The 43502-nt window shown below is 44.6% G+C and carries 49 protein-coding genes, 1 other RNA gene and 1 pseudogene; 35 read left to right on the top strand and 16 right to left on the bottom strand.

What is annotated here, in order from left to right; genetic code table 11:
- The first annotated feature begins 135 nt into the window (after positions 1-135).
- Positions 136-315: non-coding RNA, 6S RNA (gene ssrS / locus Q1B11_RS17255), on the top strand.
- A gap of 318 nt (positions 316-633) precedes the next feature.
- Here the strand turns inward: ssrS and Q1B11_RS17260 are convergent.
- The 5 genes from Q1B11_RS17260 to Q1B11_RS17280 all read right to left on the bottom strand — a co-directional run bounded on the left by Q1B11_RS17260 (position 634) and on the right by Q1B11_RS17280 (position 4571).
- The gene (locus Q1B11_RS17260) at positions 634-1188 is read right to left on the bottom strand and encodes a FlgO family outer membrane protein (RefSeq protein ID WP_299734708.1); all 555 of its coding nucleotides are present in this window, start codon (positions 1186-1188) and stop codon (positions 634-636) included.
- On the bottom strand, positions 1188-1859 hold the full coding sequence (locus tag Q1B11_RS17265; RefSeq protein WP_299734710.1) for a hypothetical protein: 672 nt from the start codon (positions 1857-1859) through the stop codon (positions 1188-1190). The genes Q1B11_RS17260 and Q1B11_RS17265 overlap by 1 nt, the downstream gene beginning before the upstream one ends.
- 245 nt (positions 1860-2104) lie before the next feature.
- Entirely contained in the window at positions 2105-3292 is a 1188-nt protein-coding gene (gene dpaL, locus Q1B11_RS17270; protein ID WP_299734712.1) for a diaminopropionate ammonia-lyase, read from the bottom strand.
- Between the two features lie 166 nt (positions 3293-3458).
- Complete coding sequence (locus tag Q1B11_RS17275; RefSeq protein ID WP_299734714.1) at positions 3459-3845, bottom strand: RidA family protein; 387 nt, start codon at positions 3843-3845, stop codon at positions 3459-3461.
- Between the two features lie 57 nt (positions 3846-3902).
- Positions 3903-4571, bottom strand: coding sequence for a PAS domain-containing protein (locus tag Q1B11_RS17280; protein WP_299734716.1), 669 nt, complete (start codon positions 4569-4571; stop codon positions 3903-3905).
- Between the two features lie 326 nt (positions 4572-4897).
- Between Q1B11_RS17280 and Q1B11_RS17285 the strand changes: the two genes are divergently transcribed.
- From Q1B11_RS17285 to Q1B11_RS17320, 8 genes are all read left to right on the top strand, one after another.
- Entirely contained in the window at positions 4898-6073 is a 1176-nt protein-coding gene (locus Q1B11_RS17285) for a Xaa-Pro peptidase family protein (RefSeq protein WP_299734718.1), read from the top strand.
- Between the two features lie 101 nt (positions 6074-6174).
- On the top strand, positions 6175-6969 hold the full coding sequence (locus Q1B11_RS17290) for an aspartate/glutamate racemase family protein (protein WP_299734720.1): 795 nt from the start codon (positions 6175-6177) through the stop codon (positions 6967-6969).
- Complete coding sequence (locus tag Q1B11_RS17295; RefSeq protein WP_299734722.1) at positions 6966-7940, top strand: DMT family transporter; 975 nt, start codon at positions 6966-6968, stop codon at positions 7938-7940. Before Q1B11_RS17290 ends, Q1B11_RS17295 begins: the two co-directional genes overlap by 4 nt.
- A gap of 61 nt (positions 7941-8001) precedes the next feature.
- Positions 8002-9150, top strand: coding sequence for a M20 aminoacylase family protein (locus Q1B11_RS17300; protein ID WP_299734724.1), 1149 nt, complete (start codon positions 8002-8004; stop codon positions 9148-9150).
- 83 nt (positions 9151-9233) lie between these two features.
- The gene (locus tag Q1B11_RS17305) at positions 9234-10181 is read left to right on the top strand and encodes a LysR substrate-binding domain-containing protein (protein ID WP_299734726.1); all 948 of its coding nucleotides are present in this window, start codon (positions 9234-9236) and stop codon (positions 10179-10181) included.
- A 65-nt stretch (positions 10182-10246) separates the two neighbouring features.
- Positions 10247-10423, top strand: a complete 177-nt coding sequence (locus tag Q1B11_RS17310; protein ID WP_299734728.1) for a hypothetical protein — start codon at positions 10247-10249, stop codon at positions 10421-10423.
- 89 nt (positions 10424-10512) lie between these two features.
- Positions 10513-10944, top strand: a complete 432-nt coding sequence (locus Q1B11_RS17315) for a CS1-pili formation C-terminal domain-containing protein (protein ID WP_299734730.1) — start codon at positions 10513-10515, stop codon at positions 10942-10944.
- A 135-nt stretch (positions 10945-11079) separates the two neighbouring features.
- On the top strand, positions 11080-11664 hold the full coding sequence (locus Q1B11_RS17320) for a hypothetical protein (RefSeq protein ID WP_299734731.1): 585 nt from the start codon (positions 11080-11082) through the stop codon (positions 11662-11664).
- Positions 11665-11967: 303 nt separating this feature from the next.
- On the opposite strand, the gene Q1B11_RS17325 is transcribed toward Q1B11_RS17320, so the two are convergent.
- From Q1B11_RS17325 to Q1B11_RS17335, 3 genes are all read right to left on the bottom strand, one after another.
- Positions 11968-12264, bottom strand: a complete 297-nt coding sequence (locus Q1B11_RS17325; protein WP_299734733.1) for a hypothetical protein — start codon at positions 12262-12264, stop codon at positions 11968-11970.
- A gap of 55 nt (positions 12265-12319) precedes the next feature.
- A complete protein-coding gene (gene uppS / locus Q1B11_RS17330; protein WP_366139487.1) occupies positions 12320-13036 on the bottom strand; it encodes a polyprenyl diphosphate synthase in 717 nt (238 codons plus the stop codon).
- Positions 13037-13142: 106 nt separating this feature from the next.
- The gene (locus Q1B11_RS17335) at positions 13143-13679 is read right to left on the bottom strand and encodes a hypothetical protein (protein WP_299734735.1); all 537 of its coding nucleotides are present in this window, start codon (positions 13677-13679) and stop codon (positions 13143-13145) included.
- 312 nt (positions 13680-13991) lie between these two features.
- Here Q1B11_RS17335 and Q1B11_RS17340 point away from each other — a divergent pair, with 312 nt between their 5' ends.
- The 9 genes from Q1B11_RS17340 (at position 13992) to Q1B11_RS17380 (ending at position 21498) form a co-directional block, all read left to right on the top strand.
- Complete coding sequence (locus tag Q1B11_RS17340) at positions 13992-15221, top strand: hypothetical protein (RefSeq protein ID WP_299734737.1); 1230 nt, start codon at positions 13992-13994, stop codon at positions 15219-15221.
- Between the two features lie 160 nt (positions 15222-15381).
- Positions 15382-15951, top strand: coding sequence for a polysaccharide biosynthesis/export family protein (locus Q1B11_RS17345; RefSeq protein WP_299734739.1), 570 nt, complete (start codon positions 15382-15384; stop codon positions 15949-15951).
- A gap of 29 nt (positions 15952-15980) precedes the next feature.
- On the top strand, positions 15981-18188 hold the full coding sequence (locus Q1B11_RS17350; protein WP_299734741.1) for a polysaccharide biosynthesis tyrosine autokinase: 2208 nt from the start codon (positions 15981-15983) through the stop codon (positions 18186-18188).
- 858 nt (positions 18189-19046) lie between these two features.
- A complete protein-coding gene (locus tag Q1B11_RS17355; RefSeq protein WP_299734743.1) occupies positions 19047-19553 on the top strand; it encodes a hypothetical protein in 507 nt (168 codons plus the stop codon).
- 1 nt (position 19554) lies between these two features.
- Positions 19555-19836, top strand: a complete 282-nt coding sequence (locus Q1B11_RS17360) for a nucleotidyltransferase domain-containing protein (RefSeq protein WP_299734745.1) — start codon at positions 19555-19557, stop codon at positions 19834-19836.
- Positions 19837-20103 carry a hypothetical protein gene (locus Q1B11_RS17365; protein WP_299734747.1) on the top strand — a complete coding sequence of 89 codons (267 nt, stop codon included), beginning with the start codon at positions 19837-19839 and terminating at the stop codon, positions 20101-20103. It abuts the gene before it with no gap.
- Positions 20090-20488 carry a type II toxin-antitoxin system VapC family toxin gene (locus Q1B11_RS17370; protein WP_299734749.1) on the top strand — a complete coding sequence of 133 codons (399 nt, stop codon included), beginning with the start codon at positions 20090-20092 and terminating at the stop codon, positions 20486-20488. Before Q1B11_RS17365 ends, Q1B11_RS17370 begins: the two co-directional genes overlap by 14 nt.
- Positions 20489-20746: 258 nt before the next feature.
- The gene (locus Q1B11_RS17375; protein WP_067584405.1) at positions 20747-21178 is read left to right on the top strand and encodes a nucleotidyltransferase substrate binding protein; all 432 of its coding nucleotides are present in this window, start codon (positions 20747-20749) and stop codon (positions 21176-21178) included.
- Entirely contained in the window at positions 21175-21498 is a 324-nt protein-coding gene (locus Q1B11_RS17380) for a nucleotidyltransferase domain-containing protein (protein ID WP_067584402.1), read from the top strand. The genes Q1B11_RS17375 and Q1B11_RS17380 overlap by 4 nt, the downstream gene beginning before the upstream one ends.
- Positions 21499-22334: 836 nt before the next feature.
- On the opposite strand, the gene Q1B11_RS17385 is transcribed toward Q1B11_RS17380, so the two are convergent.
- Complete coding sequence (locus Q1B11_RS17385; RefSeq protein WP_299734761.1) at positions 22335-23168, bottom strand: transposase; 834 nt, start codon at positions 23166-23168, stop codon at positions 22335-22337.
- 191 nt (positions 23169-23359) lie between these two features.
- Positions 23360-23545, bottom strand: a complete 186-nt coding sequence (locus Q1B11_RS17390; RefSeq protein WP_299734763.1) for a hypothetical protein — start codon at positions 23543-23545, stop codon at positions 23360-23362.
- Positions 23546-24471: 926 nt separating this feature from the next.
- Here Q1B11_RS17390 and Q1B11_RS17395 point away from each other — a divergent pair.
- The 12 genes and pseudogenes from Q1B11_RS17395 to Q1B11_RS17450 all read left to right on the top strand — a co-directional run bounded on the left by Q1B11_RS17395 (position 24472) and on the right by Q1B11_RS17450 (position 37559).
- Complete coding sequence (locus Q1B11_RS17395; protein WP_299734765.1) at positions 24472-25605, top strand: ISAs1 family transposase; 1134 nt, start codon at positions 24472-24474, stop codon at positions 25603-25605.
- A 548-nt stretch (positions 25606-26153) separates the two neighbouring features.
- Positions 26154-26549 (top strand): HAD hydrolase family protein, encoded by a 396-nt coding sequence (locus Q1B11_RS17400; RefSeq protein ID WP_299734767.1) that lies wholly within the window; start codon positions 26154-26156, stop codon positions 26547-26549.
- Complete coding sequence (locus tag Q1B11_RS17405) at positions 26546-28162, top strand: hypothetical protein (protein ID WP_299734769.1); 1617 nt, start codon at positions 26546-26548, stop codon at positions 28160-28162. The genes Q1B11_RS17400 and Q1B11_RS17405 overlap by 4 nt, the downstream gene beginning before the upstream one ends.
- Positions 28159-28890 (top strand): hypothetical protein, encoded by a 732-nt coding sequence (locus Q1B11_RS17410; RefSeq protein WP_299734770.1) that lies wholly within the window; start codon positions 28159-28161, stop codon positions 28888-28890. The genes Q1B11_RS17405 and Q1B11_RS17410 overlap by 4 nt, the downstream gene beginning before the upstream one ends.
- A gap of 103 nt (positions 28891-28993) precedes the next feature.
- Entirely contained in the window at positions 28994-30277 is a 1284-nt protein-coding gene (locus Q1B11_RS17415; protein WP_299734772.1) for a hypothetical protein, read from the top strand.
- Positions 30278-30449: 172 nt separating this feature from the next.
- Positions 30450-31730, top strand: coding sequence for a hypothetical protein (locus tag Q1B11_RS17420; RefSeq protein ID WP_299734774.1), 1281 nt, complete (start codon positions 30450-30452; stop codon positions 31728-31730).
- Positions 31727-32875 carry a hypothetical protein gene (locus Q1B11_RS17425; protein WP_299734776.1) on the top strand — a complete coding sequence of 383 codons (1149 nt, stop codon included), beginning with the start codon at positions 31727-31729 and terminating at the stop codon, positions 32873-32875. The genes Q1B11_RS17420 and Q1B11_RS17425 overlap by 4 nt, the downstream gene beginning before the upstream one ends.
- A 56-nt stretch (positions 32876-32931) precedes the next feature.
- Complete coding sequence (locus Q1B11_RS17430) at positions 32932-33969, top strand: hypothetical protein (protein WP_299734777.1); 1038 nt, start codon at positions 32932-32934, stop codon at positions 33967-33969.
- A 465-nt stretch (positions 33970-34434) separates the two neighbouring features.
- Positions 34435-35766, top strand: coding sequence for a glycosyltransferase WbuB (locus tag Q1B11_RS17435; RefSeq protein ID WP_299734779.1), 1332 nt, complete (start codon positions 34435-34437; stop codon positions 35764-35766).
- Positions 35767-35833: 67 nt separating this feature from the next.
- Positions 35834-36322, top strand: a pseudogene (locus Q1B11_RS17440) (GDP-mannose 4,6-dehydratase); the annotation flags it as partial.
- Between the two features lie 222 nt (positions 36323-36544).
- On the top strand, positions 36545-36847 hold the full coding sequence (locus tag Q1B11_RS17445; RefSeq protein WP_299734781.1) for a nucleotidyltransferase domain-containing protein: 303 nt from the start codon (positions 36545-36547) through the stop codon (positions 36845-36847).
- Positions 36848-37076: 229 nt separating this feature from the next.
- Complete coding sequence (locus tag Q1B11_RS17450) at positions 37077-37559, top strand: TM1812 family CRISPR-associated protein (RefSeq protein WP_299734782.1); 483 nt, start codon at positions 37077-37079, stop codon at positions 37557-37559.
- Between the two features lie 519 nt (positions 37560-38078).
- Here the strand turns inward: Q1B11_RS17450 and Q1B11_RS17455 are convergent.
- A complete protein-coding gene (locus tag Q1B11_RS17455; RefSeq protein WP_299734783.1) occupies positions 38079-38501 on the bottom strand; it encodes a PIN domain-containing protein in 423 nt (140 codons plus the stop codon).
- Positions 38498-38749: a DUF6364 family protein gene (locus Q1B11_RS17460; protein WP_299734785.1), complete on the bottom strand. Its 252-nt coding sequence runs from the start codon at positions 38747-38749 to the stop codon at positions 38498-38500. Before Q1B11_RS17460 ends, Q1B11_RS17455 begins: the two co-directional genes overlap by 4 nt.
- Positions 38750-39119: 370 nt before the next feature.
- On the opposite strand from Q1B11_RS17460, the gene Q1B11_RS17465 reads away from it, so the two are divergent.
- From Q1B11_RS17465 to Q1B11_RS17475, 4 genes are all read left to right on the top strand, one after another.
- The gene (locus Q1B11_RS17465; RefSeq protein WP_299734787.1) at positions 39120-39425 is read left to right on the top strand and encodes a type II toxin-antitoxin system RelE/ParE family toxin; all 306 of its coding nucleotides are present in this window, start codon (positions 39120-39122) and stop codon (positions 39423-39425) included.
- Positions 39418-39705, top strand: a complete 288-nt coding sequence (locus Q1B11_RS17470; RefSeq protein ID WP_299734789.1) for an addiction module antidote protein — start codon at positions 39418-39420, stop codon at positions 39703-39705. Before Q1B11_RS17465 ends, Q1B11_RS17470 begins: the two co-directional genes overlap by 8 nt.
- Positions 39706-39958: 253 nt before the next feature.
- A complete protein-coding gene (locus tag Q1B11_RS20475; protein WP_366139488.1) occupies positions 39959-40129 on the top strand; it encodes a DUF4160 domain-containing protein in 171 nt (56 codons plus the stop codon).
- Positions 40130-40218: 89 nt separating this feature from the next.
- The gene (locus Q1B11_RS17475; protein ID WP_299734791.1) at positions 40219-40482 is read left to right on the top strand and encodes a DUF2442 domain-containing protein; all 264 of its coding nucleotides are present in this window, start codon (positions 40219-40221) and stop codon (positions 40480-40482) included.
- Between the two features lie 126 nt (positions 40483-40608).
- On the opposite strand, the gene Q1B11_RS17480 is transcribed toward Q1B11_RS17475, so the two are convergent.
- From Q1B11_RS17480 to Q1B11_RS17495, 4 genes are all read right to left on the bottom strand, one after another.
- The gene (locus Q1B11_RS17480) at positions 40609-41040 is read right to left on the bottom strand and encodes a type II toxin-antitoxin system VapC family toxin (protein WP_299734792.1); all 432 of its coding nucleotides are present in this window, start codon (positions 41038-41040) and stop codon (positions 40609-40611) included.
- Positions 41037-41258 (bottom strand): AbrB/MazE/SpoVT family DNA-binding domain-containing protein, encoded by a 222-nt coding sequence (locus Q1B11_RS17485; RefSeq protein ID WP_299734793.1) that lies wholly within the window; start codon positions 41256-41258, stop codon positions 41037-41039. Before Q1B11_RS17485 ends, Q1B11_RS17480 begins: the two co-directional genes overlap by 4 nt.
- Before the next feature lie 220 nt (positions 41259-41478).
- The gene (locus Q1B11_RS17490) at positions 41479-41898 is read right to left on the bottom strand and encodes a PIN domain-containing protein (protein ID WP_299734795.1); all 420 of its coding nucleotides are present in this window, start codon (positions 41896-41898) and stop codon (positions 41479-41481) included.
- Positions 41895-42137, bottom strand: a complete 243-nt coding sequence (locus Q1B11_RS17495) for a DUF6364 family protein (RefSeq protein ID WP_299734796.1) — start codon at positions 42135-42137, stop codon at positions 41895-41897. The genes Q1B11_RS17490 and Q1B11_RS17495 overlap by 4 nt, the downstream gene beginning before the upstream one ends.
- Positions 42138-42360: 223 nt before the next feature.
- On the opposite strand from Q1B11_RS17495, the gene gmd reads away from it, so the two are divergent.
- Positions 42361-43482 (top strand): GDP-mannose 4,6-dehydratase, encoded by a 1122-nt coding sequence (gene gmd, locus Q1B11_RS17500; RefSeq protein ID WP_299734797.1) that lies wholly within the window; start codon positions 42361-42363, stop codon positions 43480-43482.
- Positions 43483-43502: the final 20 nt, after the last annotated feature.

Raw genomic sequence — 43502 nt, forward strand, 5'->3', positions numbered from 1 at the left:
CTGAGTCTTGATTCAATTCAAAGGTGTGTAGCGATCAGTTGATTACAGAGGTTATGCACTTATGATACGAATTCAGGAAAGTTTAACTGAAAAACTTGCAGACAAACCCCCGTTAGTCGATATAATGCCGTTGAAACCTCCCTGGCCTGTTCGCCAGTCACCATACGTCCCGAGCCGATAATACTACCCAGGAGGCTCCTGCTAGGTGCCGGAGTGCAAGTCCGCCTCGTAGCGGAAAGCCCAAATCGCCTCAGTAGCCTCCACCGTGACCGTTACGGCCACGGGCAAACGTGGCAGCGGCAGGGTGGGGAGGTTTCTCTTCATACAATATATACCTAATACTTCCTTTCAACCCCATCAATACTGAATGCCAATGTTTTTTCTGGTGATATAGAGCTTTACTGCTTTTCTTGTTGGTGCCGTGCACAATTCGCGGATGCGTATCGTAGTGAAAATAAAATGCGACCCATCCGGTCGTTCTGGGAGCAGTATTTTCAGGGGAGTAATGCACAGCTGGCAGGCTGGGGACAACCCGCACTGTTAGAGCAAATACGATGATCTGATATCACCGGTGATCCTTCAGCGTTATGGCTTCAGACAATACTGGAGCTGCATAACCCTGGAGGTTAAGACCTAATAACGACGATTGGACGTCAACACCCGAATATCGGAATCCAGAGGAATCTGAAAATCCGCAGTAGAAATAACGTGCTTGCTGCTGGTATCAATCATACGGGCACTGATGTATACCGTGTGACTACCAATGGCGTAGGTTCCTGTAACAATGGCATCGGCTTTGTAAGTTTTGCTCAGATTATCCAGATTTCTGGACAGGCTGAATTCACCGCCGTTGTGATTGCTGATAAATACGCTGTCCCGCATTTTGATCTCGATCAAGCTATAACCGATATCCGACAAACCTGATGACAACTGTTCTCCGAGCACTCGGCCAAGCGGTGTGGTTTTACTGAGCTGGTTGATATCTGCCAGGCTGGTGGACAGGATGGTTGCTCCAGCGGGTAAATCATTCTTGGCTTTTTCCGCCATAATGACAGCGGCTTTCTGACTGATTCCGACCAGGTCAATGGGTTTTGGTTTTTTATAACCGCCGGTTGAACAGCCTGTGATTATCAGTGTCGTAAAAAGGACGGTAAATAGCTTTCCACTGAAGATATTGTCAAGCTTCATTACTTATTCACTCCTGACGAATCCTTGTCTGTCATATTGACAATGGCTGACTCTTTGTAATGACGCATGGCCAGATCTGGTACGTAATAGGAGTGGGTTTCTGAAAATCGAATTTGAAAACCATCAACGATACGGGTAGTAACAACGACTTCCGTGTTGGTTTTTGTGGGGAGCATTTTGCCAATATCGTAGGCTGCAGTCACAGGGATGACACTCAATGCAAACCCTTCTGCAACGGAAGACACTTCATCACCAAACTCCATCAGCGCCCATAGGAAGCCTACTTTGCTGGTTGCTTCAAAGTTGCTTCCGGAGTCCCTGTCGCCAGGATGCCTGACAATTTGAACATCCAGCTCCATGGATAATGGGGTTGTACTGGATGTCATGACCATAGCTCCACGCTTGACCAAAGCGCTGGAAACCTGCTGTCCGAAGACTTTGCTGAATACAGAATTATTCTTTGTCTGTTCAATATAAACCGGCTGGGAAGAAAGCTTGGCGTTTGTCATAATCTGCCCGGCAAGGTGATCAGCGATCACTCCCCAATGTTGGGCAGATTGCAATTTGATTTGCGCAGTCTGGTCTACTGATGTGGCTCTTGGTATTGGAGAGCACCCGGCAATTGCCAGCAGACAGGCTGCGGCAATCGGATATAACGTCTTTATGTTCACAAAAATGTCCTTAACCTTACTTTATTGTTTTGACACGGATGTCGTGCAAGAAAGGTGTGAAAAATCATGAGTAATTCGACATTAACGTCGATTGTCGTATTGTAGCGAGTTACTGAAAGCAGAGAAATATGAAATGAGCACTCAGATGATTTTTTATTTTTGTAAAATGTGAAGGGATGGTGATGCTTTATAAAAGGGAGTCAACTGACTCCCTTTCTTTTATATGTCGTCTGAGTTATTTCAGCTTAACATTCGGCAGGCAGCATGCTTTCCCAAACAACCTTACGATAGCGATCCGGATTGGTATCCCCTTCGGTGCTGAACATCAGCACGACCGAATCGTTATTCAACCCTACAGATGCTGCCAGCTCCCTGGCATTATCCTGAGTAGCCATCAAATAGAGCAGACCCATATTAATAGCACCTGATTCACCGCTGGTAATTGCCGTATCACCTTTTAGCGGGTTGCCCAAAATGCGCATGCCAAGCGCAGAGACATTGTCCGTTACGGAGGCAAATGCGTTGCTGGAGGCTTTAAGGATCGGCCAGGTTACCGGGTTAGGCTCGCCACAGGCCAGCCCTGCCATAATAGAAGACAGATCGCCAGTAACAGCAGTCATCTCACCGGCTTCGCTGCTTCCGGATTGATAAATACAATCCGCTGCACGAGGCTCAGAAATAATAGTAGAGAATTTGTTGGTGCCCATGGCATCAGTAAAGTAACCCAATACACCGCCGGCCATGGCGCCAACACCGGCTTGCAGCATGATGTGGGTTGGCATACAGCCTTCCATTTGTGCAGCCTGTTCCAGGGCTTCGTCTGCCATGGTCATATAACCTTGGGAAATCCAGGTTGGTATTTTTTCATAGCCTTCCCAGGCAGTATCCTGAACCAGTGTCCACCCATTTTCGTCTGCTGTTCTACTGGCCAGACGAACAGTGTCGTCATAATTAACGTCAGTAACAATGCATTCTGCACCCAGACCTTTGATGCGTTCTACGCTGGCTTGTGCAGAGCCTTTTGGCATGTAGACAACGGCTTTCTGACCCATTTCACGGGCAGCCCAGGCAACGCCGGTGCCATGATTACCGGCAGTGGCGGTGGTGAATACCAGAGGCTCTTTTAATAGGCTGGCCACCGTGCTCAGATCAATTTCAGAAATATCGATATTCAGCTGTTCAGCCAGCATTTTTCCCAGGGCATAGGAGCCGCCCAGTACTTTAAAGGCGTTCAGGCCAAAACGATGGGATTCATCTTTGACCAGAATGGCTTTCACGCCCAGCTTCTTGGCGAGATGTTCCAGCGATACTAACGGAGTGGGTGCATAGCCTTTGATCTTGCGATGAAAAGAACGGGCTTCAAGAGCCATTTCAGCGGAAAAAACAGGGCTGGTTTCCCCGGTGTAAAAGTGATTGGATTCAAACTTCAGCATTGACATGACTTCAGATAAAAGACGGTAGGCAGACTTTCTAAAAAGCAGTTTTTTTGGTTCAGCGGAACTACCACCCGACTGCGTGTATCGGTATTAAAAAGAACCGGCGCAGACAGTCAATATCGTTGCAGGTAGTGCAGTTTCCGCTGAACCTGATTGAGGGCAATTAACGTTCAATAAACGCCATCGCTTCCACTTCAACCAGTGCATCTTTAGGCAGGCGGGCAGCCTGGATGCAGGAGCGTGCTGGTGGTGCATCAGTACCGAACACTTCGGTATACACTTCGTTAAACGCTGCAAAGTTTTCCATATCAGACAGGAAGCAGGTGGTTTTTAACACAGAAGCCATGGAGCCGCCGGCCTGTTCGATAACGGCTTTCAGGTTAGCCAGTGCCTGGTAGGACTGTTCCTTAATACCACCTTCTACAAACGCCATGGTTTGTGGGTCCAGAGGCAGCTGACCGGAAGTAATGATCAAATCTTTGAATACAGTGCCCTGAACGTAAGGGCCGATGGCTGCAGGGGCTTGATCAGTATGAATAGTGCTTTTCATTGTTGTTTACTCCAACAAGGTTTGAAAAAAGGATTGAACAAAAAAGTAATAAACGACTTATGACTTAAATTCACGAATGTACTTGTACACCGCATGGCGGGTTATCCCCAGCCGTTCGGAAACAACAATGGTTGCTTCCTTAAATTCGAAGATATCGCCATCAAACAAACGACGAGTGATCTCTTTCTTGCGATTCTTGGGGCCAATGGCTGGATCGTTATCCACTTCCTCAATCGCCTGCTCGGTAGCATGGGTGATCAGATCGTGGGCACTGGCACTGAAATTCTCACTGACCGCTGCGCCCAGCTGGGTTGAATCCGGCATCAGGGTTTTAATGATGTCCGGAAACGGGTGCGAGAGGTTGATGTTGATGCAAAACAACCCGATAGGCTTGCCACCTTCACCAGCCACAACACAGGTGGTCGACTTTAAGAGCGAACCATCTTTGCTGGTGGTGAAATAGCTTTTTGGCGTCGTTTCCCCGGTGGATTCGAAGGTGCGCAGCACTTTTAATCCGAGATCAGTAATCGGCGAGCCAGGATTACGCCCGGTATGGTGCCCATTCACAATCTTGACCACAGACTTGTCAAAAGATTCAAGGGAGTGAATGACGACTTCGCTGTGAGGGCCAATCAGCTCCGCCACAGATTCTGCCAGCCGAAAGTAGCCCGCCAGAATTTCCCGATCTGTATCCGTAAACTGAACGTCAAATGATGTGAACTTCATACCGCACTCTGGGTTAATTTAGTTAACCGTAATGGCGGCTGATTATGAGTAATAGGTGAGCAAATAGCAATCAGGAAAGTTAAATATATTTGTCTTAAATAGGGTTTATTCTTAAATATGGGCGGAGGTTTGTTAAATAAATAAAACTTATATAGGTGTTGTGGTTTTTTATAAACAATGCTGCACGCATGACGTAGGTCAATATATTTAACTAAAAGATAAGTAGTATGGCGCACATATTTCACCCATGAGTGACGCCGAAGACTCCCTGTCTGTTCAGCAAAACAGCGGGCACCTGGCTTCACCAGTATTGAGAAGACACTGGCATGACTCTCGTGACCAACCCTCTGCAACGCGGTTTTGATGTATCCGAATTTGAACAGCGCACCGAGCGTGCTCAGGCCATCATGCACGCCATGAAGCTGGACGCCATGCTGTTCACCACGGAGCCAAACGTCAGATACTTCACAGGTTTTCATACTCAGTTCTGGCACAGCCCAACACGTCCATGGTTCCTTGTTGTACCCGCTAACGGCAAACCTATTGCGATCATTCCTGAAATCGGTGCCAGCGGTATGGTGCAAACCTGGGTTGATAACATTATTACCTGGCCTTCACCGCGTCCTGAAGACGACGGCATTAGTCTGGTAGCCAGCACCCTGAACTCTCTTAAATGTGTACATGGTCGTGTGGGCGCGACTCTGGGAATCGAATCCCATCTGCGGATGCCAGTAAACAACTTTATGGAACTGACCAGACTGGTTAAGAAAGAGATTGTTGATGTCTCTCTGGCTGTTCACGAGCTGCGTCAGGTGAAGTCTCCGGCAGAAATCGCCAAAACCCGTGAAATCTGTCGCATTACCAATATTGGTTTCCAGAATATTCCGGAATACGCCAAAACCGGCATGACTGAGCGTGAAATCTGCAAACAGTTCCGCATCGACATGTTGCAGGCCGGTGCCGATGAATGCCCTTACATTATTGCCGGCTCCGGCCCCGACGGTTACGACAGCATCATTATGGGCCCGACGGATCGCACGATAGAAGACGGCGATGTACTGATTATTGATACCGGTGCGGTTCGAGATGGTTACTTCTCTGACTTTGATCGTAACTGGGCTTTTGGTCACGCCAGTGAGCAGACCAAGGCCGCCTACCGAGCCACTTATGAAGCCACTACTGCAGGTTTCGAGGCTGCACGACCAGGAAATACGACCACTGACATCTATAACGCGATGTGGAAGGTTCTGGAAGCAAACGGTGCGCTGGGAAATGATGTAGGCCGACTGGGTCATGGATTGGGTATGGAGCTGACGGAGCGTCCTTCTAATACCGCTACTGACAACACCGTTCTGAAGCCGGGGATGGTGATGACTCTGGAGCCAGGCATGGTGTACGCACCGGGTAAATCCATGGTGCATGAAGAGAATATCGTGATTACGGAAAATGGCGCTGAGTGGTTGAGTCAGCGTGCTGAGCCTGAATTGTTAATTATTCAGTAATCATCGGACTGTATTTTTTTAAAAAAACAAAGCGGCCATGCAGTTTATTCCAGGTGTGATATTCAACGTGTGGCCACACCATTCTGAGAGTGGATTATCGTATGCAAACTCTTGAAGCCTTTAAAGCGTTTGAAAAACCGCTGCTCCATAAACAGTCGGCCCGAATTGATCGGGTTCATATTGGTCTGGTTCAGTTAAGTACGGACCACTCTCTGGAAATGGACTGGGCTAAACTCCTCGGCACACAGGCGGGGGTATTCAGCAGCCGTGTTTACTACAGCAGTGAAATGACCCCGGAAGCGCTGGATCAGATTGCCACTGGCATCACTGAAGCCTCTGATTTAATTGCCACCGGCCTGCCCATGGACGTGATGGCTTTTGGTTGCACCTCTGCCACGATCATCATCGGTGAAGAAAAAGTAGCCAACCTGCTGACCGAAAAGCGCGGAGATATCCCGGCCACCAACCCATGGACTGCAGCCAAAGCCGCGTTTAATCATCTGGGCGCCAAAAAAATTGCCGTTTTCTCACCTTACCCGACATCTGTCAATTATCCACTGTACCAGCAGCTGACCAACGCCGGTTTTGAAGTACCGGTACTGGGTTCACTGGGAATTGAAAAAGACACCGATATCACCCTCGTGTCGAAAGAATCCATGATGGCTGCACTGGAGCAAATGTTGCCGGACTCCGGAGCTGAGCTGGTGTTTATGTCCTGCACCAACCTGCGAGTGCTGGATCATATTCAGGAAATCGAAGATCGTTTTGGTATCCCTGTCGTTTGCTCTAACTCCGCCATGTTCTGGCACGCCATGCATCTGGTGGGCAAAGCCGCCTCCTGCCCTGGCTATGGAAAACTTCTTAATAATAATGACAAAGTGAGATTAAGCGCATGAGTAACGCAACCAAAGGTTGGGCCGCTGCGATTTTTATCGGACTGCTCTGGGGTATTCCCTGGATTGTCGGTACACCGATTCTTGAAGTGATGGACCCGCAGATGCTGGTTTGGGTTCGCTACATGGTGGCCTTTATCTCACTGGGTCTGATTTTTAATATTGGTCTAATGACCGGTAAGTTCAAAAAGAAAACCGACTTCAAATTAACCTGGGATAACCGCCACGATATTTTCTGGGCAGCAGCCTGTGGTATTATCGGACAAGGTGGTTTCAGTTATTTCTCTTACCTTTCTCTGGATTACATTTCCGCTGGAGAGAATGGCGTTATCCAGGGATTGATCCCTATTCTTATTCTCAGCGTTGGTTTCTTCCGACACAATGCCCGCTTCACCTCTATGCAGATGCTGGCAGCACTGGGTGCATTTGTTGGGGTGGCCATTCTGGTGATGGATCCAAACTCTGAAACCAACGGTTTTAACATCGGACACCTGATCTGTTTTGCCAGTGCCGCCAGTTTTGCCACCATGGCGTATGCACGAGCCAAGCTGGCAGAGAAGTACGGTTCTATTGCCACCATGTTTCATCAGTTTGTTTTTGCCGCTATCGGTTTTGGTCTGTTCCTTTTCTTCTCTGGCGCAGATTTTTCTACGGCACTGGGCGTATTTAGCTCACCGCTGCGTATTCTGGCGATCTGTATCCTGGGTGTAGGTATTTCCGGTATCAGTTACCTGATTTACATTTATGCAATGGATCGGGTGGGTGTGGATGGTACCGGCATGGCGCTGAACCTAATGCCTCTGTCTTCATTCATTCTGGCAACCTTTGCTCTGGGCGAAGCAGTAACTCCGATGCGCTTGCTAGCCATCGTCGTGGTAATTGGCTCCATGATGGCTTTTATGAAATTCAGCGGCTCAAAATCAGAAGCGACTGAAAAGCAGGCGACATTCACTGGCAAACTGGCCACTGAATAAATTATCAAGTAAGTACTAAGGCAGCTCTTTATCGAGCTGCCTGTTTTTTTGGAATGATAAGATGTCCATCGAGCAACAAGTCACTGAGTGGCGCCAACATATCCACAAACATCCTGAGTTCGGTTTTGAAGAAGTGAAAACCGCCGCCATGGTTGCGGATAAGCTGGAATCTTTCGGTATCGAAGTGCACCGCAATATCGGCAAAACCGGTGTCGTCGGTATTCTTAAATGTGGTAACAGTGATCGCTCTATCGGCTTGCGTGCGGATATGGATGCTCTGCACATTAAGGAACAAAACGCCTTTGGGCATGCGTCAGTCAATGAAGGCGTAATGCACGCCTGTGGTCACGATGGTCACACGGCTATGCTGCTGGGTGCTGCTCACGAGCTGGCGCAGAAGCGTAATTTTGATGGTACGGTGTACTTTATTTTCCAGCCAGGTGAAGAGCATGGTGTGGGTGCCAAAGCCATGATCGAAGATGGTCTGTTTACCCGCTGGAAGATTGATGCTGTTTATGCCATGCATAATTTGCCGGGCATTCCGGAAGGGCATTTCATGACTCGCTCTGGTTCTATTATGGCCAGCGAAAGTAGTTTTGAAATTAATGTTTATGCCACTGGCGGCCATGCGGCGTTACCTCATATGGGTACAGACCCGATCGTGGTTGGCGCACAGATAGTTACTGCGCTGCAAACCATTGTCTCCCGTAATCTGAGTGCTATTCACGAAACTGCAGTGTTGTCTGTCACTGAATTCGCAACCAACGGTACCGTAAACGTTATTCCATCTTCTGTGACCATTAAAGGCGACACTCGTTGCTTTACTGATGAATCACTGAACAAAATCGAAAAAGCCATTGAGCGTATTGTGGCTGGTCAGTGTCAGTCTGCCGGAGTGGATTACAGTTACCACTTTAACAACAGCTTCCTCTCCACCATTAATACTGCCGCTGAAACCGAGCATGCTGTGAATGCCGCCCGTAAAGTGGTGGGTGAAGAGCGCGTTAATGGTCAGTGTGAACCCTTTACCATCAGTGAAGATTTTTCCTTTATGCTCCGCCAGGTGCCAGGCTGCTATGTTCTGGTAGGTAACGGCGATGATGAGAAAGGTGGCACGGCACTGCATAACCCATTGTACGATTTCAACGACAATATTCTGATGAAGGGCGTTAACTACTGGCAGGCTCTGGTGGAAACACAGTTGTCCTGATTGGTTCCTATCTCAATCTTCCCGCGTCTTTCGGTTCTTATTGGAATTACTGGCGCGGGAATTCGTCATACAGACTAACGCCCATGCATATCACCCTTCGGCAGCTGGAAATTTTCAAAGCAGTTGCACAATCTGGCCGTGTCACCATTGCTGCAGAAAAGCTCTTTATCTCACAACCCGCCGCCAGTATGGCATTGGCCGAGCTGGAGAAACATCTTGGGTCGTTGTTTGATCGTACCCAGGGTGCAGGGCTGAAACTGAACGACTCTGGACGAGCACTTTTACCCCGAGCCTGTGAACTGCTCGACAGAGCCAAAGAGCTGGAAACCGAATATAACGTTACAGGGGCGTACAGTTCAGGCGCTTTAATACTCAATGCCAGCTCCACCATTGGCAACAATGTCATGCCGAGAATCATTAACCGTTATCAGGAAGCAAACCCCAATATTAATATTGAGCTGAGTATCGAAAACACCCGGGTGATCGAACAACGGCTGTTAGATTTCTCCATCGATATGGGCATTGTGGAAGGCACCTGCATTCATCCGGATATTGATGTCACCACCTGGATGGCAGATGAGCTGGTGATTATCTGTCATCCAAAGCATGCTTTGACCGGTTCAAAAGCGGTCACGATGACGGATTTATCTCAGGAAAAATGGATACTCAGAGAACCGGGCTCCGGTACACGAGAACTGTTTGATGAGATGATTGCCCCGGCCATTGCCTTACCAAGAGTGGGCATGGTGCTGAACCGGGCAGAAGCGATCAAACAGGCGGTGATGGACGGCGTTGGTATCGCCTGTATTTCGAAAATAGCGGCGCAGTCCTCGTTGGATGCCGGTCAGGTAACCTTGATTGATGTAGCCGGATTAAATCTGAAACGGCACTTCTATTTATTGACTCATAAGAAACGATACAAGAGTAATGTGTTGAACAGGTTATGTGGTTTTCTTCTGGAAGATCCCTTGGTGGTTAGTCAACCTACAAAGGTTGCATTAGAGGCATCAAATTCAACCCGTACCCGGTAACCTATACCCAAAGGATTTCAAGTTGCTACGCGGCTGACAATGGCTTTGTAACGCCCCTGAAAAAGATGAGCCACTCTGCCGTACTTCCGGTTGAAGAAGCACTTGAAAAACTCATGCTGCCCTATGAATTTGACCTATCCATCCTCGAAACCATTGAAACCAAAAACCTGCCAGGGCACATCGAGCGGGTTGGAAAAGTGGTTTATGAACGAACCAGTATTCATGATGGGCGAACCCACTAAACAAGATGTTTTGCGAGCTTAAATAAAGCACTGATCAGCTGAGGGTAAGGTAAATAGAGCATGTCATTTATAGACGACAATGAGCATGCATGATGAAAGACCTGATCCTTGTTTTTCTTGTTTTTACTGCCGGGCAGACACTGTATAGCTTTGATGAACGGGAAAAGGCCGTGACGTTATATCCCGGTAATGTGGTCACGCTGGATTGCGAAGCGATTCCGTTGCAGCTGCTGTTTGGTCGACTGCTGTTTAATGGTCAGCCCCTGGAAGGTGCGCGCATTAATGGCGGTTTGTACCCCGGCAGTACCGATGACCTCGGCATGTTTCAGTTGGAAACTCGTTCGGATGTGGGTAATCTTCAGGTCGAGCTCGATAATGGCTGGATTTGCACGTTACCTGTTAAACCATTAGACAGTGGTTATGTATTGCGAATAGGGAATGTTGAGTTGGCTGAAGTCCAGTGTACGCCATTGCTGGAAGGTCCGTTGGCGGTGAGTCAGCGGGATGATGTTGATACGTAAGATCTTTGCAACGCAGTCAGAGATCCTGATCAATGAGTCAGAAAATATGATTTCATATGGCTGAGTACTTATAAGTAATACAACGTCCCTCATCAGCAAAGGGAATTAACTTTACGAACCATTGGCAGGTGTACAGTGCAAGCAGTAAGAAAAAGCTCTGGGGGGGAGAAGTGGCAGCGATTTAATCAAACTATCTTCGCTTTTGTTGTGGCAATTGTTGTGGCAATGGGAGTAAGTAATGCTGCTATTGCAGACAATGACTGCAATAGTTCTAATTGCGCCAATAATGACAACTACTGGATAAAAATAAAAAGACTGCCGAATATTGAACTACCGGACTGGGGTGGTGAAAGTTATTCATCCGGAAACTCTTTGGTTGGTAGTGGTAAGCAGTTCTGCACTATTGCCTATCTTGAAGGTCGGCCTCGTACTATGTTTGATCCCATCACTTTCATCGACGGGACTGTGTCAGGCGGCTCGTTCGCTCTGGAAAATGGCAGTTCATCAATACCGGTGACTCTCATTATTGATAATGTTGCTAATAAAGCAGAGCAGCAGAAGCAAACCTATCAACCAGGCAGCACGGTCACACTAAACGGGGATAACGCCTATGATCAGTGCAAAGATAATGAGCTCATCTTATCGGTGGGAGTTTTAAAAGAGCATATTCTGAGTACCGGAAAGACCGGCACTTATCGGGGAGTGTCCGGTTCAATTTAGAAGCAATAAGCAAGGTAGCTGAAGAGGTTCAATACACAAAACGTTATGCCCTGAAGAACGGAGCAGGCAATTATATCGAATACACACTCTCCGTCAGTGATTCCAAAGGGGTAACTCGACATTTCATAGATAATTACGATCCGAGAAAATGGGGGTTCACACCAACGAACCAATTTCAGTGCCAGTCACACACATCACCCAATATGACGCTCAATATCACTACAGACACTATTAATGGGGCCACTGGCACCTATAGCGATACAATGACGTTTACTGTTGCAACCTATTAGGCTTTGTGGGCAATTAAACTTCTGCCTCTACACCCTGACCGCTAAACAACGTCTTTGGATATTCAACCCCACAAAAATCAAACCGCGCCTTCACCGCCAGACTATAGGCTTCAGCAGGCGTACGAATACCGTTGGTGTAGGAAAATATTTTGAACCGCTGTACTCCATCGGCACTGATATTCTCTTTGAACAGACGTTTTTTATCCACATGATAGATGCCGGGGACTTCCGACTCTGAGCGTTTAATCAGACAAAATACATCATCAGGACGCAGGAAAGTTTTAAACAGCTTGTTGATAGTGTTATCCACGGAAATTGTGGATAACCTCTGATAAGGCCGCCATGCAAGTGATGGCTGTTTGCAGTTATCCACTCCTGCCAAAGCGGCGGTTGCGCTGCTGAAAGTCTGCAATGGCAAGATCAAGATCGTCCGCCGTGAAATCAGGCCACAGGGTATCGCAGAAGTGAAACTCGGCATAAGCGCATTGCCATAATAAAAAGTTACTGATGCGCTTTTCGCCACTGGTGCGAATTAAAAGATCAACTGCTGGCGCACCGGCAGTTGCCAGAAACTCTTCAACCTGTGCTGGTTGAATGCTCTCCGGATCCAGATCCTGCGCTTTAATCACGGCCGCAAGTTTGCGAAACGCCTGTGTAATATCCCATTGGCCGCCGTAGTTTGCTGCCACCATTAAGGTTAAACGACGACAATCTTTTGTTGTTTCTTCGCAATGCTCAATCGCTGCTTGAATTTTTGGGCTGAACGCCGAGCAATCGCCCAATACTTTCAGGCGTATGTCGTGTTCTTTTAATCTGCCCGTTTCACGTTCAAGCGCGTGAAGAAATAGCGACATTAACCCACTTACTTCCTCTTCTGGCCGACGCCAGTTTTCGCTGGAAAATGCGAACAGAGTCAGATAAGGCACGCCCACTTCGCCACAACGTTTGATGACTTCCCTAACGGTTTTGATCGCGGCTCGATGACCAGAAAGTGCCGGCAATAAACTACGCCGAGCCCAGCGATTGTTGCCGTCCATAATAATCGCAATATGGTCAGGCAGGGTCGGAGCAAGTTCTGTCATGGTAATAAAGGTAGGTGACAATAATTGGAAAGAACCCGCAAGTGTTTGGGTTGTAGCGGAAAGCAGGATTCAGCTCCCGGAAAAAGGGAGCCGGATCCTGTCAAAATCAGTTGGTTGGGCTAACAGATGTTGGCTTGTCGTTAGAACCGCCAGTATTGACCTGTGGAGGCGGTGGAATGTTAGCGGCAGGCGCTTGAGTTTGTTCTGCTTCCAGATTTTTCTGTTTGTCTTTCTGGTTATTAGCCAGCTTCTGCTGTTCAGCCTTGTTGGCAGCGGTATTGGCTGCACTCACAACAGCTTGCTGTGCAGCAGGGTTGTCTGCCAACTGTGCAGTGGCTGCTTTGGTGATGCTCGCTTTCTGGGCCGGTGCCGCACTGACAGCTGCCGTCACAATTTGCACCGCCTGTTCAGGGTAGGCGGCAACTGCCGCACTGATCAGGGCATTCAAAAGCTGTGGGCTCTGTTCTAACTGAAGCGCGGCATCAGAAATCAACGCTTCGATAGACATGCTCTGACTCTGGGTCGCCTTGGCCAGGGCTTCAGCAGCGGGCATACGGGTAAGGTCGGTAGCCAGGTCTGCCTGAGCCATTCCTGTCATTGCTGACAGTGTCAGAACGGTGGCTGCAATAAACTGTTTGTTCATGGATATCCTTTCGATGTCATCGATTCAGGAGCAGGCCATACCGGAATTACTGAATTCAACCCGTATTGCCACGATAAATAAATATTGTTTACGGTATTTCACGAAATTAAAAAACCGTACAATAACCAACTGGAAATTATATTGACATGATCTTTATAATACAATCCGTGTCGTACAGTAAGCAGGGTTCGATATTCACCCTGATTCTTGCAAAAGTACTGTCTCGCCGTTTCGACATCAAACTGTACGGCTGGAGCTGAATCGTGTAAATGCCAACATCGGCGGTCATTCAAAGACAACAGGGTAATTTTAATGAAGGGGTTTAACGTTAATCATCTGGCTATCGCCATCGCACTGGCCGGTTACGGTACCAATGCTGTCGCAGCAACGGGTGTAGAAGACGCTGGTCATATTGATCTGGGGCCAGTAGAAATGACACCAATGGCAACACTGGGTGTTGGTCACGACGATAACGTATACCGTGAGGGTGAAGGTGACCTGGCAGATAAAAGCTCTACGGTTTATAAGCTGGATGCGTCTGCAGGCTTCAAGGCTCAGCAGGGTCTCAGCACCTACGAAACCACTCTGGCGGCTAAAAGAACCTCTTTCTCCAGCCAGTCTGACGCCGGTTTTACCGACTTCGGCATCACCGGTAAAATCCATGAAGACATCAACAGCCGTAACCGACTGGATGTGGACTTTGATCTCGGCCGCTATCACGATACTGGCTCTACAGTAGACGGTGCTACAGACAAAAGCGCGCCGGAATACACTCGCACCAAAGGTGGTCTGAAATACGGCTTTGGTGGTATGGATGCCATGTTCCGTGCAGACGTGTTCGGCAACTACAACAAGCAAAAATACCAGAAGACCAAAGGCATTGTTGAAGGCAGCAACCGTAAAACCACCGAATACGGCACCACTGGCTACTACCGCTTTATGCCAAAAACTGACGTTCTGCTGGAAATCAAAGAACGTAAGCTGGATTACACCGCCGCTAACGAAGACGGTTATGACGTTACCAGTTATCTGGTTGGTCTGAACTGGGAAGCTACTGGCAAAACCACGGGCTACGCTAAATTTGGTCGTCGTGAGCGTGACAGTCAGGTACCTGGCGTCAAAACCGAAGGCTTTAACGGTTGGGAAGTGGGTGTGAGCTACATGCCGGTTGATCACTCTGTATTCCAGCTGAGTACAACCCGTGACTACGGCTTCGACTCCGAAAACCCGGATCAAAACAACACCTTGTTCACCAAAGGCACAACCTCCACTCTGAGCTGGAACCATCAGTGGACTGGTAAGATCAGCACCAATGCTGGCTATACCTACACCAATGACGACATCGAAAATCGCGTCGGTGTGCTGCAGAAAACCCGTACTGTGAAACAGTTCAATCTGGGCGTTGACTGGAACGTGATGCGAAATGCTACGGTATCACTGTCTTACCAGAACACTGACCGCAACGAATCCGCAAAAGCATCCAATGATTTGGACAGCTACAAGCGTAATGCCTACATGCTGACAGGCACTATCGCCCTGTAATCCTGTGCCCGTCACCCGCGATAAACAACGCCTGTCACGGGCAGCGGGAGGCGGGAAGCGGACGGCGAAAAACGACAACGTGTTTTTAAATCCCACAGGCTGGTATACAATCCGGCCTGTTTTTTATCCCCCTCTTACCATTTTCAGCCGGGTCTTAAGTATGAAACTCGCTATCTTGCGTAACATCACCTTGCGACTGAAAGCATTACTGGCCTTTGTTCTGGCCATTGGCTTCAGTGGTTATCTGTCCGCTGCGGACAATATGAGCCTTTCCCGCTATGAACTGGGTGCTGGCGACAAAATCAGTATCTCTGTCTACGGTGAAGACGACATGGAAAAAGAACTGATCCTTACCGATGCCGGTACCGTCTCTTATCCGTTTCTGGGAGAGTTCAAAGCCAAAGGCTTAACCGTTGGACAACTGGAGTCGTTAATCACAAAGCGACTGAAAGACGGCTATTTTATAGACCCAAGAGTCAGCGTCTCCATTAAAGAATACCGAAAATTCTTTGTTTCTGGTGAAGTGAAAAGCCCCGGCGGATTCTCCTTCGAACCGGGCCTGACCCTGGAAAAAGCCGTCGCCCTGGCAGGTGGATTTACCCAGCGCGCTTCCAAAAGCAACATCATGGTAACCCGGGAAGAAAACGGTAAAGCTACTGAACGAGAATTGTCGTTAAATGGTTCTGTGTTACCCGGTGACATTATTGTGATCAAAGAGAGCTTTTTCTAAACCTGCCGGCATTTATTGGTACTGAATCCATGACTACAGATTTGAAACCCGCTCCGGCAGCTGCGGCAATGCCGGGTAAAAACACGCCTGATGAAGACATCATCGATCTTCGTCAGATTTTCCATGTGTTGAACACCCATCGTCTGGCGATTGCCGGCTTCACCGCCGCCGTTACGTTACTGGCGATCCTGGTGGTGTTCTCCATGACGCCGATTTACCAGGCGACGACAGTCCTGCAAATTGAACAGGAGCAGGCTAAAGTCGTCAGCATTGAAGAGATCTACGGTATCGATGGCGGCAGCGACAGTTACATCAACACCCAGCTCGAAGTACTAAAATCCCGTGGTGTGCTGGAAAAGGTGGTGAACAAACTCAACCTTCTGGAGAGCCCGGAATTCAACACTCGCCTGGTGGAAGCCCCCTGGTATTCTGGCCTGCTGGACTGGCGCAGCTGGTTTGGCCTGAAAGAGCCAGAAGAAGCCGAAGATCCTAACATTGTGATGCGCGATACCATCAATGTTCTGAATGAGCTGGTTACGATTGAGCCGGTGCGCAAAACCCAGATCGTGAAAATTCATGCGCAGTCCGAAAACCCAAAGTTAGCGGCTAAAATCGCCAACGCCATCGCCAATGCTTACATCGAATCCTACATGGAATCGAAACTGGCCCTCACGCTCAATGCAACCGACTGGATGCAGGGCCGGCTGGGCGAGCTCTCAAACAAGCTGCGAATTGCTGAACAGGAGTTGCAGGATTACCGCGAGCAAGAACAGTTGATCGATCTGGAAGGGGTACTGACCGTTTCCAGCAATGAACTGAAAGCGCTGACCGAATCTTTAGTTCAAATACGCAATAAACTGACTGTGTCTGAGAATATTTACGCTCAGATTCGCTCCGGCAAGTTGAAAAAAGGGGATAATCAGACGCTGCAGGCAGTACTGCAACACCCGTTGATTCAAGATCTGAAGCAAGAGGAATCGAAGCTGGAGCGGCAGGTAGATGATCTGTCTCGCCGCTACGGTGCCAAACACCCGAAAATGATCTCTGCCAAATCCGAGCTGCAGAGCATTCGTCAGAACATGACGATGCAGATTCGCAACATAGTGGAAGGCGTAGAGCGGGAATACGAAATCGATAAGGCGAACGAAAAAAGCCTGCAGGTGGCGGTGAACAATGTCAAAGCCAGGGTTCAGGAGATTAACCGTAAGCAATTCCGCCTACGTGCTTTAGAGCGCGAAGTGCAAACCAACAAAGATTTGTACGATGCGTTCTTTAAGCGCATACAAGAAACCTCCGCCACCAGTGACCTGCAAACCGCCAATGCGCGCATTGTTGATAAAGCCTATACCCCCGAGTACCCGGTCAAACCGAAAAAGAAACTGATTGTTGGTATCGCGGCACTGCTGGGGCTGATGGTTTCCTGTGGTATTGCGTTTTTACTGGAGATGCTCAACAACACCATACGTACGACAAAAGACGTTGAAGAAAAACTGAACCTGCCCGTCTTGGGTGTGCTGCCGAAACTTACGGATAAAGCAGCGCTGGATCATGTCTTTAAATTGTTTTCAGATAAAGATCAGCCCGCTTTTGGTGAGGCGGTTCGAACCATTCGCACCAGCATCAACCTAACGGCGATGGATCAACAGCATCGACTCTTTGCCATCACCTCCACCGTACCGGGCGAAGGCAAATCCTCAACGGCTTCGAACCTGGCTCTGGCATTAGGTCAGTTAGGCAAAGTTCTGCTGGTAGATTGCGACCTGCGTCGACCGGTAGTCGGTAAAAACTTCCACATAAAAGGCGGTTCTGCTGGCCTTGCGAATCTGCTGGCGGGTACTGCCAATATCAATGATGCGGTGCATAAGCTGGAAGGTATCGATGTAATCCCTTGTGGGCTTGTGCCACCCAACCCGCAGGAATTGTTGTCGTCAGATCGGTTTGGACAATTGCTGAAAAAGCTTCGGGGGCATTACGATTATGTGGTATTGGATTGCCCGCCGGTGCAAAACGTCAGCGATGTATTGATGGTTTCACGCCACTGTGATGGTCTGGTTTATGTTGTAGAGGCTGGTCGTATGCAATCTAACGCGGTCAGTACTGCGGTGGGTCGATTGCTGCAGGCCAGAGCGCCGGTAACGGGTGCGGTATTGAACAAAATTGATCCGAAAATGAAAGATACCTACGGCTACAACCAAGGGTATTACGACTCTACGGGGTATTACTCTTCCTCTTCGTAAAGCGCATTCCGCTACCTGCTACCCGAAAAAGATAAGGCGCATGCCTTTACGGGTAGCGGGCGGCGGCTCTTTTAATAGACAAACATCGTTTAATAATAAAAAACACATAACAAACCCGCTAATAGAATAACATCGTCTAACAATAGATTAACTCTCCGAATCCCACGCACCATGCGGCCTCACCAGAAAAACAACGTAAAATTACGCATCAGACCGACACATTTCATGCATTGTATTGTCGTTTAGTTGACGTAAAATACCGCACCGTTGTTGATTGACTGATACCAGTCTGTAGACTTATATATCCCTGCTACTTACTCTATCAACCAACAGCACCTGCTGGAGGGGTGACAACGTCAGTGCAGTGGGGAGATCGGTTATCCATGCGCCTTGTGCAGAAAATAACCTGATCACTGACATTAAAATTAGTTATAAGTGCTTTTTCAGTAATAGCCAAAAAATTGAGGGACGGTAGTGTGCTTTTTTATCAGCCTTATAGCTTCTGCGGCTGTTTTAATCAGATCTACCTCTAGGGAAAAATCATGAAAGCCTCCGGTATCACTGGGGTACAGCGGCATATATGGTCTATGACTTAATGGTTGTAAAGTGTGCAATTTGCTTCAACACCACACCATTAAAGGCTTCAAAGGCTTCAAAAATATCAGGCATTTTTCCCCTGGTATCAAAGAGCTTTAAAGTTAGTAGCCACTATTGCTGGTAGGTATAGAAAAAATGCAGGCTTTCATGATTTTTCCCTAGCCCTGACCCCAGTTTTCTTCACGATAAAAGACCATGATTTTCTTATATGCCTCCTTGTAATGTATAGTCAGTGCATACACTGGAATTAAGAGTCGCAATATGACACTGAACGCTTCCTACCTTAAACTGCTATTGCAAAATTGGTCACAAACCTGCCGCACAGCGAAGCGGTTGGCCATTTCTGTTAATCGGTTAGCTGAGCGTTTACCCCTTTCTATAGACGATTTGCAAAATACGGATGAAGAACTCTTCGAAAAACTGGATGCTTTCAGGGTGAGGTTTGGCGACCTTCAGGACAGTCTTGGCGCAAAAGTATTCCGTAGTCTCCTTTTGTCAGAAGACGAAGAGCCGATCAATATGGCCGACACACTGAACCGGATGGAAAAGCGGCAAATCATCCAAAGTGCGGAGCATTGGCGAACACTGCGGGAGATTCGTAATGCTTTTGCTCATGATTACCCTGAAGCAGAAGCCGAAAGAGTCAATGCCATCAATCTTGCCTGGAAAGTAGCGCCAGAACTTCTGGATATTGCTGATAATATTTACCACTATTGCCAGCGTCAGAACATAAATTTGCCGGAGATCGAACGTGCGGATAAGCAATGAAATGGCCGCAAGTATTGTGGAGCTAAGCCGTACCCACATCGCACCCGATGCCATCGTCTGGCTATTTGGTTCCCGTGCCAACGACAATGCCAGAGGCGGTGATATTGATCTGATGATTGAAGCGGAAGCGATTCAAAACCCGGTAGAACGGAAGATTAATTTCCGACTGGCATTTGAAGATCGCTGGGGTGAGCAGAAAATAGACATCATCCTGCATGACTGCTTGAGAGATGACCAGGCCATTCATGAAATCGCCCGGGAAAATGGAATCAGACTTTGCTGAATGTGCAAAAAAGATCCGGAATCTAACTTTGGTTTCTTAAAAATGCACGATGAAAGCCCTGACTCCGGTGATAAAGTGTTGTTTGAGGAAAAAGAAGGTGTAATCACCCTTACTCCCATGAATAACGACATTGAAGCTCTGGCAGGGAGCCTTGCCAACGACACCAATGGCAAGCAAGCAACATTAGAAGATACGGAAGAAGCCATAAAAACCGGCGCAACAGCCTCTTGGTTAGATGACGAGAGAGATGATAATGGACGGAATTGATACCAGCGTACTTATCCGTTACCTTGTCAAAGACGACCTAAGCCAATATCAGCAAGCTTTAACCCTATTGAAAGCACTGCCAAAAATTTATCTCAGCCCAATCGTACTGGTCGAAACCGCTTGGGTGCTTAGCCACTTCTACAAAGTCAAAGCAGATAAACAATGTAATAAGCTCCGGGAACTTCTCTGCCTGGATTGTATAATGACGGATGATAGACAGGCTGTCTTAAGCGCCATCGAGGATTACGCCAATGGCTATGACTTTGCAGATGCAATGATTGGTCATCACAACACCCTAAAGAAATGCAAGACTACCTGGACCTTTGACCGAAAAGCGTCAAAGCTCGCTGAATTCAGCCGTATAGAAACACCACTGAGTTCTTAAAAATGGCGGTAGTGCAAAGACCCCCGGTTTTTTTACCCGTGATTTGTTTGGGGTGGATTCTTAAAGAATTAAATTAACACCTAAATGGAGCAGGGCTAATAAGTGCACTTCATTACTAAACGACAATGATTATGCACGATGAAAGACCTAACGCCGGTTTTTCCACAATGAAAGCCCCGGAAGCAGGCCTCGTTTTCCCTTCCCTGACAAAACCTAACTTGCTACGATCAAAGATCAACCATCAATGGTTTACAACCAATGACAGACCAGCAAGAAGACATCCGTTGGATACAGCGGTTTGATAACTACCAGAAAGCTCTGGAAGCGCTAAAGGAAGCCGTCGAGTTATCACAACAACGCCAACTGACGCGACTGGAACAGCAGGGGCTGATACAGGGCTTTGAGTTCACTCATGAGCTCGCCTGGAAAACCCTGAAAGACTTTCTCATCTATCGTGGCGTGCAAGGCATTATCGGCTCGCGGGATGCGGTCAGAGTCGCCTTCAGAGAAGGCATTATCACAGAGGGCGAGCTATGGATGGAAATGCTCAAGAGTCGCAACCTTACGTCCCATACCTATCGGGAAGAAGTCGCCAACGAAATAGCAGGCAAAATACTCAAGCCGTATTTTAACGCCTTCAGCGAACTGAATAAAACGCTGATGAACTGGTTGGAACACGACAGGGTATGACGGCAAAATACGGTTTAAAAGCAGAGACGATTATAGCCATTCAGCAGGTACTGGCTGAATTTGCCCAGGTACAACAGGCCATTATTTATGGTTCCAGAGCAAAAGGTAATTATAAGCCAGGCTCCGATATCGACCTGACTCTGGTCGCTGCCCCAAAGGGCCAACTGAACCTGTCCACCCAATATCAGATTGAAGAAGCACTTGAAGAACTGATGCTACCCTATCAATTTGACCTATCCATCCTCGAAACCATTGAAAGCAAAAACCTGCTAGGGCATATCGAGCGGGTTGGACAAGTGTTTTATGAACGAACCCGCTAAACGATAGGTGTGGCAAGCTTAAATAAAGCATTGATCAGCTGGAGTGAGGTAAATAGAGCATTTCATTTATAGACGACAATGAATATGCACGATGAAAGACCTGACCCCGGTTTTCTTAAAGAAGAGTCTTTTCCTCCGTGCCTCTGTGTCTCCGTGGCCAAAAACACCCCCACATCTGCGGGGAAAACAGAGGCATTTTTAATAGCAGTACCAACGCCTCACTAACCCCCACCTCTGCGGGGAGCTGGCAATGTATCGGTTTGCGTCAATGGTGTCAAAACCCATCCCATAAAGCACAAAAAAGCTTTTTCGGGAAGCGGGCGGCGGGTAACGGGAGGCGCAACATATAACTCAACGCAAATACAAAACCACACAATAGAAAAACACAGTCTTATAATGTGAAACTCCGTTTAAACCTCATTTTACAATTCGCAAACCCCAACACAAGTAAACAAAAGCCAATCACCCCAAGGCTTGCAGCCAAGCTTAAGTAACGGTAAACGCTATCCATAAAGGTACAAACCATCACTGAGCAACAACATCTACACGGTTGCATTACAAAACCACGACATTAAAATATACGACCGTCGTCAAAGGTCACTATGACCTGATCAATATTATCCCTGTCTACAAATCAACCGCCCGCTGGATCTAGAGCCATTGGGTATTGTTTATTTGCAGATAGTCCGCTTGCAGGTCATTACACCAGCAAAAGCCGGATAAAGTACCCGAACACACAACTTAATTACCTGGTCGTTTCGAAATTGCGCCTGATTCGGGGGGCGGTAGCGTGGGGGGAGAGGTAAATCAGCGCCTAAACAGAGTCAGTTATCATCTTAAGCCTTACGAACAATGCGGCTCACCGTTGAGTAGTGAAGCCCGACGTAATCGGCAATCTCCTTAAGGCTGTAGCCGCCCGATTGAAAAGCAGAAACAATCGCCTCATCACGATGGTAAGCTGCTTCCAGAAAGTGGCTGAGAGGTGCTGCCGTTTTCCGCCTCTGCTTATGAGGCACTTCAGAGAGTGCAGCTTTCCCTTTTGGTTGATAAGCCAGCTGAGCATTAATGAATTCATCACTGCCCAGATAGATCTGCTGCTTAAGGTGCTCCCAGATATTGACGCCAACACCCTCGGCAACAAAGCGGGCAAATTTGAGAATGGCTTCATCCCGCTCGTTACCGAAGTAGCGCAGAGTGGCATCCGTCGCCAGCCAACCAGGCGAATCGAATAGCCCAGTGGTATAGCAGTAACTGCTCCAGGGCCACTCATCTGGCGACTTGACCATTTTGGCTCGAACCGGATTTAACACAACGTACCGGCTCAGTTCCATAAGGTAAGCATCTTTATCCACCAGAATGGCTTTATAGCGACCCTGAAAAAGATGACCAACCCTGCCGTACTTCCGGTTAAAACGAACCGTGTAAACACCGTTAAGCTGTCGCATACCTTTCGAGAGATTGGCATCCGGCGTCTCGACCATCAGATGGTAATGATTGGTCATCAGGCAAAACGAATGGATAACCCAGTTAAACCGTTCACACACTTCGGCAAGGGTATCAAGAAACAGCTGAAAGTCTGCATCTTCACGGTACATGGCTCTGCGTTCATTACCGCGAGATGTGACGTGGTACAGAGCACCTGCGTACTGAATTCTTAACGGCCTACTCATATCCTGTTACTTCATTTTCTATTTATGAAGAGTAAAAAGTAGACCATCAAGACAGATATGAAAGACCTGGCACCACCGACGGCACCACCGACTATTTTTTATGATCCTTATGGTTCAGGTACTTAACCCAGATCACCAGTGCACAGACAGTGGTAAAGAAAATAGCCAGAGTCCAAGCGAAAGCGTTCATCTCAATCATGGTCAGACTCCAGAAGTACAGCCAGATAGACAAGAGCCAATGAGGTGGCCAGACCAAAGAAGACAATAGCAGCAATCATGTTCTCCTGAAAGATCGGGTATAAAACAGCCCCACCCAAAGGAAGCTTTACAAGATCGCAGCTAAGCGCAGCCATTCTTTCGCGTTGTTTCTTATTCATTGGTACCACTTTTATATTTATTCAGAAATTGAAAAAGTAGTCCATTAGGTCGGAAATGCACGATGAAAGACCTGACCCCGGTTTTTTATAAATCAGGACATCATCCAATCCATCCAGTTGCCCCTTACCTGGGTTTTCTGACGACTAAGGATTTATCCTTTAATAACTTCCTCATTTCCGCTCATCCTGAGCGGAGTCGAAGGGGCACTAAACTTCGACAGGCCCGAACGGAGTCTTCAAAATCGAGATTATATCGGAACAGCTCCTAAGCACAGACAAAGCTTTTACGGGAGGCGGGAGGCGGGAGGCGGGAGGCGGGAGGCGAAAAACTTTAACAAAATTTTTAATATAACAACATCGTCTAACAAACCCCCAATCCAGCCAGAGCCCCCAGCCCTTCGGGCTCTAAACAAAAACAACGTAATTCTACGCATCCGGCTACACCTTTCATGCATTGCATTGTCGTTTAGTTAACGTAGAATAATTCGCCGTTACTTATGGCCTGATAGAAGTCCATCGCCTTACAACTCCCCGCTACCTAACTACGAACCAACAGCACCTGCTGGAGGGGTTGCATTTAGACAGCACCAGTCGGGAGATCGGTTAGCCATGCATCATAGTCATCGAGCAAACCAAAAGCTGTCTTAAACATATTGCATAAGCGCTGTTTCGGTAATAGCCAAAAAATCGAGGGACGGTAGTGTGGGTTTCTATTTTGTAATCCGCTTCTTGCCACTTTAATTCTGTATATTAATTAAACGATCATTTCCATTTAAATACTATTTGCTGGCATGCTGACGCAGGGGCAATTTACGAACACCCGCAATTCCCAAGGGTTTAAAGACCGCATCGGAAAATACTTATAATGCAGTTTTCCAAAGATTTGCCATATTGAAGTAATCATCCAAAGCAGTCATGGCAACCTAATGAACGTAATTGATTTGATGGAAAACCTTTCAGTTATTTACGATGTACGTCAAGAAGGAAAGGTGGTTCATAAGCTAACAGATATATTATTGCTGACTATTTGCGGAGTGATTGCTGGAGCCGAAGGTTGGGATGAAATACAAGACTTTGGTAATGCAAGATTGGACTGGCTGAAGCAATATGGTGACTTTGAAAATGGTATTCCTTCTTATAGCACTATTGCAAAAGTAGTTAGCTTGGTTGATCCGGAACAGTTTCAACATTGCTTCATTGAGTGGATGAAATCTTGCCACCAGGCAACAGGTGGAGACGTTATAGCTATTGATGGAAAGACTGCCCGTCGTTCTTATGATAAGTCTAAAAAGAAAGGGCCGATTCACATGGTTAGTGCTTTTTCTGCTGCTAATAAAGTCGTTCTTGGACAAGTTAAAACATCGGAGAAAAGCAACGAGATTACAGCCATTCCAAAATTACTTGAACTGCTGGAGCTCAAGGGCTGCCTGGTGACCATCGATGCAATGGGCTGTCAGCGAGATATTGCAAAGAAAATTGTTGACCAAGAGGCCGATTACCTACTTGCTGTGAAAGGCAATCAAGGAAAGCTTCTGGAGGCTTTTGAAAATCATTTTTCTATGGATCAAATAAATCAATGGAAAGGTGATGTTTTCAAAACAGAAGAGAAAAGTCATGGGCGCATGGAAACTCGCATACATATCGTCAACGATGTATTTGATGAGTTTGTAAACCTGTCATATGACTGGAAAGGTTTAAGCACATTAGGGGTTGTTATGTCTGCAAGAATGGATGGTGATGAATTCAATGCAGATGACATCACTATACGTTATTACATTTCTTCCGCTGAACTATCACCTGAAAAGTTTGCCAGTTCTGTCAGGGATCATTGGCAAGTTGAGAATGGCCTTCATTGGAAACTGGATTGTGCGATGAATGAAGATGATTGCAAAATCCGAAGGGGTAACGCAGCAGAGATTTTGGTTCGATTCAGACATGTTGCCGTTAATTTTCTAAATGAGTGCAAAACATTTAAGGCTGGCCTCAAGCGCAAGCAGAAAAAGGCAGCACTGAGCTCAGACTACCTCTCGCAAGTGCTTGCGGGAAGCGAGGCTTCGTAAATTCCCCCTGAAGGGGTAATGCAGCAGAGATTTTGGTTCGATTCAGACATGTTGCCGTTAATTTTCTAAATGAGTGCAAAACATTTAAGGCTGGCCTCAAGCGCAAGCAGAAAAAGGCAGCACTGAGCTCAGACTACCTCTCGCAAGTGCTTGCGGGAAGCGAGGCTTCGTAAATTACCCCTGCCTCTTAGTGCTACATGGTAGTTAATCTCCAGAATTTATCAGAGATAGTTGGCATTGATCAACTGGGGCAAGAAAAGTAAATAGTGTATTTCATTCATATACGACAGTGAATATGCACAAAGAAAGACCTGACCCCGTTTTTTTGACCCCGTTTTTTTTGACCCCGTTTTTTTTGGATAAACTTGAAGCTGGAGTTGGGCTAAGTTTAGCAATTCATATATAGACGACAATGAATATGCACAATGAAAGACCTGACCCCGGTTTTATTAACGTCATGATGGAAAACTTTTCCTTGCAATGCGGGGCGGACAATATATGACCCCGGTTTTTCCTTTTTCCAGCTTAAAATTTAACAGTAACGATCAATGAAAAAATTAATAGTAGACCTTGATGGAACAATCACATTGTCTGACACTTCCGATTACATAAATGTGTCCCCAAATAATGAATTAATTGATAGATTGAAAACTTATAAAAAATCTGGATTCACAATTGTAATTTCAACCGCACGAAATATGCGAACCTTTGACGGGAATGTGGGGAAAATTAATATACATACTTTACCCATCGTCACAGAATGGCTAAAGAAGCATAACGTCCCTTATGATGAAATCATTGTAGGTAAACCTTGGTGTGGCTTTGACGGTTTTTACATTGATGATAAAGCTATTCGCCCATCAGAGTTTACTTCAATGACATATGAAGAAATAAAAGACTTGCTTACGAAAGAAAACCCTCACCAAGATGGTGGAAATGAATGATTCTTATAACATCGGGCGCATATATTTCTGCTGATTTAACTTCAGAAATAGGTCGATTACCACCTGCATTTCTACCAGTTGGTAATAAATCGCTGTTCACCTTGCAGCTTGAACAGCTTAAAGATGTTCAAGGTGATATTTATCTTTCAGTCCCTGAAGATTACGTTATAGACCCTTATGACAAGTCAAACCTTGAGAGCCTAGACGTAACTATTGTTCACATTCCCGAAGGCCTTTCCCTTGGTGAAGCTGTTCTCTATTGTTGGAACAGTACAGGCAAGCAGTATAATAAACTTCAAATATTACATGGAGACACTTTAATTCAAGGACTAGATCTAAAAACTATGGATGTCGTTTCCATTGCTCAAAATCAGGGGTATTATCATCGAGCAACAGTATCAAGGGGTAATCTGAGCAAGGGGAAAATACAAGATGCTTGGGCTGGAGATGATGAATGGGTTCTGTCTGGCTATTTCGCCTTCAGCCAACCCCACCTGATAATACAAGGCATTGTAAAGAATCATGGTGACTTTATTCAGGGATTAAAGCATTATAGCCAAGAATCTCCGCTTTTTGGAGATGAGTCTGGTAATTGGTTTGATTTTGGTCACATCAATACGTTTTTCCAATCAAGGACGTTGATCACGACCCAGCGAGCCTTTAATGAAATGCAGATAACAACCCGAACTGTATCTAAATCAAGCAAAAACATTCAAAAAATGAAAGCCGAAGCCAATTGGTTTGGCTCATTACCGGGTGAACTTCGAATTTACACTCCTCATTTATTAGATGTTAATACAGATAGTAAAAAATATGGTTACACTCTGGAATACCTATATCTTCTGCCGATTAATGACCTATTTGTTTATGGTAAATTACCACCAAATAGTTGGAGACAGATCTTCCGGTCTTGTTATGAAGTAAATCAAAAATTCCGGTTATTTAAACCAGAAACAAAACTTGAAATAGAGAAGTTGCAAAGCTTATATTATAAAAAAACAATGAGCCGCCTTGATGATTTTATAAAAAAATCAGATTTTGATATTAAGAAACCACTATCAATAAATGGACGACGCGTTCCATCATTAGTCACTATTGCAGAAAAAACAGCTACACTGATCCCAGCTCCGAAAAATTGTACTGTTGGTATTATCCATGGAGATTTTTGCTTTAGCAACATTCTATATGATCCAAGGGTCCAATCTATAAAACTTATTGATCCAAGAGGTGTTGATAGCATTGGTAAACTCACGATATATGGAGATACACGATATGATCTAGCCAAGCTATATCACTCCGTTATCGGCCTATATGACATGATTATTTCAAACAGATTTACGGTAAGTGCTGATTTCAGATCCGGAGCTTTCTTATTAAATTTTCCAGACCAGGAAAGAGTTAAACCAATACAATCTATCTACCGTAGCACATTTTTTTCTGATTCAATAGAGTTAGAAAAGAATATACTTGCAATAACAATTCACCTTTTCATATCAATGTTACCATTGCATTTTGACCGTCCTCAAGGCCAAATGGCTATGATAGCCAACGCTCTACGCCTTTATAGCGAACTAGAGGATATGGATAAACAAAGTTTTGAGAGTATTGAATGATCGTTATCCCAATGGCAGGACTATCTAGCAGGTTCACGGAAGCTGGCTATAAAAAGCCAAAATATATGCTGGAAGCAAAAAACAAGACATTATTTGAGCATTCAGTTATGAGTTTTGAAAATTACTTCAAAACAGAGATGTTTTTGTTTATAGCGTTAGATATTAATAATTCTGAACAATTTATTGATGAGAAATGCCATAGGCTTGGGATTGTAAATTACAAAATTATAATTCTAAAAATACCAACAAGAGGGCAAGCAGAAACCGTATACATGGGACTAAAGCAATCTGGGGCTGATACAGAAGAACAATTAATAATATTTAATATTGACACATTTAGGCCAGGCTTCAAATTACCAACTACATTTTCATTACAAGAAGTGGACGGCTATTTAGAGACATTTATTGGCGCTGGAAAAAACTGGAGTAATGTTGTTCCTGTGGAACAAGCATCTGATAGAGTAAAGCTAACAGCGGAAAAGAAAGAATTGTCAAAATACTGTTGTACAGGCTTATATGTTTGGTCGAGGATTCAAAAATTCTATGAGGCTTTCGAAGAAATGATTATTAAAAAACCTGATGAACTTAGTGAAGGAGAGTACTATATAGCGCCTATGTACAACTCTCTAATTCGAGCAGGGGCTGATGTCCGCTATACAATAATTAGTAGAGAATCCGTTGTGTTTTGTGGCATTCCAAGTGAATATCTAGAATTTATTAAGAGTTAATGGAAGCTGATCAACAAAAAACAACTCCAAGCTTTTTCATGGTTTGCCATCTATTTATCAAGCAGAATAATATGTTATTTCATTTCAGAGCAAAGCTGTCAATATGAATCTAAGAAGATTTGCAACTATCCGTTATTTATCAATAATTGTGAGTTTGGTGACAGGCTTCACTCAGATTGGCATATTCTCTAGAATTTATTCTGATAATAACCTTAATTATCTGTTACTTGTCTATGGTCTGATTAGTTATCTTTCATTCTTCAATTTGGGGTTAGGTAAACCAGTATATGCAGATTTTAGGAAAAAATTCCTAAACAATAACCTGAATAAAACTGAGATCACTATAGTCAATTTGTTACTGATAGGGATAATTTTTACTTTAATAATCGCATTGTCACTTGCATCTTACTTGATTGGAAATATTTATAAAGTTGAGTTTTCACCAATTGTAATGATGCTGTATGGCTACAATATTGTAGCCATTGTTGCCTTTGGCTTTTATAGAGATATATTTAATGCTTTTGACCTCTATGTTTGGTATGAGGCAATTGATTTAATTCGAAAATCCTTTATGTTGATATCTCTATTATGCATTTTTCTCGATAAATCTTTCTTCCTAAGCAATGTTGTGCTTTTTATTACAAATACATCTATTTTTCTTTATGGGATTAAGCTTCTGTCCAAGAAAATAAAAATCAGCCTAATTGATAGACTTGAAATATCTAAAATTAATATTCGTAGCGTATCAAAAAAATACTTAGGTAGTTCCAAACAATACTTTATATTTACTGTAAACGAGACATATATTTATAATTTTGGTTATATAATATTTCCTTTTTTAGATGATAATTCTGGTCTTTATATTTTTTCAATATGGCAACGGCTATTTCAAGGAGCTGCATCATTTGTTAGGGTCGTTGGTGATACTGCAATACATAATATAACTAATATTTATTACACAACAAAAAGCTATTCGCAAGTTAAAAAGAATCTAATAATTTCGACCCTTCTAAGTATTCTGATTTCTATTTTTTTTATCATTGGACTCTTTTTGTTTGGTGAAAAGCTTTTTGCTATATGGTTAGGTAAAACTGGTTACTTCTCTACCCTATTCTGCGTTGCTTTTTCTATATGGATTATTTTAAATGCTGTTCAGCACGTTGTTGGAACATACCTTTTGAGTATTGGCGGGAGATATAAATTATTGATGATCTTAAGTATGATTACTGCGATCACAATAGGATTAATTTCGTTAATATCATTAACGTATAATATACGAGCAATCGAAGTGATAATATATTCAGGCCTTAGTTATGCATTATATACATTTTGTATTTTGCTCTATCTGAGACATACATTCTGCACAGTGAAAATACTTGGCTCTTAGGGTTATTAGTAGCCAAACGCAATTTTCGTTATAAGCCCTCACGCCGAACGTGGTTGAGCATCTCTACGCCTATCAATCATACCAAGACGATTAGGTTAGTAAGCAGCATGTTAGCCTTTTGGTGCCAAAATAAATTAACCAGAAAGGCCAATGATCAGATTGGTACTCTAATATGAATGATGCAGTTTTTAAAAATTCAAGTATAGGATTCAAGGATAAAGTTTTTCTACTGACTTTTCTTTTTGGAATATATATCGACTTCGATTACAAACTTACTGAATATATTCCAATACCGGCAGTATTCGCAGGCTTTGCAGCTTTATCATGGGTTTTGTTCTCAAAGATATTTCTGCATAAGAAAGTCATATCTTTTATAATTTACTTCACCCTCCTTTCACTAATAACTGTCTTCTTTGGCTATGATCCAAATAATTATTATTTAGCTGATCGAATAAATAGTCTATTGATACTCATATATTCTATTTCTTTAGGCTACATTGCCTTTTGTATGTTGTTAACTAGTAATAAAGTTTTTTTGGAGTCAGTTTTTTTTAAGATTGTTGTCGTTCTACTATTCGGTAGCTTTCTAGAAGTGGCTACTCCTTTTAAACAAATAGTTACACTCTTTAAAGAAAGCTTATATTATGAACATTATTTAGCATTTGAGAGAGATATTGAGTTCTTTGGAATTGTAAGGCCTACTTTTTTTTCTTCTGAACCCTCACATCTCGCAATTTTTTTTATGTTCTGCTTGCTGAATTGGTGGTTACTTACTGAAAACAAAAAGAAGAATTTAATTTATATGGTTAGCTTGTTAGCTAGCTTGTTAGTTATTAGAAGCCCTGTGTTGATAGGTGGCTTTATTTTTTTAGCTTTTAACTTTATTTTTTTTGAACTAAAAAAATTAAATGCTTATCAAAAACCACTTGCCATTTTGATACTGCCGGCGTTTTTTTTAATTTCTCTTTATTTTTTGAGCGATTTTTTTGCAGCTAGACTAGACGCTATGTTTAGTTTAAGGGATGCTAGTTTTGTAATCCGTATAGTTGTCCCTCCAATGCTAACCTATGAAGTCATTACAGCATCCCCACTCTTTGGAGTTGGTATTGGAGGAAAGGAAGTTTTGTTTAGTGAAATAATTAATTTGTATGATTATTTTGACGTACCGCCAGTGATTTATGTGGGTAGGCTTGGGCAACAATTTAATAATTTATTTTGGGAGTATATACAATACTATGGTTTGCTAGGTGGTAGTATTGGGTTGTATTTATTCCGAAGATTGTTTTTTGCTTTATCTCTAGAGAGTTTTATTCTTTACATATTTTTTATTATGCTTCTATGGTCTCAGTTTTTTGGTGCGATCAATGGTGTCCGATTCTGGTCATTTTTCTTCATCCTTACTGCAGTCTTAATTCATAGAAACAACTTTCTAACTTTACCAAGTGAAAAATGAACACCCTATTTATTACTAGAGTTTTTCCTGATAATTTGAATTCAGGAGATTTGATTTATACTAGATCTCTCCTAAATCATTTTTTAGAATTGTCAGACAATGTAACTGTATTATGTTCTCCAGGCAATGATGGTGAATATTTTGAAGATAAACTTATTATCCACTCTGATTTAGAATATCAGACTGGAATATTGAGGGAGTTGTTTAGTCCTTTGCCTGTACTGCCGTCGCGATTAAACACATCTTCAAATATTGCCACTTTAAAAACTGTATTGAAAAATAATCCTGACATCATTGTTATTGATCATCTTTTTAGTCTTTGGGCTCTTAATACCATTATTAATTATGATTTCAAGAATGGCAGGCCAAAGATAATTTATTCAACTCATAACTATGAATCAGGAATAAGGGCAATAGAAAGCAACGTAAAAAGTGTGCGAGGAATATTTAGTTACATAGATAAAATAAAAATAGATAGATTAGAAAAGAAAGCTTCCAGATTTGTTAGCCTTCTTACAGCTATAGTCAAAAATGATTTAGACCAATACAGCAAAATATTCCCCAAGGGATTGGTAATTAATCCATTATATTTTAAAGATATTCCTCCGTACAAGAAAAGGGAAGCTTTGACGCCAAAAGAGGTGCTTATTTTAGGTAGTTTCCACTGGTCAACCAAAAGAAGGAACTTAATAAACTTTTTAAAGTCATATAGGAAATATGGTAGTTCAGAAATATTATTAAAAGTTATTGGTAATTCTCCTGAATCATTTCAGGTTCAGATACTGAGAGATTTTCCATTTGTTCAGTTTTTACGTAACGTTGATGACCTGCGTCCGCACTTAAAGTCAGCACGAATTGGTCTATTGATAGATGAGGTAGGAGGTGGTTTCAAACTGAAACTACTTGATTATGCTATAAACTCTATCCCTATTTTTGCTTTAAATAGTGCTGTTAACGGTAGTGATTTTGAATCAAGCGATGTTTCATTTGTTTTTGATAAATACTCTGAGCTAATACTATCCATGAACGAGGAGGTTGATAACTTTGATAACATCAATCGAGCGTCAAAAAATGCATACTCAACTGCTGTTGCTTCTTATTTAGTTCCAAATCCATCTAAATTAATTAATGGACTAAGTGATTAATGATGAGATTGATAAGAAGTTATGAAGATCTCAAATCAATTAGATATGAGTCTAACTTGTCAAAAATAATTATTTATACAAGTTTTTTTAAAAAGAACAATCTTTTACCCTTCGCTTTCAAATATTCATTTTGGGCTTTGGCCAAAGATGGAGTTTTGGAGGTTTATGATGATGGACCTATAACGTATGAAAGTCCTATAAAAAAGATTCCTTTTCAAAAGGTTTCACAGGTATTGAATAAATGGCTAGGCGGGTTTGGTGAGATTTTATATCGCGATGACGTTTCTAGAAAGATTGTATATAAAAAGAATGCTTCCCTAGATAATAGAACAAGTGGTTGGTCAGTTGGAATCGTATATTCTGGAAATAAGTCTGAAATTATACAGCTTAAACATTGTATTGATTCCGTTTTCGACTCGCTTAAGATGTCCGGCTATAATTTTGAAATTCTTGTTTGTGGACCCGTAGGGGGTGAGGATGATATCAGTAAAGGCAAGAATATACGGTATGTGACGTATGATGATAAAAATCAATTATTTTTTATTGGAAGAAAGAAACTTCACCTTGTGAAAGAAATGCATTATGAAAATATTGCAGTTTTGCACACGAGAATAATACTTAGTGACTTCAGCTTTAAATCTATACCTGACAATTTTGATGTTTTCTCCCCTAAAGTAGTTTTCCGGAATAAAAATAGAAATTTCCCATACTTGGATTTTAACGTGACAGCTGGGTTTGAAGTTGGTGTATTTCCAAAAACTATGCCTTTGCCTATTGATTATAATAGGTATGATTTTTTGAAGCTTCTCAAATATGGATTGCCTTATATTGATGGTGGATTGTTTTTTTGCAAGAAGAGTATTTATTTAAAGCAACCTATTAATTTGAATCTATTATGGGGGGAAGCTGAGGATGTTGAATGGTGTGCTAGGCTATACTCTAACTCTGTCTTAGTTGAGCTTTTACCTGAATTAACGGCAGAGTCTTCTACCTATAAGCTTGGAATGAAGTCATTATATTTTCCTAAGAAAATAATTTTCTTCGTCCGGAGAATTATAAGGTGCATGACAATAATACGTTCTTGGTTTTCCTGATGATATTTAACTATTATACTGGCTTCCATAACTTCAGTTAAATGACTTCCGGCATAGCCGGAAGCTTATTAGGGGATAGCCCTCAAAGGGCTATTATTGCGCCCTCCGGCGCGCCCCACATTGAGCACATATCAATTCTCAACTACCTGACTGAAACATCACTGTAGACGATCAAGAAAATCACTCGAAAGAGCCTACCGTAGCCTCGGCCAAGCCTATGCGAGTCACCCCGGCATAGCCGGGGGTTTACCTAATGATTAATTAAGCAATCAATATTTGATATCCATTCTCAGAAAATAAGCATTTGAAAATGGGGGGGCAGCATTTGCTGCTTCGTAACGCTGGTTATCACTATAAAAAAACGCTGTTACTATAATTAGTAGTTCAGTGTTCAATCATATGCCTAAAAATAGAATTGCTTCAGCATCCATCCAAACCTGAAACTGTAAAACCAAGAATTACTTAATGAAAATCCTCCTCTACGGAATCAACTACACCCCTGAACTCACTGGTATAGGTAAATATTCAGGTGAAATGAGTGTATCGCTTGCTTCACAGGGTCATGATGTCCGGGTAATTACTGCACCACCTTATTACCCTGAGTGGCAAGTTGGCGAGGGATACAAAGCCTGGCAATACAAAACCGAAATGCGAGAACAGGTAAAGGTGATACGCTGCCCGCTTTATGTACCTGCCAAAGTCTCTACCATTAAGCGGATTATTCATTTGGCAAGTTTTGCTGCCAGCAGTTTCTTCCAAATTTTGGCTCAGTGGCGTTGGAAACCCAATGTGATTATTACTATAGAGCCTACGATGTTCTGTACGCCTGCTGCATTGCTACTTGGGAAGTTATGTGGTGCAAAGACGTTACTCCATGTGCAGGATTTTGAAATTGATGCCATGTTTGGGCTTTTTGTCAGCTCAGAATCGTCACAGGAAAGTGGTTCCTTTTTTAAGAAATTGGTCTTTGGCATTGAAAAATGGATTACCAACTCGTTTGACCGGGTTTCATCTATTTCATTCAGTATGTTGGAGAATGCAGCCCGTAAGGGAGTGTCAGAAAATAAACGACTGTTTTTCCCTAATTGGGTGGATACCGCTTTTGTGACACCGGATGTAGATGGTTCAACAATTCGTGAGCGGTTTGGTTATGCAACGGATGATCTGGTTATACTTTACTCTGGCAACCTGGGTGAAAAACAGGGGCTTGAGATTGTGCTTGAAGCAGCTAATCACTTTCAGCAAGAAAGTTTGCCACGGAGGCACGGAGACACAGAGGAAAAGATTAAAGACTCTGTGTCTCCGTGCCTCCGTGGCGAAAAAAATATCCAGTTCTGCATTGTTGGCAACGGTGCCAGTAAGGCACGGCTGGAACAGCAGGCAAAAGAGCAGAATTTAACCAACCTCAAATTTCTCCCGTTGCAGCCCTATGAGGATTTACCTGCTCTGCTGGCAATGGCAGATATTCATCTGGTGGTTCAGAAAAAAGGGGCTGCGGATATTGTACTGCCTTCCAAACTGACCGGGATTCTCTCTGCCGGTGGCTACTCGCTGATTACTGCTGAAAAAGAAACTGAACTGGGCCGGTTATGTAACAACTTCCCGGGTATTGCTGAGCGTGTTGAACCGGAAGACCTGAATGCGTTTATCGCAGGCCTGAGCACATTGCTGGAAAATGTTATCAACGCTGATGGGTACAACAAAACCGCCCGACAGTATGCGCTTGATTATCTCAATAAAGATGCCGTACTGAACCGGTTTGAACAGGATCTGGTTCAGTTGGTAGCTGGAAATTAGTTATGAGTTTCTGTACCTCACAACCCATCACCCACAACTCCCCCCCTCACAAACGTAGTTAAAATCAATGTCCAAAAAAGTCGCACTAATCACCGGCGTTACCGGCCAGGACGGTTCCTACCTTGCCGAGTTCCTGCTAAAAAAAGGCTATGAAGTTCACGGCATCAAACGCCGTGCATCTTCTTTTAACACTGAACGGGTGGATCATATCTATGAAGATCCCCACACTGATAATCAACTTTTCAAACTCCACTACGGAGACCTGAGCGACAGCTCCAATCTGACCCGTATTATTAGCGAAGTGCAGCCGGATGAGGTGTACAACCTGGCGGCACAATCCCATGTGGCGGTTTCTTTTGAGGCTCCGGAATATACTGCTGATGTCGACGCTTTGGGCACCCTCCGCCTGCTGGAAGCCATTCGCTTTTTAGGCTTGGAAAAAAAGACCCGCTTCTACCAGGCCTCTACCTCTGAGCTGTATGGCCTGGTTCAGGAGATTCCCCAGAAAGAAACCACCCCATTCTACCCACGTTCCCCTTATGCAGTGGCCAAAATGTAGAAAACCGGGGTCAAGTCTTTCATTGTGCATAAAGCCAATACGGTTCCAGAGCTTCCATATCAATTTAGTGAGGAAAATCGGGGTCAAGCCTTTCATTGAAAATCGGGTTCACGCTTTACCAGAAACAGCGTTTACGGTGAGCCAGAATATGCAACTGTGACCCTGCGCACTATTTTCTGATAAGATTATGGGTGATCTGGCCTTGTAGAAGATTGACCAATGCGACTCACTCCTTTTCAAATTGAGACTATTAAGCAACATGTGCAGCGTTGTTTTGGCAAGACTGCTGAGGTCTGGTTATTTGGCTCCAGAGTCGACCCAAATAAACGAGGGGGCGATATAGATCTTTATGTAGAAACGGATCTTCATGAGCCTGATGCGTTGGTGGACGCTAAGCTAAAGGCTTTGTCGGCTATTAAGTATGAGATGGGCGATCAAAAGATTGATTTGGTCATATATCGGCGAGGTATGCCTGTAGAACCGATACACTTTGAAGCTCTGGAGACGGGTGTGCGACTTTGATTGATAACTTTTAAGCCATCTTTTTCAAGTAATACCAATGGCGTTTTTAAATTTTGGAACGAGCAAGTTATTTTGGGCGGCTGGGCAAGGCGAAGAGACGAGTCATAGCCTTTACGCCCTGTGGGTGGTAGCTATGGCGAGGAACTTCAACGCTGATCCAGTCGGTCAAAATAGCTGCGCAGCCCATAATTTAAAAACAGAATTGGTATAACCCCTGAGTGCACTAATAATGACTAACAGACAATCCCCTCACGATATTGTGAGTCGCACCCTCAGTGTTTGTGACCGCCACGCTATGCGCCTTCGCTGGGTTATGACTGAGACAGAAAGTCTCTTTCCATTGACTGGGGTTCAGTTCGACAATCTTGCTCCGGAAGTAGTGGCTTTTCTGGATCAGTTTTCAACTCGTTTTGGTAAGTTGCAAGATGCAATGGGTGCCAAGCTGTTCCCTCAATTATTGGAGCTGGTGAAAGAGCAGGGTAGTTTGAATACCTTCATCGATAAATTAAACCGGCTTGAGAAAATCGGTGTGATCGAGAGTGCGGAACAATGGTTGATGCTACGCGAGCTTCGTAATGCGTTTGCTCACGATTACCCGGAAGACAGTGAAGTTAATGCTGCAACGCTGAACCGAGCCATGCCATTGGCGGAGCAGTTGCTTGAAACCTACGAAGGGGTAAAGGTGTTTGCTTTAAAGTACGGTGCGTACTAGTTTTCAAGAAAACCGGGGGCTTTCATTGTGCATAGCTAGTGTCGTTTATAGGTATAAGCGATTGGTGTGGTGAGGGGTGAGGGAATAGTTAATAGTTAATGGGAATTGTTTTGTTCGCTTTTAACTCATGCCTCACAACACACGCCACATCACTCAGAACCCATAACTAATCACCCAGCACTACCACCTCACGGCTCACAAGCTCCATCAATTGTCTGAGCCGCTTTATCAAAGGTGTATATAAAACCGGGGTCAGGTCTTTCATTGTGCATCAGTTGTAGCACGGCGCTAAATCGTTCAAAAGTTATAGGAGAAACTGACGTTAACACGCCCCTCAGGTTTCCTCGGTTCGCGATCTATTAAGTACCCGTTCATATGAAATCATATTTTCTGACTCATTGTTCAGGCACTGTTCTGCGTTGCAACTCTGGTCACATAGCTCGCTATGCTCCCGCCGTTGCGCCTTGCAGAGAACCTGATCAACAAGCCAGAAATATTCGATTCCATATGGCCGGGTACTTAGTGGCAATTGAGGCTTTCGAGAAACTGAGCAGGTGTCATTACTGGTAATTTTTCTGATTTGTAATCTTTGATATTGCGAGTCAAGAGTAAGCTGGCCCCGCCATTTTGAGCGGTGTAATACTGAATGGCATCTTCAAAGTCTTTAAAGCTCGAGTTTAAAGCCTGCTCTAAACTGGCTTCGGAAGTTACCATGATCTTCAGTAGGCTTTTCAATTTCACCAGTGCCTGCCTTGCATCTTTGTGACCCAGTTGCTTTCTGAGAATATAAAACACATTGGCAAATATGGTTACCGAGGTGACTCCCTGAAAATCACCTGCCTGTATTTTCTGAAAAACGGTTGCGCTGTCTTTAAACCAGGGCTGTCGCTGGGCCAGAAGATCAAGAATGATATCCGCATCTAGAAAGAGTGTTTCTATCATTGGTATTTATCCTGCAGATAGTCGATGTATTCGGCACGGTCAGCACTTATGGTTTTGTCATCAAGCACACCTGCTAATTCTGCAACCAGCCCGGTGAGTTCTAATGCAGGCTCATCGGGTGTTGGTGTTTTAGGCAGTGTTTTCAGGTAATTCTCAACCAGTTTTGACAAGCTTTGTTCTTGGCTCGCAGCGTAGCGCTTTGCCAGCTCTATCACTGCAGGATCGACGGTGAGCGTCAATTTACTCATTCAAACCTCCTATACGTATACATTTAATAAATTAGTACGTATTGCCGGGCAGAACAAGTCGGGTTTCTCTCCTTTTATTCTTTTATAGACATTTTCACTCCTGAATTATGAAAAGAAATGAAAAGCGAGAAAACTGAAGGAGTTGTGAGTTGTGAGTTGTGAGTTGTGAGTTGTGAGTTGTGAGTTGAGGAAAAGCCAAGTCAGGTCTTTCATTTTGCAACAACGAAAACCCAACATTTCCACCGATACTTCCACCACCCGTATCGGTCGCTCTGTAAATGTTATAGGAAACCAGTATTGCCTTTACTTTCGATGAATTGATCAGATGAGAACGTTGCTGTTTATGTAGTTTATAAACTACAATCTCTCTATGATCACCATTAAACAAACCGACACCTACTGCAAGTGGGAGAGGAGGCTCAAAGATTTCAGGGCAAAAGCGGCCATAGCGGCTCGGATCTTCCGCTTGGCAAACGGGCTTGCCGGTGATGTTTCTCCGGTAGGTCAGGGCGTTAGTGAATTAAGAGTTCACTATGGTCCGGGTTACCGTGTTTACTTCCGCCACCATGGTAGTGAGATAATCATTTTGCTGTGTGGCGGAGACAAAAGTACCCAAAGCAGGGATATTGAAGCAGCCAAACGGCTGGCGAAAGAAATGGAGAAACACAATGACTGAATCTATCCATAACTACGACCCAGCGGCGGCTCTCGATAGCCCTGAAGCGATCGAGCTGTTTATGGCAGATGCTTTTGAAACCGGTGACGCTTCTTATATTGCCAAGGCGCTCGGCGTTGTTGCCAGGGCCGAAGGTATGGGAGGCATCGCCAAACAAACTGGCCTTTCCCGTGAGCAGTTGTATCGCTCATTCAGTGAAGATGGAAATCCAACGCTGAAAACTATTCTTACGGTGATGCAGGCCCTGGGGCTTGGTATTACTGCGAAGCTTAATTCTTAGGGGTGAGTTGTGAGTTATGAGGGGTGAGTTGTTTGGGAATAGTGAATTGACCTGATAGCTTTTAACTCACACCTCACGTCTCATGACTCACAACCATTCACTCACCAACCGGCATAAAAAAATCAGGGTCAAGTCTTTCATTGTGCATAAAGCCAATACGGTTCCAGAGTTTCCATATCAATTTAGTGAGTTGATTCTGACTTAACTATGACTAACCTGATGATTATAATAATGTCATATATAGGAATCTGTGATGCCGGTAATATCGAGTTTTTTCGGGATTTATATCAGGATGTATCACGCAGATCACGCCCCTCCTCATATTCATGCAGAGTATCAAGGGTATGAGGCGCTTATTGAAATTTCAACCGGCCATGTGCTTGAGGGCAGGTTGCCGAAAAAAGGCGGTAAAACTCGTTGGTGAATGGTGCCTGTCGCATCAAGCTGAACTAGAGGAAAATTGGAAAAGAGCTATCGACCTTCAATCTCTCGAGCGTATTGCAGGAGCTGATCATGATTAAAGTCATTCAGGCAGTTTACCAGTCAGGTGCCGATATTAAGCTGCGCTTTTCTGATGGCAGTTTTGGGGTGATGGATTTCAGTGTATTTCTGGAGCAAAAAACCAGTCTTACCGAGCCTCTGGAAGATACGGCGTTTTTTCAAAGGTTTTTTATTGAGCTAGGGGCAGTGTGTTGGCCAAATGGGCTGGAATTCAGTGCAGGTAGCCTTTATAAGAAGCTGGAGTCATCAGGTAAATTGGTTAAACCTGCAGCTTAGGCTGGATGAGGGATGAGAGGGATGAGGGAATAGTTAATGGTTAATGGGAATTGTTTTGTTCGCTTTTAACTCATGCCTCACAACTCATCACTCAGAACCCATAACTAATCACCCAGCACTACCACCTCACGGCTCACAAGCCCCATCAATTGTCTGAGCCGCTTTATCAAAGGTGTATACCCCTTCCAGCCGGTCTGGAAATTTTACGCAGTAATGGGCTTTATTGATAATCAACGCATCCGGGAAGTCTGCACTTTTACGCTTGCTGCCTACTTTTACCGGCACTGCTAACCGATAGTCGTTGAGGGCTCGCCACACCGTCTGGCCATCTTCAAAACGGATGTTCGGTTCGGAAAAGAGCTGTTGAATCACATGAATCAGTTGAGTTTTATTCAGGTTGTATTTTTTACCCCGCAAAGTCCACAGGGTTTCAACCAGGACAATATCCGTGATCAGTACCACTCTGCTACCACTGATGAGTCTGGTGGCCTTTGCCGATTGTTGCCTGTCATCATCCAACAGGTAGCGCAGTAATACATTGGTATCGATGGCGATCATGGGTTTATGCCGGTTTGCATCGATGTTTCATCGGTCATTCGCTTATCGCTTTTGATGTTTTTCAGCATACCCCGGGCGGCGCCAATGGTTTTTTTAACAATGGTGATGTGACCGTGGTTATCAATATAGCTTTCATATTCATCACCCGGCGCAAGCCCCGCTAACCGGCATTGCTCTGCAGGCAGTGTGATCTGCCGCTTTGAGCTGATGACTGGCATATGCACCTCCTCTTTACTTTTTGTGTGAAAGTAAAGATAGGAGTTGTGGGGAGGGTGGTCAAGTTTTTGTGGTGGGTTGTGGGTTGTGGGTTGTGGGTTGTGAGTTGTGAGTTGTGAGTTGTGAGGGGTGAGTTGTTTGGGAATAGTGAATGGTTAATAGTGAATTGGGCTGATAGCTTTTAACTCACAACCCACAACCCACAACCCACAACCCCAAACTTCACCCCTTACCCACAACATTGACAAGGTACTCTTCCGGCGTATAAACCGGCAGCTCTGACTCCGTGAAATCTTTTACATTCCGGGTAATGATGGCGCTCGCGCCTGCATTCACCCCGGCAACATAAAGTACGCTGTCTTCATAGTCTTTGAAACCGGTATTCAGCGCCATCTGAAGCACTTTATGGTCAACGGGGGCTACCTGGTACATTTGCAGCAGTGTTTGAATGGCCTGGCGGCCGGCTTTGTTCCCAATGGTCTTGCAGGCCAGATAGTGAATTGTCGTCAGCGTGGTAGCACAGAGGTAGCCAATACATTGCTTGCGTTCAATCAGCGCTATTATGCGGGATGAGTTGTCAGCAAACGGCTCCCTTTCCAGCAGTACATCGAGAATGACATTGGTGTCTACCAGTATGCTCACAGGTATTTGTCCTCCAGGTGCTTTTTATAGTCACTGTCATCCATGCTGGCATTAGCACTTCGGAGTGCACCTTTCAGCTTTTGGGTAAGAGGTGGCAAGGCTTCTTCGCTGGTTTCAGTCGTGGTTAACGAGTCAAAGTAGTCTGCCACCAGCTGTGATAGTGATTTGCCATGGCGTGCAGCATAGGTTTTGGCCCTTTCAACCTGGTCTTGTTCCATTCTCAGCGTCAGTTTTTGCATGTTGTTTTCTCTGGCGTATAGATTTTTTTTAGTGTACGTCACGCTTTGGGGGTTGGCAAAATTGAGTTGTGTGTTTTGAGTTATGGGTTTTGTGGGAATAGTGAATGGTTAATAGCCCGGTTAGCTTTTAACTCATGCCTCACCCCTCACCCCTCACAACCCATAACCCATAACCCATAACCCATAACCCATAACCTTCATTTAAAATCATGGTCAAAAAGTCATGTCCAAAAAAGTCGCACTAATCACTGGCGTAACAGGCCAGGACGGTTCCTACCTTGCCGAGTTTCTGCTAAAAAAAGGCTACGAAGTCCACGGCATCAAACGCCGTGCCTCTTCTTTTAATACCGAACGGGTAGATCATATCTATGAAGACCCACACACTGACAATCAAAATTTCAAACTCCACTACGGTGACCTGAGCGACAGCTCTAACCTGACTCGTATCATCAGCGAAGTGCAGCCCGATGAAGTGTATAACCTGGCGGCACAATCCCATGTGGCGGTTTCTTTCGAATCTCCGGAATACACTGCTGATGTGGATGCTCTGGGTACTCTGCGCTTGCTGGAAGCAATCCGCTTTTTAGGGTTGGAGAAAAAGACCCGTTTCTATCAAGCCTCCACTTCTGAGTTGTACGGTTTGGTGCAGGAAATCCCCCAAAAGGAAACCACACCCTTTTACCCGCGTTCCCCCTATGCCGTGGCCAAAATGTACGCCTATTGGATTACCGTGAACTATCGGGAATCTTACGGTATGTACGCCTGCAACGGCATTCTTTTTAACCATGAGTCCCCTCGCCGTGGTGAAACCTTTGTCACCCGGAAGATTACCCGTGGTTTGTCGAATATTGCCCAAGGGTTGGATGAATGCCTGCACCTTGGCAATATGGACGCCCTCCGTGACTGGGGCCATGCCCGTGATTATGTAGAGATGCAGTGGCTGATGCTGCAGCAGGACAAACCTGAAGATTTCGTGATTGCCACCGGCGTTCAATATTCTGTACGACAGTTTGTGGATTTCACCGCCAAGGCCATTGGTATTCAGCTGCGCTGGGAAGGCACCGGTGTGGATGAGTGCGCCTATGTGGAGAAAATCATCAGCGATAATGCCCCGGCTCTGACGGTTGGCCAGAAGGTGGTGGCGGTTGATCCTCGTTACTTCCGCCCGGCGGAAGTGGAAACTCTGTTGGGTGATCCGTCCAATGCCAAAAACAAACTGGGTTGGGTGCCGGTGACCACGTTGGAAGAGATGGTGGCGGAGATGGTGGAGTACGACCTGGCCAAGGCCAAGCAGCATGCTTTGTTGAAAGAGCATGGCTACGATGTGAAAGTGTCTCGGGAATAAGATTTTTTTGAACCACAAAG

The organism is uncultured Endozoicomonas sp., from assembly GCF_947495845.1.
Lineage (GTDB): Bacteria > Pseudomonadota > Gammaproteobacteria > Pseudomonadales > Endozoicomonadaceae > Endozoicomonas.

Bases quoted from the DNA above. Each gene is read 5' to 3' on its own strand.
- Q1B11_RS17485 (WP_299734793.1), bottom strand. From the start codon at position 41,258: ATGCCAGTCATCAGCTCAAAGCGGCAGATCACACTGCCTGCAGAGCAA.
- Q1B11_RS17410 (WP_299734770.1), top strand. From the start codon at position 28,159: ATGATCGTTATCCCAATGGCAGGACTATCTAGCAGGTTCACGGAAGCT.
- Q1B11_RS17395 (WP_299734765.1), top strand. From the start codon at position 24,472: ATGAACGTAATTGATTTGATGGAAAACCTTTCAGTTATTTACGATGTA.
- Q1B11_RS17360 (WP_299734745.1), top strand. From the start codon at position 19,555: ATGGCCGCAAGTATTGTGGAGCTAAGCCGTACCCACATCGCACCCGAT.
- Q1B11_RS17415 (WP_299734772.1), top strand. From the start codon at position 28,994: ATGAATCTAAGAAGATTTGCAACTATCCGTTATTTATCAATAATTGTG.
- dpaL (WP_299734712.1), bottom strand. From the start codon at position 3,292: ATGCTGAAGTTTGAATCCAATCACTTTTACACCGGGGAAACCAGCCCT.
- Q1B11_RS17425 (WP_299734776.1), top strand. From the start codon at position 31,727: ATGAACACCCTATTTATTACTAGAGTTTTTCCTGATAATTTGAATTCA.
- Q1B11_RS17445 (WP_299734781.1), top strand. From the start codon at position 36,545: ATGCGACTCACTCCTTTTCAAATTGAGACTATTAAGCAACATGTGCAG.
- Q1B11_RS17355 (WP_299734743.1), top strand. From the start codon at position 19,047: ATGACACTGAACGCTTCCTACCTTAAACTGCTATTGCAAAATTGGTCA.
- Q1B11_RS17405 (WP_299734769.1), top strand. From the start codon at position 26,546: ATGATTCTTATAACATCGGGCGCATATATTTCTGCTGATTTAACTTCA.
- Q1B11_RS20475 (WP_366139488.1), top strand. From the start codon at position 39,959: ATGCCGGTAATATCGAGTTTTTTCGGGATTTATATCAGGATGTATCAC.
- Q1B11_RS17460 (WP_299734785.1), bottom strand. From the start codon at position 38,749: ATGAGTAAATTGACGCTCACCGTCGATCCTGCAGTGATAGAGCTGGCA.
- Q1B11_RS17385 (WP_299734761.1), bottom strand. From the start codon at position 23,168: ATGAGTAGGCCGTTAAGAATTCAGTACGCAGGTGCTCTGTACCACGTC.
- Q1B11_RS17335 (WP_299734735.1), bottom strand. From the start codon at position 13,679: ATGAACAAACAGTTTATTGCAGCCACCGTTCTGACACTGTCAGCAATG.
- Q1B11_RS17435 (WP_299734779.1), top strand. From the start codon at position 34,435: ATGAAAATCCTCCTCTACGGAATCAACTACACCCCTGAACTCACTGGT.
- Q1B11_RS17475 (WP_299734791.1), top strand. From the start codon at position 40,219: ATGATTAAAGTCATTCAGGCAGTTTACCAGTCAGGTGCCGATATTAAG.
- gmd (WP_299734797.1), top strand. From the start codon at position 42,361: ATGTCCAAAAAAGTCGCACTAATCACTGGCGTAACAGGCCAGGACGGT.
- Q1B11_RS17370 (WP_299734749.1), top strand. From the start codon at position 20,090: ATGGACGGAATTGATACCAGCGTACTTATCCGTTACCTTGTCAAAGAC.
- Q1B11_RS17285 (WP_299734718.1), top strand. From the start codon at position 4,898: ATGACTCTCGTGACCAACCCTCTGCAACGCGGTTTTGATGTATCCGAA.
- Q1B11_RS17275 (WP_299734714.1), bottom strand. From the start codon at position 3,845: ATGAAAAGCACTATTCATACTGATCAAGCCCCTGCAGCCATCGGCCCT.
- Q1B11_RS17380 (WP_067584402.1), top strand. From the start codon at position 21,175: ATGACGGCAAAATACGGTTTAAAAGCAGAGACGATTATAGCCATTCAG.
- Q1B11_RS17340 (WP_299734737.1), top strand. From the start codon at position 13,992: ATGAAGGGGTTTAACGTTAATCATCTGGCTATCGCCATCGCACTGGCC.
- Q1B11_RS17260 (WP_299734708.1), bottom strand. From the start codon at position 1,188: ATGAAGCTTGACAATATCTTCAGTGGAAAGCTATTTACCGTCCTTTTT.
- Q1B11_RS17465 (WP_299734787.1), top strand. From the start codon at position 39,120: ATGATCACCATTAAACAAACCGACACCTACTGCAAGTGGGAGAGGAGG.
- Q1B11_RS17300 (WP_299734724.1), top strand. From the start codon at position 8,002: ATGTCCATCGAGCAACAAGTCACTGAGTGGCGCCAACATATCCACAAA.
- Q1B11_RS17470 (WP_299734789.1), top strand. From the start codon at position 39,418: ATGACTGAATCTATCCATAACTACGACCCAGCGGCGGCTCTCGATAGC.
- Q1B11_RS17365 (WP_299734747.1), top strand. From the start codon at position 19,837: ATGTGCAAAAAAGATCCGGAATCTAACTTTGGTTTCTTAAAAATGCAC.
- Q1B11_RS17455 (WP_299734783.1), bottom strand. From the start codon at position 38,501: ATGATAGAAACACTCTTTCTAGATGCGGATATCATTCTTGATCTTCTG.
- Q1B11_RS17295 (WP_299734722.1), top strand. From the start codon at position 6,966: ATGAGTAACGCAACCAAAGGTTGGGCCGCTGCGATTTTTATCGGACTG.
- Q1B11_RS17305 (WP_299734726.1), top strand. From the start codon at position 9,234: ATGCATATCACCCTTCGGCAGCTGGAAATTTTCAAAGCAGTTGCACAA.
- Q1B11_RS17350 (WP_299734741.1), top strand. From the start codon at position 15,981: ATGACTACAGATTTGAAACCCGCTCCGGCAGCTGCGGCAATGCCGGGT.
- Q1B11_RS17290 (WP_299734720.1), top strand. From the start codon at position 6,175: ATGCAAACTCTTGAAGCCTTTAAAGCGTTTGAAAAACCGCTGCTCCAT.
- Q1B11_RS17375 (WP_067584405.1), top strand. From the start codon at position 20,747: ATGACAGACCAGCAAGAAGACATCCGTTGGATACAGCGGTTTGATAAC.
- Q1B11_RS17345 (WP_299734739.1), top strand. From the start codon at position 15,382: ATGAAACTCGCTATCTTGCGTAACATCACCTTGCGACTGAAAGCATTA.
- Q1B11_RS17480 (WP_299734792.1), bottom strand. From the start codon at position 41,040: ATGATCGCCATCGATACCAATGTATTACTGCGCTACCTGTTGGATGAT.
- Q1B11_RS17495 (WP_299734796.1), bottom strand. From the start codon at position 42,137: ATGCAAAAACTGACGCTGAGAATGGAACAAGACCAGGTTGAAAGGGCC.
- Q1B11_RS17280 (WP_299734716.1), bottom strand. From the start codon at position 4,571: ATGAAGTTCACATCATTTGACGTTCAGTTTACGGATACAGATCGGGAA.
- Q1B11_RS17420 (WP_299734774.1), top strand. From the start codon at position 30,450: ATGAATGATGCAGTTTTTAAAAATTCAAGTATAGGATTCAAGGATAAA.
- Q1B11_RS17450 (WP_299734782.1), top strand. From the start codon at position 37,077: ATGACTAACAGACAATCCCCTCACGATATTGTGAGTCGCACCCTCAGT.
- Q1B11_RS17315 (WP_299734730.1), top strand. From the start codon at position 10,513: ATGATGAAAGACCTGATCCTTGTTTTTCTTGTTTTTACTGCCGGGCAG.
- Q1B11_RS17390 (WP_299734763.1), bottom strand. From the start codon at position 23,545: ATGAATAAGAAACAACGCGAAAGAATGGCTGCGCTTAGCTGCGATCTT.
- Q1B11_RS17310 (WP_299734728.1), top strand. From the start codon at position 10,247: ATGAGCCACTCTGCCGTACTTCCGGTTGAAGAAGCACTTGAAAAACTC.
- Q1B11_RS17400 (WP_299734767.1), top strand. From the start codon at position 26,154: ATGAAAAAATTAATAGTAGACCTTGATGGAACAATCACATTGTCTGAC.
- uppS (WP_366139487.1), bottom strand. From the start codon at position 13,036: ATGACAGAACTTGCTCCGACCCTGCCTGACCATATTGCGATTATTATG.